We start from the raw sequence: 57671 nt of genomic DNA, 5'->3' as shown, positions 1-57671 counted from the left end.
AACCTGGCGCGCACCCCGGAAATCATTGGCGAAGCCCCGGCGATGCAGGAGGTGTTCCGTGCCATCGGCCGCCTCAGCCACTCCAACATCACCGTGCTGATCAACGGCGAGTCCGGCACCGGCAAAGAACTGGTGGCCCACGCCCTGCACCGGCACAGCCCGCGCGCAGCATCGCCGTTCATTGCCCTGAACATGGCCGCCATCCCCAAGGATCTGATGGAGTCGGAGCTGTTCGGCCATGAGAAAGGCGCCTTCACAGGTGCTGCCAACTTGCGTCGGGGCCGTTTCGAGCAGGCCGATGGCGGCACGCTGTTCCTCGACGAAATCGGGGACATGCCCGCCGACACCCAGACCCGCCTGCTGCGCGTGCTGGCCGACGGCGAGTTCTACCGCGTGGGCGGCCACGTGCCGGTCAAGGTCGACGTGCGCATCATCGCCGCCACCCACCAGAACCTGGAATCACTGGTGCAGGCCGGCAAGTTCCGTGAAGACTTGTTCCACCGTCTTAATGTCATCCGTATCCACATTCCGCGCCTGGCCGACCGCCGCGAAGATATCCCCGCCCTCGCCCGCCACTTCCTTGCCCGGGCCGCCCAGGAGTTGGCAGTCGAGCCGAAGATCCTCAAGCCGGAGACTGAAGAGTTCATCCGCAACCTGCCATGGCCGGGCAACGTGCGGCAGATGGAGAACACTTGCCGCTGGATTACCGTGATGGCCTCCAGCCGCGAAGTGCTGATCGGTGACCTGCCGCCAGAACTGCTGAACCTGCCACAAGACGCCGCGCCGGTAACCAACTGGGAGCAGGCCCTGCGCCAGTGGGCCGACCAGGCGTTGACGCGCGGGCAGACCAGCCTGCTGGACAGCGCAGTGCCGAGCTTTGAACGGATCATGATCGAGACGGCACTCAAGCACACCGCCGGACGCCGGCGGGATGCCGCGCTGTTGCTGGGCTGGGGGCGTAACACCCTGACGCGCAAGATCAAGGAATTGGGGATGAATGTGGCGGGAGGGGATGATGAGGAAGGTGATGATCACTGAGTTCCGGATTAATCCGTAGACCTCTGGGGCCGCTTTGCGGCCCCAGTCATTTCAGCCCCCCGATGCACCGATCCTGTGCCCGGTGCACCTCACGAAGGCACAAATCCCCTCAAAAGCCGGCCAATTCGTCCTCAAAGCCCAGTATTCACGGGTTTTGCAAAACTGGCACGCCCCCTGCAATAAGCAATACATCTCCAGTTTCGGGGGCCCTGGTACAGGCAGGCCGGGTGAACCCCTCTTTTATACGCAGCACCGCCCGTTTTGGGGACCTCGGTACAGGCAGGCCGGGACATCCCCCCTTTATACGCAGTACCCCTTTTGGGGACCCTGGTACAGGCAGGCCGGGATATCCCCTCTTTTATTCGTGCAGTTTCACTTGCACCCGCCAGCGCCCAGCGTCCTCTGCACCGGCCCATTCGCCGTGCAGGGCGCGCGCGGCCACCACCGTCAGCAACAAACCTTCCTTGCTGTGCTGTATCCGCCAGCTCACCGGCTTGCCTTGCAGGCTAAGCTGCCCTTGCTGAGCCTTGCCCTGGGCCTGGAACAGCAATGCCACTGTCCCTTCCACGTTCTCGCCATGCAGCTTGGGCTCTTCGTTGAACCAAAGCTCCAGGCCATCCTGCATCACCTGCACCTGCTGCAACTCACGCTCGTCGGGCGTAGTCAGGCGACCGATCATCAGCCCCACCATCAAGCCGACAATCGCCAACGACAGCATCACCCGTGGGAAGGCCTTCGAACGCACATCCGGTTCAGGGGTAGAATGCCCGTCATCTTCACGCTTGGAGCCGTGCATGTTTCACGTCATCCTTTTTCAACCAGAAATTCCGCCGAATACCGGCAACATCATTCGTCTATGCGCCAACAGCGGCTGCGCGCTGCACCTGATCGAACCCATCAGCTTCGAACTGGATGACAAGCGCCTGCGCCGCGCAGGGCTGGACTACCACGAGTATGCCACGCTCAAGCGTCACGAGAGCTTGGCCGGATGCCTGGAAAGCCTTGGCAACCCAAGGTTGTTCGCCTTTACCACCAAGGGCTCGCACCCGTTCCACGAAGTGGCCTTCCAGCCGGGCGACGCCTTCCTGTTCGGGCCGGAGAGCCGCGGGCTGCCGGCCGAGGTGCTGGACAGCCTGCCGGCCGAGCACCGCCTGCGCCTGCCGATGCGGCCGGGGTGCCGTAGCCTGAACCTGTCCAATACCGTGGCGGTGACGGTGTATGAGGCGTGGCGGCAGAACGGGTTTGCCGGGAGCTGATGTGTCGCCTGTGCCGGCCTCTTCGCGGGTAAACCCGCTCCTACACAGGTCAAGGGAACGGCGCGATCGCCTGTAGGAGCGGGTTTACCCGCGAAGAGGCCCGCACAGGCAAAAAAAAGCGCCCCGAAAGGCGCTTTCTTGATACCGGCAGTTATTACTGCACAGTAGGCGCTTCACCCGCTTCCTGCATACGCTGCATTTCTTGCGCGTACAGGGCGTCGAAGTTGACAGGCGACAGCATCAGCGCCGGGAACGAACCGCGAGTCACCAGGCTATCCAAGGCCTCACGGGCATAAGGGAACAGGATGTTAGGGCAGAACGCACCCAGGGTGTGGCTCATCGAAGGCGCATCGAGGTTGGCGATCAGGAAGATACCGGCCTGCTGCACTTCAGCAATGAAGGCCACTTCGTCACCGTTCTTGACGGTAACCGACAGGGTCAGCACGACCTCGTGGAAGTCGCCTTCCAGGGATTTCTGCTTGGTGTTCAGGTCCAGGGCAACGCTTGGCTCCCAGGTCTGACGGAAGATCTGCGGGCTTTTCGGGGCCTCGAACGACAGGTCGCGCACATAGATGCGTTGCAGAGAGAACTGAGGGCTGTTGTCTTCTGCAGCAGCGCCGTTGGTCTGTTGGTCAGTCATGTCAGATCCTTATCCTAATGTTTTTGAATGCAGTGCAAATCAGGCCGCCAGCAGCGCGTCGAGCTTGCCTACGCGCTCCAGGGCATAGAGGTCATCGCATCCACCGACATGGGTGCTGCCGATCCAGATCTGCGGCACAGACGTACGGCCGGCTTTCTGACTCATCTCGGCGCGAACCTGCGGCTTGCCGTCGACCTTGATTTCCTCGAAGGCCACGCCCTTGCTCTCGAGCAGGTACTTGGCGCGCATGCAGTAGGGGCAGTAGTCGCTGGAATAGACGATGACAGGCTTCATATCACTTCACCAGGGGCAGGTTATCGGCTTTCCAGCTGGAAACGCCACCGCTCAGTTTGGCGGCGTTGTAACCAGCTTTGAGCAGCTCGCGGCAAATGGTGCCGGACTGCTGGCCCATCGCGTCGACGACAATCAGGGTCTTCTCTTTATGTTTGCCCAACTCGGTCATGCGGTTGGCCAGTTTGTCCTGCGGGATGTTCACCGCACCGACGATATGACCAGCGGAGTATTCCTTGGCCGGGCGAATGTCGATCACCAGGGCCTTCTCGGCATTGACCATGGCTGTCAGTTGGCCATTAGTCAGGCTCTGGCCACCACGACGGATTTCATTGATGAGCAGCAGGACCAGCAAAATGAGGAAGATCGCAACCAGGATGTAGTGATCTGTCGCGAATTGAATCAGGTGAGCAACCATCAGCGGTGTTCCAGGCGATTGAAAATGCCGGCCAGTATACACAGCCCCTTGGTGCCACCAAAGCCCGACGGGCCGGCCACAAAACCACCTTCATGTTGCTAGCACAGGTGCGCCGGTCGGTGGAATGGGACGAATATTCGCCGCGGGTGGCGTATTTGCCCTAAAATGCGTGTCTTTATCATCTTTGAACAACCGTGAGTTTGATTGATGACGAGCACGCCCAAACCCCTGGTCCTGATTATCCTGGATGGCTTCGGCCATAGCGATATCCCCGAACACAATGCCATCTTTGCCGCCAATAAACCGGTCTATGACCGCCTGTGCGCCACCCAGCCGCATGGCCTTATTTCCGGCTCGGGCATGGATGTCGGCCTGCCGGACGGGCAGATGGGCAACTCCGAAGTCGGTCATATGAACCTCGGCGCAGGTCGTGTCGTCTATCAGGACTTCACCCGGGTGACCAAGGCCATCCGCGACGGCGAGTTCTTCGAAAACCCGGTGCTGACCGGTGCTGTGGACAAGGCAGCCAGTGCTGGCAAGGCCGTACACATCCTCGGCCTGCTGTCCGATGGTGGCGTACACAGCCACCAGGACCACTTGGTGGCCATGGCCGAACTGGCCGCGCAGCGTGGTGCCGAAAAGATCTACCTGCATGCCTTCCTCGATGGCCGTGACACCCCGCCACGCAGCGCGCAGTCGCCCATCGAACTGCTCGATGCCACCTTCGCCAAGCTGGGCAAGGGCCGCATCGCCAGCCTGATCGGCCGCTACTACGCCATGGACCGCGACAACCGCTGGGACCGCGTCAGCGCCGCCTACAACCTGATCGTCGACAGCGCTGCCGAGTACACCGCTGACACGGCCCTGGCAGGCCTGGAAGCAGCTTACGCCCGTGACGAGAGCGACGAATTCGTCAAAGCCACGCGCATTGGCGAAGCAGTCAAGGTCGAAGATGGCGATGCCGTGATCTTCATGAACTTCCGCGCCGACCGTGCGCGCGAACTGTCGCGTGCATTTGTAGAGCCAGACTTCACGGAATTCGCCCGTGCGCGCCTGCCGAAGATGGCGGCGTACATCGGCCTGACCCAATATTCGGCAAAGATTCCGGCACCCGCGGCCTTTGCGCCGTCCAGCCTGAACAACGTGCTGGGCGAATACCTGGCAAAAAACGGCAAGACCCAACTGCGCATCGCCGAAACCGAGAAATACGCCCACGTCACCTTCTTCTTCTCTGGTGGCCGCGAAGAGCCGTTCGAAGGCGAAGAACGCATCCTGATCCCGTCGCCGAAGGTTGCCACCTATGACCTGCAACCGGAAATGAGCGCACCAGAGGTGACCGATCGCATCGTCGAAGCCATCGAACAGCAGCGCTTCGACGTCATCGTGGTCAACTACGCCAACGGCGACATGGTTGGCCACACCGGCGTGTTCGAGGCGGCAGTCAAGGCCGTCGAAGCGCTGGATACCTGCGTAGGCCGCATTGTCGAAGCGCTGGACAAGGTCGGCGGCGAGGCGCTGATCACCGCCGACCACGGCAACGTCGAGCAGATGGAAGACGAGTGCACCGGCCAGGCGCACACCGCGCACACTACCGAGCCGGTACCGTTCATCTATGTGGGCAAGCGCAACGTGAAAGTGCGTGCGGGCGGCGTGCTGGCCGACGTGGCGCCAACCATGCTGAAGCTGCTGGGGCTGGAAAAGCCGGTGGAAATGACCGGTACCTCGATTCTGGTCGACGCCTGATCGGCGACAAGGGGCTGCTTTGCAGCCCCAATTGCACATGAATTCCAGACAAACGCCCCCCTGCATCCGCAGCGAGGCGTTTTTTTTGCCTGCCCACGCGGGCATACTAGGCCAGTCTCCATCCTTGGTACGCCAAACCCCATGCTTCGCGCCCTGATCCTCCTAGCCCTGTCTTGCCTGCTCAGCCCGGCCTTCGCCGATGAGCGCGCGCAGACCCAGCAGCAACTGGATGCCACCCGCCAGGACATTGCCGAGCTCAAGAAAACGCTGAGCAAGCTCCAGGAAGAAAAGGCCGGTGTGCAAAAGGACCTCAAAACCACCGAAACCGACATCGGTAACCTCGAAAAGCAGGTGGAGGCCCTGCAGCAAGAACTAAAAAAGACTGAAGGCGAGCTGGAGCGCCTTGATACCGAGAAAAAAAAACTCCAGAGCGCCCGCGTTGAACAACAACGACTGATCGCCATCCAGGCCCGTTCGGCCTACCAGAACAACGGTCGCGAGGAATACCTCAAGCTGCTGCTCAACCAGCAGAACCCCGAGAAATTCGCCCGCACCCTCACCTATTACGACTACCTGAGCAAGGCGCGCCTGGAGCAATTGCGCACCTTCAACGAGACCTTGCGCCAACTGGCCAACGTCGAACAGGAAATTTCCAGCCAGCAGCAACAGCTGCTGGCCCAGCGCGCCGACCTCGACAGCCGCCGTCAAGAGCTGGAAACCGAGCGCGCCAAGCGCCAGCAGGTTCTGGCCAAGCTCAACAGCGATGTAAAGGACCGCGGCCAAAAGTTGCAAGCGCGTGAACAGGACCAGGCCGACCTGGCCAAGGTCCTGAAGACCATCGAGGAAACCCTTGCCCGCCAGGCCCGTGAAGCTGAAGAAGCGCGCAAGAAGGCCCTGCTGGCGCAGCAGGAAGCGGAAAAGCGCCGCAAGCAGGAAGCGCTGGCCGCTGCGGCTGCCCGCGACCAGGCCCGTGAGCCAGCGGAGCCGCCGAAAAAGGCCCGCACCACCCTCGGGCCGATGGTTTCCAGCGATGGCGCGAACTACGGCGGCGCATTTTCTGCTGCGCGGGGCAAACTTCCATGGCCAGTCAATGGTCGACTGCTGGCACGCTTCGGTGATGCCCGCGGCAGCGACGCCCGCGCCAAGTGGGACGGGGTGATGATCAGCGCCACACCGGGCACTCAGGTACGTGCCGTGCACGGCGGGCGTGTGGTATTCGCGGACTGGTTGCGCGGCGCCGGGCTTCTGGTCATTCTCGACCATGGCAACGGTTACCTGAGCCTGTACGGCCACAACCAGAGCCTGCTCAAGAATGCCGGTGATATCGTCAAGGCCGGTGAGGCCATTTCCACCGTTGGCAACAGCGGTGGCCAGGAAGCGGCAGGCTTGTACTTCGCTATCCGCCAGCAGGGCCGCCCTACCGACCCTTCGCAGTGGTGCCGAGGCTAGTTAAATTTCTACGGCGCAGCTTGAGTGCTGCACCGATGCTCCTCAAGGAGCACCTACAGGATCAGGAGTTCGTTCGACATGCTGCACTCGCCTCGTCTCACCCAGCTGGCCCTGTCCATCGCCCTGGCGGTCGGCGCGCCCCTGGCCACCGCCGCAGAGCCGGCCAAGGTCGCCGCAGTGCCAGCCACCGAGGTGACCGCCAAGGCGCCACTGCCGCTGGAAGAACTGCGCACCTTCGCCGAGGTCCTGGACCGTATCAAGGCCGCCTACGTCGAACCGGTAGACGACAAGACCCTGCTGGAGAACGCCATCAAGGGCATGCTAAGCAATCTTGACCCGCACTCGGCCTACCTTGGCCCCGAGGACTTCCAGGAGCTGCAGGAAAGCACCAGCGGCGAGTTCGGCGGGCTGGGCATTGAAGTAGGCCAGGAAGACGGCTTCATCAAGGTGGTCTCGCCAATCGACGACACCCCAGCCTCGCGGGCCGGCGTGCAAGCTGGTGACCTGATCGTCAAGATCAATGGCGCCCCGACCCGCGGCCAGACCATGACCGAAGCAGTCGACAAGATGCGCGGCAAGGTCGGCGAGAAAATCACCCTGACCTTGGTGCGCGACGGCGGCACCCCGTTTGACGTGACCCTGAGCCGCGCGGTCATTCAGGTCAAGAGCGTGAAGAGCCAGCTACTGGAGAACGATTACGGCTACATCCGTATCACCCAGTTCCAGGTCAAGACCGGTGACGAAGTGGGCAAGGCCCTGGCCAAGCTGCGCAAGGACAACGGCAAGAAGCTGCGCGGGGTAGTGCTGGACCTGCGCAACAACCCGGGCGGCGTGCTGCAGTCGGCGGTGGAAGTAGCCGACCACTTCCTGACCAAAGGCCTGATCGTCTACACCAAGGGCCGCATCGCCAACTCCGAGCTGCGATTCTCGGCCGACCCGGCCGATGCCAGCGAAGGCGTGCCGCTGGTGGTACTGATCAACGGTGGCAGTGCATCGGCATCGGAGATTGTCGCCGGCGCCCTGCAGGACCAGAAGCGCGCCGTGCTGATGGGCACCGACAGTTTCGGCAAAGGCTCGGTGCAGACCGTGCTGCCACTGGCCAACGACCGCGCCCTGAAGCTCACCACTGCGCTGTACTACACCCCCAACGGCCGTTCGATCCAGGCCCAGGGCATCGTCCCGGACATCGAAGTGCGCCAGGCCAAGCTCACCGCCGAGGCCGACACCGAAAGCTTCAAGGAGGCCGACCTGCAGGGCCACCTGGGCAACGGCAACGGCGGCGCCGACCGCCCGACCGGCAGCAGCAAGCGCAAGGAACGCCCGCAGGATGACGACTTCCAGTTGAGCCAGGCCGTGAGCCTGCTCAAAGGCCTGAACATCACCAAGGGCGACTGATCTACCCTATGCGTTATCTGCTGTGTCTGTTGTTTTGCCTGATGGCCGGAATCGCGCAAGCGGCGCCGGCCAACAACGCCTACATGAGCATCATCATCGACGACCTGGGCCAGAGCCCCGAGCGTGACAGCCGTACCCTCGCGCTGCCAGGGCCGGTGACCATGGCGATCATGCCCGACACCCCGCATGCCACTGACTTCGCCCGCCAGGCGCACAAGGCCGGCAAGACGGTGATCCTGCACATGCCCATGGACCCAGCCACCGGGCCCTATGCCTGGCACCCGGGCATCGCCATCGAAGAGCTGGCGCGGCGCCTGGACGCAGCATTGGTCAAGGTGCCCTACGCCGCCGGCATCAACAACCACATGGGCAGCCGCATGACCGCACAGCGTGAACCCATGGCGTGGTTGATGGGCGAGCTACAGCGGCGCCAACTGTTCTTCGTCGACAGCCGCACCAGTGCCGCCACGGTCGCCGCGGCCGAGGCTCAAGCGCACGATGTGGCGCATGTGTCGCGGGATGTATTTCTGGATGACGTGCGCACACCGGAAGCCATCGACGCTCAGCTGCAACAGGGTGTTGCACTGGCCCGCAAGCAAGGCTCGGCTGTGTTGATCGGCCACCCCTACCCGCAAACGCTAGCGGTGCTGGAAAGGCAAATTCCACGGCTCAAGCAATTGGGTATCGAACTGATCACGCTACAACAGATGATCGCCACACGGGGCAACCAGGCCATGCCTGCACACGGTAAGCATGGCCGTTACAGCAATCGCTAGCGTTGCCGATCGCGGGTTACCACTGGGCTGAAAGTGCAACTGTTCAGAGGTTGAACGGGATCACATCCTTGGCCTGCGCATAGGTCAGGTTACCTCGATAGATGCTCAGTACCTGCCCCTCGCTCGCGGCCTTCATTTGTTCGCGATACCCCATCTTGCGCTGGCTCCACAGTTTCAGATGGCCTTTGCCAAACGCCGTCGGCGCTGCCTGCGAGTCGGCAAAGTGGAAATGCGCGGCCCACAAGGGTCTACCCTTGGCCTCGCCGGGAGCAGGCAACAGGCTGATCCGGTATTCGTCCAGATAGCCATCGGAGACCACCTGCCGAGGCCCGACATATTCCACGGCGAGCAACCCCTGCTGATGGAGAAAATTCAGCCCTCTGGAACCTGGGTAGCGCGTCTTGCTGTAAAGCGCTACCAAACAGTCGCGGCGGGCCTGGCGCAACTGAATCAACGCATCGTCCATGCCTGCCAGCAGCGCGTGCTCTGCGTCGGCATCGCTGAGCTGTTCCCGCAGCTCGGCCACTTCGTTGATCTGGCCGTCCAGCATCGACATCAGGCCCATGTCGTCAGCATCCTTGGCAACCAGGGCTCTGGCTTGAGCGATGACATTTTCGTTCTGTGCCAGCATGGCCTCGGCCAGTTCCCGGTTGTTCCTTTCGGAGTCCGGCGTAGAATTCCTCGACTGCTGTTCCGGTTCGCCCGCGGCTACCTCTTCAACCCAGGTGTTTCCCTGCTTCTGGAAGCGATGCAGCGCGCTCTTGTTGAAAGCCGCTACAACTTGAAGCACAGCCTGCCCGTCGACCACCGATTCGCTGCCAATGACTATCTGACCAGCCCGCGTATGGGCCACCTGCAGGCTCTTTCGTGAATAGACCGCACGACGTGTGCCACGAACCTGCCCGTCCGCCTGCTCGCGCATGGCCTCGACCAACGCCTCACCGGCTATGGTTTTCAGTTCCACCATCTGTTGCTTGTAGGCCTCAAGGCGCTGGACATCGATGAGCTTGCTGCCGAGTGTCTTGATCCGTTCGGCGTTGAGAATCGCCGCGAGGTATTCGTCCCACGCACTTTGCAGCACCTCGATTCGTTCGGCGACAGGCAAGTCACAGAACATCAGCAGATGATGCGTTTGTGCGGCCACCCGCAGACGCTGACTGGCGAGCGCATGGCGGAAGATCATGTAGTGCTGGGTAGGCGTGCCTTTGTGCCACTGCAGGGCGAGCTCGACCAGGCCCATGGCCTGGAAAAACCGGATGTTGATCGTGGTCGTCTTGCGGCTCTCGATAATGCTCGAAACGGTCAGCGTGGTATTGACGTAAGGCACTTGCATGTCGATATCGGTGATGGCCAACAGGCGATCCAGCTGGCTGGAGACATTGATGATCCTGGGCTGCTCTTCAAGCAACTTCTCCAACATCGTCCGGAACCTGGCATACAACTCGGCCTGTTTCTCTGGCGGTGCCTCATTGAGCGCATTGGTGAGTTGGTCGTATTCCCTGAACCCACCCAAGGCCAGGAGCTCATCAATGAAGAACATGCCAAAGCTGATCAGGTTCTTGCGGACCTGGCCCAAGAGTATCCGTTGATCTCTCACGCTGCCGCCCTGCGTCGAGACGCTCGTCTTGTCGAGCACGTAGATAATGTTGCGTTCAGCCTCGAGATACCCCTGGAATAGACTGTCGTTCAACGCCAGGCGCCGGGTGCGCAGCGCATTCGTCTGCTCGTGCAACTGCTGGAGTTTGCGCTTGAACAACTCGGTAGCCTGCTCGAATTGCGCACGTTCGCCCGGGTCGGTTGGTGGCGCCTTTTGCAACCGATCCTCGACTTTTTTTACCGGATCACGCAAACCGACAACCTGCTCGCTCAACGCGTTGAAATCCTTCGTGGCAGCCTCCGCGGCCAAGAGAAGCCGCTCTATCTCGGCCTGAGCCTTGGCGATCGGCCCGCTTAGTTTCTTGCGCAGTCGCTCGCGGGCCAACTCGCCGGAGCGATCATTGCCACCGTGCAATCGCGAATTATTGAGGCGCCAGACATTGCCGTCGCGCATCAGGTATGGCCCAACCGTGCCGTCCGGACCGATGATGCGAAACGCTGCGTTATCAAGGCTGACTCGGTAGACATCACCGTCCAGAGACACATAGAAATCATCCCCAATCCGCACCAGGCCAGCAGCCACGCCCTGAGTCTGCGGTTCACGCCCAGCCAGCGAAACGCTGGTCGCCAACGCCCGCATTTGACCGCGCTGGGCACTCGACAGGCCGTTGAGCCCCCCAGCCCCACGCCAGGAAAAGTCCAGGTGGGTGTTGGCCATCGCCTGCAGCCTGTCGACCGAGGTACTGGGCTCCCGCGTTGCTGTGGAAAGGTTCGCCAACTCGATCCCGTTGCCTGGAGGTGGCCCCTGGAGCAGCGATGGCGGCAGGTCACCAGAAACGGCCGGCGCTGCCAGTTTCGGCGTCTGCAGGTGTATCAGCGCCAGCAAGGTGTTGTTCAGCACATCGACCATCGCCTGGATTCGCTCGTCGAGATGCGGGCTGGCCAGCCCCTGCACATCGTTGATCAGGCTGCGCATGCCGATGTAAAGCCAGGCAACCGAGGTGAGAGGCCCCGGTAACACCGGAAACACAACATTCAGCAGCTCCCAGGAAAATGCCGTGACCAGCCGCCAGCGCACCTCGCTGTTGCTCATGGCGCTGCGATCCGCCAGCTCCAGCAACATCCGGCCCTTGGCTTCGAACATCTGCCGATCCACGTCCTGCGCCCAGAACTGCAGCGCCAGCTGAACAGGCTGCGGTTTCGCCGGGAGGGTGTAAGAGTCGAGCAGCCATTGGGGCAGGTGCGGCTCCCGGAAGCCGCCGTTGTCGTAGACCCCGCGCTGAGCTTGCTCGATCCACAGCAGCACGCTGTCCTGCAACGCCCCCGGGCGGCTGATCGCATCCAACAGCGCCTGAGCGCTGTCGAACTGAATCAGCGCCTTGTCGGTGTACAGCGGGCAATACAACAGATGAGCACCCAGCTCGATGAGTTCGATCACGTAGAAACCATGCGCCACGTCGACCCTCTCTGATGTCGGCGAGCGTTTGAACGCAAGCGGTGCAATCCGCACAGCCGCTGCACCTTCCTGGCCACTACGGCAAAATTCTGCCAGGGCGCCGTAGGCGAACTTGTCGAGCCGCTTGACTGCCCGCGCCCGCGCAGCATCGAACATCAGGGTGATACGCCAGCGTATGGCAAATGCCGAGATGTGTTCGGCCCGGCTCGCCGAGCGATCGAGCATCGACTGTACATGACGTGGATAACTGCCGCCGATGTCGACTCGCTGCACCAGCTCACGGACGTAATCAATGGTCATCCACTTCATGATCAGCTGGTTTTCCCGGTGCGCGATATGTGTCACCACCCCTCCTGCGGTGGCATCCAGGCGGCCGATCGCCAGTTGCGTCAAGGTCAGCTTCTTTTCACCGGTCTTCTGGCCGAAGCCCAGCCCGTGACCGTCACTGACAAAGGTCTCGACAGTGAGGATAAGGTCGTCAGGGAAGTAATTGGCGTCTACCGGGTGGTCATGCAGCATCTCCTCGCGCAGGCGCGTCGCCGCATAGGTGTGCAAGTCCGGCAGACCGTCCTGAATGCCCTGGGCTGGGCTGTGCTGTTGCAGTAGCGACAAGTCGAGCATGGCTTGCAGATAGGCGGTCTGACTATCCGTATCGGCTCGCGACAGGCCCTTGGGAAGCGCCAGGCCCAACCCACCGGAGCCATAGTCACTGAACTCGGCAAAAAAGGACGCGGGGTCGCAGGCCACATGGCAGTAATGCTCCAGTTGGTCGACGCTGTCGATCGCGCTCCAGCGCAGGCGGGCCACGCGCTCGAGCAAGATTTCCAGCAACAAGGCGCTGTACAGGGCGAAAGCGTCGCCCTCCACAGTCAGGCCTTGCCAGCTCAACTCATCAAACCGGTAACGTCCAGCCATCTGCATTTGCAACGCCGTGCCGAACGCAGCCTGGGCGTCGTAACTGCGGACCAGGCCTTCGGGAGAACACCAGAGTGTCAGTTCGCGAACTTCACTGGAGGCGGTAATCAGCAAACCGGGCAACAGCTCATGGAAAGTGTCTTCGCCCTCACGTAACGCAACCCGCACCAGCTGCACATCGAGCCCGGTACGGTTACCCATCATCAGGTCACGCAGCAGCTTGCGTTGTTCGTCGTCCAGCGCTTCGTCTTTCAGGCCATCGAGCAGGTTGGCGCGCAACAACTGCTGCAACCACAGGTCGCGGTCGATCGTGGCGTCGCCGTTCCAATAGTCGATCTGCGCTTGCTGGAAGTGCCAAAGCAGCATCGGCAGCAACGCGTTGAGGCCATCGGTCAGGCGCGCGGGCTCGATCAAATCGCCCTCGGCAGTTTCAAGGCTCGACTCGATGGCGAAAAAGCGCCGGGGCGGGTTCAGGCTAAGGCGGTAGTCACCCGCTGAGGTGAGGTCCAGTGGTTTAGCCTCAAGCAGGGCCTGCAGCACCACATCCACCAGCGGCTGAGGGTGCCAGACACCATCCGGCTGCAGGGACATCAGGTACAGCGGTGCAGCCGAGGCCATTTCAGGGCGATGCACGCCAACCAGAGGATAGTGCTCCAGGATCACCTTCATGACCTGTTCGCCTACAACCTGGCGGAGCGTGGGACGGCTGGCGAACTGGGTGGCGACTGCGTGATTGAGGTTGTGCGCGTGAGTGGCGGGCATGACCAGGACTCGTTATGGAATGAACCACAAAGCGTCCTGGAGATGTTATCGAAAGAGGTGCTACATATTACTGCTGGCAGGCCGCGGCACCTGGCGGTGCGGCGACCTGCCGGGCAGTCAGCTATAGACGCGGCCAAGCACCTGGCGATGGCTCTCGAACTGGTCGAGCACATCACGCACGATCTGGTCTGGGACAAAGCCCATCAGGTCGTATTCCTGACTGCCGTCATGCAGGTAGACCTCGGCACGGTAGAAGCGCTGGCGCAGTTCAGGCTCACCCTCGACCGGCGCCTCGCTCGGCGCGGCCATATAGCCATCAAGGCTCACTTCGTAGACGAACGGGTTGCCTTCTTCCATCATCACCCGCAAGCCCATCAGGTTGCGCGACTGGCCAACACGGGTTTCCACCTCGAAGCCCAAAGTCTGCAGCTGCGCTGCGGCTTCTTTCAACGCCGGGCTGACCTGCTTGTCCATGAAGCGCTGCACCACAGCCTGGGTGGGCTGCAGTTCCAGCTGGGTCAGGCGCTCGCTAAAGCCGCGACGGCCACGGGCGGCCAGTTCGGCGCGCTCCTGCTCGATCACCACGTCCTGCTTCATGGCCTTGTACAGGCCGAACATGAACAGCACCAGCACCACCGAGAACGGCAGGCCCGCCAGCACGACCATGGTCTGCATGGCCTCGAAGTTACCGGCGAACAGCAGGCCGATGGTCACCAGGGTGATAACCACGGACCAGAACACCACCATCCAGTGCGGGGCGTCTTCGTCGACCTTGCCGCCTTTGCACGACAGGTTGGCCATCATCACCGCGCCGGAGTCGGCCGGGGTGAGGAACAGCACGAAACCGACGAACACTGCCACACCAATGACGATCTTGGCTGCCGGGAAGTATTCCAGCAGCTGGTAGATCGACATCGACGGCTGTTCCAGCGCAGTCTTGCCCAGCTCCACAGCGCCCTGGTTGATCACCAGGTCCAGTGCGGTATTGCCGAAGATTGACAGCCAGGCCAGGGTGAAGCCCAGCGGAATCAGCAGCACCCCCATGACCAACTGGCGCACGGTACGACCCTTGGAGATACGCGCAATGAACATGCCGACGAACGGGCCCCAGGAGATCCACCAGGCCCAGTAGAACACGGTCCACAGGCCCAACCAGCGCTCGGACTTGCCGGCTTCGCCTTCATACACATACAGGTCGAAGGTTTTCAGCACGATGCCGTTGAGGTAGTCGCCGACGTTCTGCACGAGACCATTGAGCAGGTGCAGGGTTTCGCCGCCCAGCAATACGAAAATCAGCAGCCCGCTGAACAGCACGATGTTCAGGTTGGACAGGCGACGAATGCCGTTTTCCACACCCGAGACCGCAGCCACGGTGGCCACACCGGCCATGACCAGAATCACCACCAGCAGGTTGGTCTTGCTGTGGTCCATGCCGAACAGGTATTCCAGGCCCGAGGATACCTGCATCGAGCCGATACCCAGGTTGGTCACCAGGCCAAGCAGGGTGACGAACATGCCGAAGATGTCGACGGCATTGCCGGCAGCACCCTTGACCCAACGCTCGCCCACCAGCGGGTACAGCGCCGAGCGCAGTGCCAGCGGCTGGTTGTGGCGGTAAGCGAAGTAACCCACGGCCAGGCCGACCAGGGCATAGATCGCCCAGCCGTGCAGGCCCCAGTGCAGGAAGGTCAGCTGCAAGCCCTGGCGCGCGGCCTCAAGGCTGGCCGGTGTGCCTTCCGGTGGGTTGAAATAGTGGTCCAGCGGCTCGGAGGCGCCGAAGTACAGCAGCGAAATACCGATACCGGACGAGAACAGCATGCCGGCCCAGGCGCCATAGCTGAAGTCCGGCTGGTCGTCCTTGCCACCCAGCTTGAGGCTGCCGTAGTCGGAGAAAGCCAGGTAGACGACGAACAGCAGGTATCCGCAAATGACCAGCATGTAGTACCAGCCGAAGGTGCGCGTCAGCCACTTCTGGGCCACGCCCAGCACCTGGCCGGCGGTTTCGGGTGCAGCGATCAGCAAGGCAGTCAGAACAAGGATCATCAGCGCAGAGGTGAAGAACACCACGCGGTTGACCCGTACCCTCTCGGCGGGGGGCTTGATAAGTGAGGCAGAACTCATTGCACGAATGCTCCGGGCAGTGCGGCTGTGGAGGCTAATCAGTCTTTCCCGAGCAATTGGTGGAATATCCCCACTGCATCAGGTGTTATAAATGAACCCTGGAAACCGTGATCCCGAATCGATACGTTGCCAAAAACAGACAGGTGGCCTGCTGAAAATGCCACGCCTCAACGCAGGTGCGCGCATTCGTCACAGGTCACCCCGCCCGCTCCAAGGGCCTGTCGCAGGACCAGTGGCCGTACGGCAGAATCTGCATTTCGCATCGCTCACGCCCGTCAACGCCTTGTATTCCGGGGGCTACACGATTTCCTGGGGTGTCAATCCGTGCCTTCTCGACCGCCTGAAAAACTGTCAATGGCACAAATTGTCGCAGAGCTTATTCTTTATTGATTGAACGTTCAATCAAAACAAAATAGACTGGCCTTCGCCGAGTCAGCCGCCTGTCGTCTGCTCGCAGGCCTGAGGAGATAGCAAGATGCCCAAGGTCGGTATGCAACCCATCCGGCGCCAGCAGTTGATCGAAGCCACCTTGCAGGCGGTCGATCAGGTCGGACTGGGGGACGCCAGCATTGCGCTGATTGCCCGTTTGGCCGGTGTGTCGAACGGCATCATCAGTCACTACTTTCGGGACAAGAACGGCCTGATCGCAGCGACGATGGGTTACATCATGAGCATGCTCAACGAAGGCGTCAGAGCACGTCGCCAGGCCCTGAAAGACGACAGCCCGCGCGCTCACCTGAAAGTGATCATCGAAGGCAACTTCGATGCCAGCCAGGTAAACGGCCCGGCAATGAAAACCTGGTTGGCCTTCTGGGCTTCCAGCATGCACCAGCCCGATTTGCACAGGTTGCAGCGGATCAACGACCACCGCTTGTATTCCAACCTGTGCTGCCAGTTCCGCCGCGTCCTGCCGCTCTACCATGCGCGCAAGGCAGCCCGCGGTCTGGCAGCCCTGATCGACGGTTTGTGGCTGCGTGGCGCCCTGTCGGGTGATGCATTCGACACCGACCAGGCGGTACGGATTGCTTACGAATACATGGAACTACAACTGGCCAAGCAGCACACCCTGGGCACAATCGACCAGGCTGCTGACCATGCGCGCAGGGCCCTTGCCAACCCGGCAGGAGCATGACGCGCAAGCCAAACCACACACTGCACTTGCGAGGACACTATGGCCCGTTTCGGAACGCAAAAACTCTACATTGATGGCGCTTACGTCGACGCTGGCAGCGATGCCACTTTCGAAGCCATCAACCCGGCCACTGGCGAAGTCCTCGCCCACGTACAGCGTGCTACCGAGGCAGACGTCGAGAAGGCCGTTGAAAGCGCCGAACGTGGCCAGAAGATCTGGGCCGCGATGACCGCCATGCAGCGTTCGCGCATCCTGCGCCGCGCCGTCGACATCCTGCGCGAGCGCAACGACGAGCTGGCTATGCTGGAAACCCTGGACACCGGCAAGTCGTACTCCGAAACCCGCTACGTCGACATCGTCACCGGCGCCGACGTGCTGGAATACTACGCAGGCCTGGTACCGGCCATCGAGGGCGAGCAGATCCCGCTGCGTGAGTCGTCCTTCGTCTACACCCGCCGCGAGCCGCTGGGCGTGACCGTAGGTATCGGTGCCTGGAACTACCCAATCCAGATCGCCCTGTGGAAATCTGCCCCGGCCCTGGCCGCCGGCAACGCGATGATCTTCAAACCGTCGGAAGTCACCTCGCTGACCACTCTGAAACTGGCTGAGATCTACACCGAAGCCGGCCTGCCAAACGGCGTGTTCAACGTTCTGACCGGTAGCGGCCGCGAAGTCGGCACCTGGCTGACCGAGCACCCGCGCATCGAAAAAGTGTCGTTCACCGGCGGCACCACCACCGGCAAGAAAGTCATGGCCAGCGCCTCCAGCTCTTCGCTGAAGGAAGTGACCATGGAACTGGGCGGCAAATCGCCACTGATCATCTGTGCCGACGCCGATCTGGACAAGGCCGCTGACATCGCCATGATGGCCAACTTCTACAGCTCGGGCCAGGTGTGCACCAACGGTACCCGCGTATTCATCCCAGCTGAAATGAAGGCGGCCTTCGAAGCCAAGATCGCCGAGCGCGTTGCCCGCATCCGCGTTGGCAACCCGGAAGACGAAAACACCAACTTCGGCCCGCTGGTCAGCTTCCAGCACATGGAAAGCGTGCTGGGCTACATCGCCAAAGGCAAGGAAGAAGGTGCCCGCGTCCTGTGCGGCGGCGAGCGTCTGACTGCCGGTGACTTCGCCAAAGGTGCCTTCGTTGCCCCGACCGTGTTCACCGACTGCACCGACGACATGACCATCGTCAAGGAAGAGATCTTCGGCCCGGTGATGAGCATTCTCACCTACGAAACCGAAGAAGAAGTGATCCGCCGTGCCAACGACACCGACTACGGCCTGGCCGCCGGCGTCTGCACCAACGACATCACCCGCGCCCACCGCATCATCCACAAGCTCGAAGCCGGTATCTGCTGGATCAACGCCTGGGGTGAATCGCCGGCCGAAATGCCGGTAGGTGGCTACAAGCAGTCGGGCGTCGGCCGTGAAAACGGCGTCAGCTCGCTGGCTCAATACACTCGCATCAAGTCGGTCCAGGTCGAGCTGGGCGGCTACACCTCGGTTTTCTGAACCCTGTCTAGCCACGCCCGTGCCACCGCGCACGGGCGTACCCGCTCCCCGATCACCGCCAACACGAGGGTACTTTCATGTCCCAAGAATTCGATTACATCATCGTCGGTGCCGGCTCGGCCGGTAACACCCTGGCGACCCGCCTGACCGAAGACGCCGGCGTCACCGTCTTGCTGCTGGAAGCCGGTGGCCCCGACTACCGCTTCGACTTCCGCACCCAGATGCCAGCCGCCCTGGCCTTCCCGCTGCAAGGCCGCCGCTACAACTGGGCTTACGAGACCGACCCAGAGCCGCACATGGACGGCCGCCGCATGGAATGTGGCCGTGGCAAGGGCCTGGGTGGCTCGTCGCTGATCAACGGCATGTGCTACATCCGCGGCAACGCCATGGACTTCGACGGCTGGGCAGAACTGCCAGGCCTGGAAGACTGGACCTACCTCGACTGCCTTCCGTACTTCCGCAAAGCCGAAACCCGTGACATCGGCCCTAACGACTACCACGGCGGTGACGGCCCGGTCAGCGTTGCTACGCCAAAGGCCGGCAACAACCCGCTGTTCCACGCCATGGTTGAAGCTGGCGTGCAAGCCGGTTACCCGCGCACCGAAGACCTCAACGGCTACCAGCAGGAAGGCTTCGGCCCGATGGACCGTTCGGTGACCAAGAATGGCCGCCGCTCCAGCACCGCCCGTGGCTACCTGGACCAGGCCAAGAAACGCCCGAACCTGACCATCGTCACCCACGCCCTGAGCGACCGCGTGCTGTTCGACGGCAAGCGCGCCGTAGGCGTGACCTACCTGGTCGGCGACAGCGAAGAGCGCGTTGAAGCCCGCGCCCGCAAGGAAGTGATCGTCAGCTCTGGCGCCATCGCTTCGCCGCAGCTGCTGCAGCGCTCCGGCGTCGGCCCGCGCGCCCTGCTGGAAAGCCTCGACATCCCGGTTGTGCACGACCTGCCGGGCGTTGGTGAAAACCTTCAGGACCACCTGGAACTGTACCTGCAGTACGCCTGCACCCAACCGGTATCGCTGTACCCATCGCTGCTGTGGTGGAACCAGCCGGCCATCGGTGCCGAGTGGCTGTTCAATGGCACCGGCATCGGCGCCAGCAACCAGTTCGAGGCCGGTGGTTTCATTCGTACCCGCCCTGAATTCAAGTGGCCGAACATCCAGTACCACTTCCTGCCGGTTGCGATTAACTACAACGGCTCCAATGGCGTGAAGGAACATGGCTTCCAGGCGCACATGGGTTCCATGCGCTCACCTGCTCGCGGCCGCATCCAGGCCAAGTCGAAAGACCCACGCCAACACCCGAGCATCCTGTTCAACTACATGTCCACCGAGCAGGACTGGCAGGAATTCCGTGACGGCATCCGCCTGACCCGTGAAATCATGGCCCAGCCGGCCCTGGACCCGTACCGTGGCCGCGAAATCAGCCCGGGCGCCGACGTGCAAACCGACGAGCAGCTGGACAAGTTCATCCGCGAGCACGCCGAAACCGCCTTCCACCCATCCTGCTCGTGCAAGATGGGCACCGACGACATGGCCGTGGTCGATGGTGAAGGCCGCGTGCATGGCATGCAGGGCCTGCGCGTGGTCGATGCGTCGATCATGCCGCTGATCATCACCGGTAACCTCAATGCCACCACGATCATGATTGCCGAGAAGATTTCGGACAAGATCCGTGGTCGCAAGCCACTGCCGCGCAGCACCGCCAAGTACTACGTGGCAGGGGATGCACCAGTGAAAGGCAAGCCGATGCGTGAAGTGAAGCAGGGCTGAGACCTTGATCAGGGGCCGCACAGCGGCCCCTTTCACGTTTGCTCAGGCGGGCAGCGTGAGAAAGCATTCCTGCCACTGATCTGCCTGACCAGCCGCTCTCGCCCCGCTGTCGCGGTGGCCTGGTAGCGAAGCACATGGCCCGCCGCCTGGTGCGCCAACAAATAGTGCAAATCAGGAAATTTCCCGAGCAGGCACTGAGCCATCTAGGCGAGGTAAATGGTTTTCCTGCCATTCATGTTACTCGGCTGCCTGACAGTGGGCGAACCATTGCAGCCACAAGCTGCAACGACGATGCGGTATCGCTTTACAGCCTGCGTCGGCCTCAGGTTAGAATCGATTGGCACGCGACCTGCTAGCTTTTGCTGATAAATGCGCTACCAAGTCCCTCCCCCTCGCTGTCTCGGAGTACCTGCCTTTGGATGCAAGCACCATCAATAGCCTGTTCCTGATCGGCGCATTACTGGTGGGTGCAAGTATCCTGGTCAGCTCGCTGTCGTCGCGCCTGGGTATCCCTATTCTGGTCATCATCCTCGCCGTCGGCATGCTCGCCGGTGTCGATGGTGGCGGTATCATCTTCAACAATTACCCAACTGCTTACCTGGTGGGCAACCTGGCACTGGCCGTCATCCTGCTTGATGGTGGCCTGCGCACGCGGGTAGCAAGCTTTCGCGTAGCGCTTTGGCCGGCGCTGTCGCTGGCCACGGTCGGGGTAATGATCACCACCGCCCTCACCGGCCTGGTCGCCGCCTGGTTGTTCCAGCTCAGCCTGATCCAGGGCCTACTGATCGGCGCCATCGTCGGCTCCACCGACGCCGCTGCAGTGTTCTCGCTGCTCGGCGGCAAAGGCCTGAACGAGCGGGTTTCTGCTACCCTCGAGATCGAGTCGGGCAGCAACGACCCAATGGCGGTGTTTCTCACGGTCACCTTGATCGACATGATCGCCAGCGGCGAGACCGGCCTGCATTGGAGCCTGCTGGGCCACGTGCTGCGTGAGTTCGGTATCGGCGCGCTGGTGGGCCTGGGCGGCGGCTGGCTGATGCTGCAACTGGTCAATCGCATCAATCTGGCCGGCGGCCTGTACCCCATTCTGGTAGTGGCCGGCGGCCTCGTGGTGTTTTCGCTGACCAACGCCCTGCATGGTAGCGGCTTCCTCGCCGTATACCTGTGCGGCCTGGTGCTGGGCAACAGGCCGATCCGTAGCCGCCATGGCATCCTGCATATGCTCGACGGCATGGCCTGGCTGGCCCAGATCGGCATGTTCCTGGTGCTGGGGTTGCTGGTCACGCCGCACGACCTGCTGCCCATCGCCCTGCCAGCACTGGGCCTGGCGCTGTGGATGATCCTGGTGGCACGGCCACTATCGGTGGTTGCTGCCCTGCTGCCGTTCAAGGCTTTCCACGGCCGTGAAAAGGGCTTCATTTCGTGGGTCGGCCTGCGCGGTGCGGTACCGATCATTCTGGCAGTGTTCCCGCTGATGGCGGGCCTGCCAGACGCCCAACTGTTCTTCAACCTGGCCTTCTTCATCGTGCTGGTATCGCTGCTGGTGCAAGGCACCAGCCTGCCGTGGATGGCCAAGCTGTTGAAAGTGACGGTACCGCCAGACCCGGCGCCGATCTCCCGTTCCGCCCTTGAGGTGCACATCACCAGCGAGTGGGAAATGTTCGTCTACCGTCTGGGCGCAGAAAAATGGTGCATCGGTGCTGCCCTGCGCGAACTGAAAATGCCCGAAGGCACGCGGATTGCCGCGCTGTTCCGTGGCGAGCAACTGCTGCACCCGTCGGGCAGCACCGTGCTGGAGGTTGGCGACATGCTCTGCGTGATCGGCCACGAGCACAACCTGCCTGCCTTGGGCAAACTGTTCAGCCAGGCGCCGCAACGTGGCCTGGACCTGCGTTTCTTCGGTGACTTCGTGCTCGAAGGCGATGCCGAACTGGGTGCCGTGGCGGCCTTGTACGGCCTGAAACTCGATGGCCTCGACGCGAAAATGCCGCTGGCGCAGTTCATCCGACAGAAGGTCGGAGGCGCTCCAGTAGTAGGGGACCAAGTCGAATGGCATGGCACGATCTGGACCGTGGCAACCATGGACGGGAACAAGATCCAGAAAGTAGGCGTCAGATTCCCCGAAGGAACGCGACCCGGACCAGGATTGTTCCTCTAAACTTCGTTTCAGCCGGATCCACAAGTAGCCTGCCTATGTCCCTGCGCGTGTACCTTCGCACAGCCCTGCTCGGGTTGTGCCTGTCCCTTTCTTTTGCGGCTACTGCGGCAGAAGCCCCGACCACCGCCAGCATCCAGAACAGCCTCGACAAGATCGCCGAGCGCAAGCTGCCCGAGGCGGACCAGAAGGCGCTGCAGCAGGTGCTCGAACAAACGTTGGGCCTGCTTGCTGCCAAGGAAGATAGCGAGAAGAAGCTTGCTGCACTGAAGCAGCAGTTGAGCAGTGCCCCCAAAGAGACCAGTGACAGCCAGAAAGAGTTGGCCAGGCTCAAGGAAACCAAGGCACAACCGGTGGCCCAGCGCTACGCCAACCTCACCGTGCCACAGCTTGAACAGATGCTCAGCGAACGCAACACGCAGCAGGGCGAACTGCAAAAGGCGCTGTCTGAAGCCAACAGCCTGATCATCAACTCGCAAACTCGCCCCGAACGCGCCCAGGCCGAGATCAGTAGCAGCCAGACTCGCACCCAGCAGATCAACAACATCCTCAAAACCGGCAAGGACGGCGGCAAATCCATCAATGCCGACCAACGCAACCAGCTCAACGCCGAGCTGGCCTCGCTCAACGCGTTGACCCTGCTGCGCCGCCAGGAACTGGCCGGCAACAGCGTGCTGCAAGACCTCGGCAATGCGCGTCACGACTTGCTGGTCGAGCGTGCTGCGCGCCTGGAGCAGGAAATCCAGGACCTGCAGACGCTGATCAACGACAAACGCCTGGCCCAGTCCCAGGAAGCCGTCACCCAGCAGTCGATCGAGGCTCAGAAGGCCGGCGGCAGCAGCCTGCTGGCCACTGAAAGCGCGGTCAACCTCAAGCTTTCCGACTACCTGCTCAGGAGCACCGATCGCCTTAACGAATTGACCCAGCAGAACCTGCGCACCAAGCAGCAACTCGACAGCCTGACCCAGGCCGACCAGGCGCTCGACGAGCAGATCAACGTGCTCAAGGGAAGCCTGCTGCTGTCGAAGATCCTCTATAAGCAGAAACAGACCTTGCCGCACCTGAAGGTCGACCGCGACCTGGCCGACCAGATCGCGGACACCCGCCTGTACCAGTTCGAAGTCAACCAGCAACGCGAGCAGATGAGCAGCCCGGTCACCTATGTCGACAAGCTGCTGGCGGCGCAACCCCAGGAAGATGTGACCCCGCAGCTGCGCAAAGCCCTGCTGGATGTAGCCATCACCCGCAGCGACCTGTTGGAGCGGCTGAACCGCGAGCTGTCGGCGCTGCTCAACGAATCGATCACCCTGCAACTCAACCAGAAGCAACTGTTGGGCACCGCGCAGAGCCTGCGTACCACCCTCGACGAGCAAATGTTCTGGATCCCCAGCAACAAGCCGCTGGACTGGGACTGGCTGCAATACGTGCCAGCGCGCCTGGCCGACCAGGTCGCCAACCTGCCGTGGGGCTCCAGCCTGAAAGAGCTGGCCGATGGCCTGAGCCAGCGCCCGTTGCTGTTCCTGCCGCTGCTACTGGTGATCGGCGCGCTGTTGTGGCGGCGCAAATACCTTTACCAACGGTTAGGCAAAGTGCACCAGGATATCGGCCACTTCCGCCGTGACAGCCAATGGCACACGCCCCAGGCAATTCTCATCAACATTCTGCTGGCGATGCCGGTCAGCCTTGGCCTGGCGCTGTGCAGCTACGCCCTGCAGATCGACGCCCGCGGGCAGAATGCCAACCTGGGCGCCGCACTCTGGCAGCTGGCCCAGGCCTGGTTGGTGTTCTACACCGCCTATCGTATTCTCGCTCCCGGTGGCGTGGCGGAAGTCCACTTTCGCTGGCACAAACCGCAGGTGGAGTTCCTGCGCGGCTGGGTTCGCCGCCTGGGCACCGTGGTGTTGGCACTGGTCGGCGTCGTAGCGGTGGCCGAGCACCAGCCTTCGGCACTGGCAGACGACGTATTGGGCATCGGCGTGGTGCTAACCTGCTATGCGCTGATGGCCTGGCTGCTCAGCCGCCTGCTGCTCAGCAGCCCGGCACACCGTGACACCTCGCTGTTCCGCAGGGCCGTGGGCGTAGCATTCACCGCCCTGCCCGTCGCCCTGTTCGTCGCCGTGTGCTTCGGCTACTACTACACCGCACTGAAGCTCACCGACCGTCTGATCTATACCCTGTACCTGCTGCTGTTCTGGCTGGTGATCGAGGCCGCCTTCGTGCGCGGCCTGTCGGTAGCTGCACGACGCCTGGCCTACCAGCGTGCGTTGAGCAAGCGTGCGGCGGCCAAGGAAGGGCTGGATGGCGAAGTCATCACCGAAGAGCCAACGCTGGATATCGAACAGGTCAACCAGCAGTCGCTGCGCCTGATCCGCCTGGCCCTGCTCGGCGGCTTCATCGCCGGCCTGTACTGGGTATGGGCCGACCTGATTTCGGTGTTCGCCTACCTCAACAATTTCGTCCTCTACGAATACACCAGCGGCACCGGCGCCGCCGCCAGCATGGTACCGATCAGCCTCGGCGACCTGCTCGGCGCACTGGTGATCGTCGGCATCACCTTCGCCCTGGCCGGCAACTTGCCAGGCCTGCTGGAAGTACTGGTGCTGTCACGCCTGAACCTCGCCCAAGGCAGTGCCTACGCCACTACTACGTTGCTGTCGTACACCATCGTTGGTATCGGCATCGTCAGTACCCTGTCGACCCTGGGGGTGAGCTGGGACAAACTGCAATGGCTGGTGGCCGCGCTCTCAGTAGGGCTGGGCTTCGGCATGCAGGAAATCTTCGCCAACTTCATCTCCGGCATCATGATCCTGTTCGAGCGCCCGGTACGGATTGGCGACACCATCACCATCGGCAACCTGTCGGGTACAGTAAGCAAGATCCGCATCCGTGCCACCACCATCACCGACTTCGACCGCAAGGACATCATCGTCCCCAACAAGACCTTCATCACCGGCCAACTGATCAATTGGTCGCTGACCGATACGGTCACCCGGGTGACGCTGAAGCTGGGCATCGACTATGGCTCAGACCTCGAGCTGGTGCGCGACCTGCTGCTCAAGGGCGCGCATGAGAACCCCCGCGTGCTCAAAGATCCGGAACCGATCGTGTACTTCCTCAACTTCGGCGAAAGCTCGCTGGACCACGAACTGCGCATGCACGTCCGTGACCTGGGCGACCGCAACCCGACGCTGGACGAGATCAACCGGTACATCAACCGCGAGTTCAAAGCCCACAACATCAAGATCTCGGTGCGCCAAGTAGAGGTATTCTTGATGGACGCGAAGGGCAGCAAGCAGCAATTGATTCCGATGGAACAGCCGAAATCGGATGGCACTGCTTCGGCCTGAATGGGCTCGAATACTTTATTGTGTGCAAAATTGCTGCGAGGGCTTCACCCTCGTTCGCGGGTGAACCCGCTCCTACACAGCGATCGCACTGCTTTCAGCTCTGCATATTCTTTGTAGGAGCGGGTTCACCCGCGAAGGGCCGCCAAGCGGCCCCATTGGCACCGACTCCAAGGAGCAGCCCCGTGAAAGCCCTCGACCAACTCACCTTCGACAACCGCTTCGCCCGCTTGGGCGATGCGTTCTCCACCCAGGTGCTGCCCGAGCCCATTGCAGACCCACTCCTGGTGGTAGCAAGCGAGTCGGCCATGGCTTTGCTTGACCTCGCCCCCGCCCAGGCCGAACTGCCGGAGTTCGCCGAGCTGTTCAGCGGCCACAAGCTGTGGGAAGAAGCCGACCCTCGGGCGATGGTTTATTCCGGCCACCAGTTCGGCTCGTACAACCCACGTCTGGGCGACGGCCGTGGCCTGCTGCTGGCCGAAGTGCTCAACGACGCTGGCGAACACTGGGACCTGCACCTCAAGGGCGCCGGCCAGACCCCCTACTCCCGTATGGGTGATGGCCGCGCTGTGCTGCGCTCGTCGATCCGCGAGTTCCTCGCCTCCGAAGCCCTGCACGCCCTGGGCATCGCCACCAGCCGGGCGCTGTGCGTAATCGGCTCCAGCACCCCGGTGTGGCGCGAAACCCGTGAAAGCGCGGCCATGCTGACGCGTCTGGCGCAGAGCCATGTGCGTTTCGGCCATTTCGAGTACTTCTACTACACCAAGCAGCCCGAGCAGCAGCGCGTGTTGATCGACCATGTGCTGGAACAGCACTATCCCGAATGCCGTGACGCCGAGCAGCCCTACCTGGCCATGTTCCGCACCATCGTCGAGCGCAATGCCGAACTGATCGCCCGCTGGCAGGCGTATGGCTTCTGCCACGGCGTGATGAACACCGACAACATGTCGATCCTCGGCATCACCTTCGATTTCGGCCCCTACGCGTTCCTGGATGACTTCGACGCCAACTTCATCTGCAACCACTCCGACGACCGTGGCCGCTACAGCTACGCCAACCAGGTGCCCATCGCCCACTGGAACCTCAGCGCGCTGGCCCAGGCACTGACCACCGTGATCGAAGTTGAGCCACTGAAGGAAGCGTTGGGCCTGTTCCTGCCGCTGTACCAGGCCCATTACCTGGACCTGATGCGCCGGCGCCTGGGGCTGACCACGGCCGAAGATGACGACATGGGGCTGGTCGAGCGCCTGCTGCAGTGTATGCAACGCGGTGGCGTGGACTACAACCTGTTCTTCCGCAAACTGGGTGAGCAGCCGGTGGCTGAGGCACTGCAGGTAGTGCGCGATGACTTTATCGACCTGGCCGGTTTCGATGCCTGGGGCGCAGACTACCTGGCCCGCTGTGGGCGTGAACCCGGTAATGCCGAAGGCCGCCGTGAGCGGATGCATGCGGTGAATCCGCTGTACGTGCTGCGCAACTACCTGGCGCAGAACGCCATCGAAGCGGCCGAGGCGGGGGACTACAGTGAAGTTCGACGGCTGCACCAAGCACTGACCAGGCCTTTCGAGGAACAGCCCGGGATGCAAGCCTACGCCGAGCGACCGCCGGAGTGGGGCAAACACCTGGAAATCAGCTGCTCTTCCTGATTAGCACCGCACCCTGAGCGGTTTTACCGGCGAAGCCGGTGGCATGCACCGCGTCGCATTCTTCGCGGGTAAACCCGCTCCTACAGGGAACTGCGATAGACCTACTGGAGATGAAATGACCGACCCACTGGTAATCCCCTGCCCCCACTGCAACGGCCTCAACCGCCTGCCCGCCGAGCGCCTGGGCGACGCGCCGAAATGCGGTCGCTGCAAAAACGACGTGCTGCTGAGCACCCCCTTCGAACTGACTGAAGCCAGCTACGCCAGCCAGATCAAAGGTGACCTGCCGCTGCTGGTCGACATCTGGGCCGACTGGTGCGGCCCGTGCAAGTCATTCGCCCCAACCTTTGAAGAGGCCGCCCGGCAACTTGCTGGCCGCTGCCGCTTGGCCAAGCTCGACAGCGAAGCCAACCGTAACCTCGCAGGGCAACTGGGCATACGCTCGATCCCCAGCCTGCTGCTGTTCAAGAACGGCCGCGAAATTAGCCGCCAAGCCGGAGCGTTTCCACTCCAGTCACTGCTGGAGTGGCTGCGTAGCCAAGGGGTTTAAGCGTTCTCTTCAAGCAGCGAATGCAACTCGACAAACTGCTGAGTCAGCTTGTGCCGCGGTTCCAGGTGAATCAGCGGCAGGCTGGCGTGGTGCGATTCGCGCATTTTCACCGAACTGCCCAAGTACACCGGCAGCACCGGCAACCCTTCGGCCAGCAGTTCGTCGAGCATCTGCTGTGGCAGGCTGGCACGTGACTGGAACTGGTTGACCACGATACCTTCGACCATCAGGTCTTCGTTGTGGTCTTCCTTGAGGTCTTCGATCTCGGCCAACAGGCCATACAAGGCCTGGCGCGAGAAGCTGTCGCAGTCGAAGGGGATCAGCACGCGATTGGCAGCGATCAGCGCAGAAACTGCGTAGAAGTTCAGCGCCGGCGGGGTATCGATGTAGATACGCTCGTAATCCTCGTCCAGCTCGTCGAGCAACTTGCGCAGCTTGTTGATCTTGTGTTTTGCCTCCAGCTTTGGTTGCAGGTCGGCCAGCTCGGCAGTGGCGGTGACCACATGCAGGTTGTCGAACGGGGTTTCATAGATATCGACCTTGTTCTTCTTGCTGAACGGCCCACTGGAGAGGCTTTGCTTGAAGAAGTCGGCGATGCCCATGGGGATGTCCTCACCGGTCAGGCCGGTGAGGTATTGGGTCGAGTTCGCCTGGGCATCCAGGTCGATCAACAAGGTCCGGTAGCCTTCATTGGCACTGACCGCCGCCAAGTTGCAGGCAATGCTCGACTTGCCCACGCCACCTTTCTGATTGAACACCACGCGCCGCATGATTGACCTCCGTGTATCAACGAATGCCCGAGTATGTGGCGGCAGAGGGGCAATGACCAGCGCCATTTGACCGGCATCACGCCTGACCGACCACCTGCCCCGTCAACAACTCGGCGAATGCCTTGGCCATCACCGAATGACCGCGCTCGCGCTGCACCAGCCACACCGCCGTCATCGCCTCTTCATCGAGCAAGGTACGGTACACCACCCCTTCTATGCGCATGCGCTGGAACGACGCCGGCAGCACCGACACCCCCAGCCCCGCCGAGACCAGGCCGATGATGGTCATCGCTTCACCTGCCTCTTGCGCAAAATGGGGGCTGAAACCCGCATGCCGCGCCAGGCTCAGCAATTGTGCATGTAATCCGCTGCCATAACTGCGCGGGAAGAACACGAAAGGCTCAGGGGCCAACGCCGCCATGTAGACGCCTTGTTCAGTGCCCTCGGCCAGCGGATGCGAGGCATTGATCACTGCCACCAACGGTTCTCGGAACAACTCGGTGGCCACCAACCCCTCCGGCAGCGGCATCGGCCGCATCAACCCCACCTCGATGGACTCGTCGAACACCCCTTCGGCAACGTCACGGCTGCTCATTTCCTTGAGGTTCAGGTGCACCGCCGGAAAGCGCTGACGAAAGGCATGAATGGCCTTGGGGATTTTGGAGGTGAACGGGGCCGAGGAGGTGAAACCGATTTTCATCTCGCCCAGCTCGCCCAACTGCGCACGCCGGGCTACATCCGCAGCCTTCTCCACCTGCGCCAATACCTGGCGCGCTTCCTCGAGGAACAATCGACCGGCCTCGCTCAGTTCGACACGACGATTGGTCCGGTCGAACAACCGGGCCCCCAACTCCTGCTCCAGGGCCTGGATCTGCTGACTCAAGGGCGGCTGGGAAATACCCAGCTGCTGGGCGGCGCGGCCGAAGTGCAGCTCTTCGGCCACAGCAATGAAGTAACGCAGATGACGCAGTTCCATGATCCGCTCCAAACAAGTCGCCAAACATCTCAAATAGGTCGAACAATATATTGGATCTAATCGTTAGCCAGCTATATGCTTTTTTCATTGCGCCAGAGGTACCCGTCCGTGAAAACTGCAGTAGCCCCCCTCCTCCTTGAGCCAAAGCCTGCCATCCTGAGCGAAATGTGGATCGAAAAAGGCACTCCCGCCTTCATGAAAACCGTGCTGGCCTTGTTCAGCGGCGGGTTCGCCACCTTCGCCTTGCTGTACTGCGTACAGCCGATGATGCCTCTGCTATCCAGGGAGTTTGCCATCAACGCGGCGCAGAGCAGCTTGGTGCTGTCGGTGTCCACCGCCATGCTGGCGTTCGGCCTGCTGATCACCGGCCCCATTTCTGACCGCATCGGACGCAAGCCAGTGATGGTGTTCGCGCTGGTCTGCGCCGCCCTGTCCACCTTGGCCAGCGCAGTGATGCCCAGCTGGGAGCTGGTACTGGCCACCCGCGCCTTGGTCGGCCTGTCGCTGAGCGGCCTGGCGGCAGTGGCGATGACCTACCTGAGCGAAGAGATCCACCCGCAACACATTGGCCTGGCCATGGGCCTGTACATCGGCGGCAACGCGATTGGCGGCATGAGCGGGCGGCTCATCACTGGCGTACTGATCGACTTCGTCAGCTGGCACACGGCGATGCTGACCATTGGCGGCCTGGCCCTGGTGGCCGCGCTGGTGTTCTGGAAGGTGCTACCGGAGTCACGCAATTTCCGCGCACAGACGATGAACCCGCGCAGCCTGCTGGACGGCTTTGTCATGCACTTCAAGGATGCCGGCCTGCCCTGGCTGTTCCTTGAAGCCTTCCTGCTGATGGGCGCCTTCGTCACCTTGTTCAACTACATCGGCTACCGCCTGCTGGCCGAGCCCTACCACATGAACCAGGCGCTGGTCGGCTTGCTGTCGGTGGTTTATCTGTCGGGCATCTATAGTTCGGCACAGGTCGGCGCCCTGGCGGACAAGCTGGGTCGGCGCAAAGTATTCTGGGCCAGCATCGTGGTAATGGCGGTTGGCTTACTGATGACACTGGCCAGTCCACTGGTGATGGTGATCGTGGGCATGCTGGTGTTCACCTTCGGCTTCTTTGGTGCGCACTCGGTGGCCAGCAGCTGGATCGGCCGCCGTGCGTTGAAGGCCAAGGGGCAGGCGTCGTCGCTGTACCTGTTCTGCTACTACGCCGGCTCCAGTGTGGCCGGTACCGCGGGCGGGGTGTTCTGGCACCAGTGGGGCTGGAACGGAATCGGGCTGTTCATTGGCAGCTTGCTGGCGGTGGCATTAGTGGTGGCGTTGCACCTGAGCCGCCTGCCAGCCAAAGCAACCTGAACGCACACGCGATACGGACTTCAGCCTTCAGCCAGCGCCATAGCCAACTGCACCTGCAACTGTTCATCCACAGCCTGCAACTGCAGGCGCTGAACCTGTCCACCGCCCCGTTCCAGGGCATGCAACCAGCTCAACACAGCAGCTGGCGGGCCTTGCAGGCTGACATCCAGTTGCCCCTCCCTGGCCTCCAGGCCCGCAACATGCAGGCCGGCAAGCCGTGCACGCTCGCTCAAACTGGCAGGCGTGAGCGGTTCGGAAGTGCCAGCCGACTGAGGTTGGCGTTGGGTAACACGCTTCAACAGCGCAGCCAACGCTTGTTCTTGCACAAGGTGAGCCTCAGCATTACGCAAACGGGTCTGGCTCGGTAACCAGGCCAGCTGCCAGACAATCAACAGGCCCACAGCCCAAAGTGCCAGCGTCAAAATCGTTCGCCTGGCAGCCGGTATCTGCTGCCACTGCTGCGCCAGCGCCTTTTTGTTCAAGCGTTTCATTCAGCCTCCAGCCAGGAGATGGTTGCCCGTACACCTTCGCCGACCTGCCGTGCGTGCCCCATCCGCACCCCTGGGGCACGCTGGCGAAGGCGTTCCAGATCATCGAAACCTTGGGCGACGACGTCGATGGTCCAACCCTCTGAGGTCTTGGCCTCGGCGTGCTCGATCGTAACGTTGCCAACACCTGCCAACGGGTCTGCAAACATCGCCAACCGCTCGACAGCCGTCGGTGGTCCAGGCCGTTGCTCCAGAGCCTGGACCTGAGCGGCCAGGTCAGCGCCGGGCACCTGCCCGGGAGCCCAGCGCGCGAACATCTGCACATTTTCGGCATGTTGCAGTGAGGCTTGCTGCTGCAGCCAGTCAGCACGCAGGTAATCAGCCAGACACACCAGCAGCAGCGCTGCCAGCATGCCACCGCCCAAGGCTTGCCAAGGCGGGCTGCTACGCTGTCGACGCATCGGGCCCTGGCGCAGGTCCACCGCAGTGCCACCCCCGTCCACCAGCCTGCCAACAGCACTGGCGACATGCTTGTCGCTCAAAGCCTCGCCAGGCGAACCCGGCTCGGCCAGCCAGAGCCGGGGAGCCAAGCGGCGCGACAACACATGAGCGTGCTGTTCACTGACAGCCAGGCGCGTACCGTCCGCCCCACCCAACAGCCAGCGACCCTCGAACCATAGCGCGCAAGCCTCCTCAGTGCCCAACAGGTCGGCGTCTACATGCACCGCAACCGGGTCGATGCCCTGTGCCTGCAACATCGACATGAGGTGTCGATACTCCTCCAGCGCGACTGTCACAACTTGCCGGTAACCACCTGCGTCTGGGGGACCGAATGCCAAATGCAAGGTTTCCAGTGCCTCAGCAAGCTGCTCCTCGACAGCGTAGGCCAGCGACTCGCGCGTCGGCCGCCTGCCCGGCACCGGGTCCAGCTTGCAGCATCCGGCCATCTCCATCGGCAACACCAGTACCACGGCAGTACCCGCCAACCAAGTAGGTAGCGCCCCGAGAGTGGTTCGGCATTGTTCGCCTTGCGCCGTGTACAGCAGCACCGGCCACTGCCGGCCCGCGGCAGGCATGCCTTGGGCCAGTAAAAACAGGTAATGCCTACTCATCTGGCCTTTGCTCCGGTTGTGCAGAATATGAACGTCGCATGACGCGCACCTGATGCGTGTCCAAATCGATTTCCAGGTCGCTGTAGAGGTACATCCGCCTGCCTGCCAGTTCTGCCTGAACCTCCAGGCGGTACCATCGGCTCGTCACGGATAAACCATGACTGTCGACGCCCAGGCCGTCCAACGAGGGGAGTGCCAGAAAACGTTGCACGGTGGGAATGCCATGCTCGGGGCGCTCGCCTACCAACTGCCGCGCAACAGACAGCTCCACACCTTCAAGGGCCGCCAGCAGCCGTGCCGAAGCCGTATTGATGTTCAGCCCTGCTGTGCGCGGCAGGGCTGTCACCCAAGGCTGCAACCGCGCCACGGCTTGAGCATCCATGCCTGGTAGCGCACGCAGTTGGGAAGGGTCGAGCATGGGCTGCCCGAGCAGCGGATCGAGCGCTGGAGGTTCGATCTTCAATGACCGGCAAAGGCGTTTCCAGCGCTTGAGCAAGACTGGATTGGGTGTCCCGTTCACCGTCAGGGCAGCGAGGTTGAACCGGCCTGAAAGGTCTTCCAGGCGATAGCGGAGCTGGCCTTCACCAAGACTCAGCTGACGGCGGCGCGCCCAGGGCTGGCCGAGATGGGTCACCTGAAGCACAGTGACAACCTGCTGCTTCAAATGCCCCAGCGCATGACGCTCCCCGGCCAGCGCCAGTTTCAGCAACTGCGATGCGTCAATCTGCTGGCCCACACTGCCCAGCATTCCCTGATGGCTGCGCAACATCCCGGCCACCAGGAACGACAACAGCGCCATCGCCAGTAGCACGGTAACCAGCGCCAGGCCACGCTGCTGCGCGCTTTTCACAGAGTGCCCCCGGCCAGCGGCAGCACGCGGCGTATCGCCTGCAATCGTTTGGTCGACAACATCACCTCAAGCGCCTGCGGTGGTTGCCGGGTGTGGACCGATGGCCACTCGGGCTGCCAGCCCACATCGGCTGCATGCATGCGCCAACGCAACTCGACAACCCCCTCCAACAGGCGCTGAGGCTGGCCCTGGCCATTTTCCAGCCCGCGGCGTTGGCGCCACAGCACACCTTCCGCCAACCAATACTCCACGACCCTCAGATCGCTGCGTGGTAGCGGCTGGCTGTCACGCTCCGCTCCCAGTACCCAGCTCACCCGATGCTTTTCCAGCGTCACGCCATGACCGCTGCCCTTTGCCTTGCCCGCATGCCAATAACCCTGCAAGGCATCTCGCTGCATTACGCTCATCGCCCGGCCAAGGGCTCGCAATTCAGCTGCCTGGGGCTGACGCACCGTATCCGTCTGTAACACTGCTGCCACCAACTGGCTCGTCCCTTGAGCCAGCAGGGCAAATACGGCAATGGCCAGCAACAGCTCCAGCAGGGTGAAGCCCCGCTGGCGGCCCGCCGTTTTGCTTTCATGGCAGAGCATTGCCACCCTCCAGCCAGCCCGTGGCCTGGTGGAGCACCGTGCGATCTGCAGCCAGCCCCACAGTGATGGATACTTCGATCAACCCCACATCGGCCAAGTGATGCATCGACTCCCGCACGAACCAGGTGCGCTGGCCAAAAACGACTGTCTCGGCGCGCTGCCCTGCAACGGGCAGTGGGTTAAGGCCAAGCTCGGTCAAACGGTTATCAGCGATCCAACTTGCGAACAACCGGTCATGGGCACCCTGCGTTTGCACCAACACGTGCTGGCTGGCGGCAGTCACGGCCGCAGCCAGTACGGCAAAGATCGCCAACGCCACCAGCACTTCCAGCAACGTGAATCCGCGTTCAGAGGTGAAGCTGGGGGTCATTCAGGCCATCGCTCGATACATGGGCAAGCCGCACACCTGCCTCAAGGAAATACAACAGGAACGGGGTGTACTCATCGTTGCTGGCAAACGTGAGTTGTGCTGTTTCGCCGTGCCTCGAAAGCCCTGCCGGCAACCCGTCGATCTCCAGCCGCAGGCTCAGGCTCAAACTACGGCGCTGCCCCGTCGGCATCCAGGTTTGCCCCGTACGCAACATCAACTGGTAGCCGTCAGTGTCGATGCGAATACCCAGGGTCTGCCCCTCGAGCACTGCTCGCTGCCTGGCCTGTTGAACCACCTGCAGGAACAGCCCGGCCTCCTGGCGTGCGGTCCGTTGCGGATCGTGCCCGACCATCAACCCGCTCATGCCCATGACGATACCTGCCAGTACCAGTACCAACAGCAATTCAAGGAGGGTAAAACCCTGGGAGCGGCGCCGGATCATTCGTCCCAGTTACCGATGTCTGTATCCAAGCCTTCACCACCCGCTTGGCCATCGGCACCTAACGAGTACAGGTCATAGCCCTGGCCCGAGCGCACTCCGGGGCTTGCGTACCGGTAAGGCGCCCCCCAAGGGTCTGACGCAGCGCGCTTGAGATAGCCCTGGGCGTTCCACTGACGCGGCAGAGGCGCCACGCTTGGGCGCCGAACCAGCGCTTCGAGGCCTTGAGCCGTGGTCGGATAACGCCCGTTATCCAGCCGGTAGATCTCCAGTGCAGTGGAAATGGACTGAATATCGGTGCGCGCCGCCGTGACCTTGGCATGGTCTGGGCGGCTCATGACATTGGGCAGCACCAACGCTCCGAGTACACCGAGGATGATGACTACGACCATGATTTCGATAAGGGTGAAGCCACGTTGCGAGTGACGTGCAGAGCCATTGAGCATGTCAGTTGACCAGTTGGTTGAGGTTGAGAATAGGCAGCAGAATGGCCAGGACGATGAACAGCACGATGCCCCCCATCACCAGCAGCATCAGGGGCTCGCACAGGCTGACCAGTAACGAGATACGACCTGCCAGGTGCTTTTCCTGAAGGTCGGCAGCGCGCTCGAGCATGCTGTCCAGTTCCCCTGCTCGCTCACCACTGGCAATCATGTGCAACATGAGCGCAGGCAGGGTTTTACTGCGCGCCAGACTGCTGGCCAGCGTTGCACCTTCGGCCACTTCGCGCACGGCAGTCAGCAAGCGTTCCCGTAGCACCAGATTGCCGACAACCCCGGCGCCAATGCTCATTGCTTCCACGAGCACGACGCCACTACGGCCAAGAATTGCCAGGGTACTGACGAAGCGGGCGGCTTCACGGGTGCGAACGAATTCGGCATAGCCGGGCAACTGCAACGCCAGGGCATGCCATTGCCGTTTGCGTGCGGGGTGGTGAAATGCCAGGGCAATCGATGCGATCAGCGCAGCCAGCACCAGCACTGCGATCACCCCATAGCGCCCGGCCGCGTCACTGAGCGCGATCAATACCCGTGTCGCCAGCGGAAGTTGGGCGTGGTCACGACTGAATGCCTGAACAACGTCCGGTACTACATAACCGAGCAGAAAACCCACCACCAACAGCGATACCACCATCAGGATCGCGGGATAGGCCATCGCCAGCTGTACCCTCTGGCGTAACGCCTGCTGATGTTCGCCATGCTCGGCCAACCGTTCAAGCACGGCAGCCAGGTACCCGGAGCGCTCTGCGGCAGCTATGGTTGCGCGGTAGACAACCGGGAATGCCAATGGGTAGTGCGCCAGTGCATCTGCAAACGTATTGCCTTCCACTACCCGCTCAGCGACCCCGAGCAACACCTGCCGGACCTGCCGTTGACCGTTCTGGGCAGCCACCGCCTGTAGCGCCTCGGTCAGCGGCACGCCCGCCTGCAAAAGGGTCGACAGTTGACGCGTCAACAGGCACCGCCGGGCAAGCGTCAATCGCCTGCGCACGGGCACGATGGAAAATGAAGACTGCCTGGCCGCTTTGACCTTGAGCACGAACAGGCCCTGATCACGCAGCTGCTGCCGGGCCTGTTGCGCACTACTGGCCTCTATGCAGCCGCGCTGACGAACGCCGCTATTGTTCCGTGCGATGAAGCTGAAAACCGCCATGCTCAGTCCTGGCCAGTCACGCGCAAAAGTTCTGCGGCGCTGGTCTGTCCCATACAGACCCTTTGCACGCCATGCTGAAACAGGCTGGCTGAGTCGCCACGGACTATTTCGCGCATGGTCGCTTGTGACGCCCGGGCGTGAATCGCCTGGGCCAACTGTTCATCGACGACCACCATCTCGTGTAACGCCAGGCGGCCGCTGTAGCCCTGCTGACACTGTTCACACCCCACCGCCTGGTAGACATGCGCCGGCAGCTCCTTGGGGTAGCCCAGGGCACTGGCCATGGCATCATCGACCACACAAGCAGCCTTGCAGTGCGGGCACAGCACCCGCACCAGCCGCTGAGCCATGACGCCGGCAAGGGAAGTAGCCAGCAGGCAGGTATCGACGCCCATGTCCGCCAGCCGCGTGATGGCCCCCAAAGCGCTGTTGGTATGCAAGGTCGAGAGCACCAGATGCCCGGTCAGGGATGCCTGCACGGCAATATCGGCAGTTTCACGGTCACGAATTTCGCCCACCATCACAACGTCCGGATCTTGGCGAAGTATCGCCCGAAGACCTCGGGCGAAGGTCATGTCCACCTTGGTGTTGACCTGGGTCTGGCCTATGCCGGGCAGGTGATATTCGATCGGATCCTCGACAGTAAGAATGTTGCGGGACTCCCGGTTAAGCACCGAAAGCGCCGTATAAAGCGTTGTGGTCTTGCCGGACCCGGTTGGTCCTGTCACCAGGAAGATGCCATTTGGCCTGTCCAGCATGGCGAGGAAGGCCTTGCTCACCGAAGCCTCCATTTGCATGTGCTGGATATCCAGGCGCACTGCCTGCTTGTCCAGCAACCGCAGCACAACGCGCTCGCCGTGAGCGGCGGGCAACGTCGACACCCGCACATCCACCTCATGGCCTGCCAGGCGCAAGCTGATGCGGCCATCCTGGGGCACACGCTTTTCGGCGATATCCAGTCGCGCCATGACCTTGATACGCGACACCAACAGCGCCGCCAGCGCCCGTGGCGGCGACAGGACCTCACGCATGACGCCGTCGATACGCATGCGTACCCGCAACTGTTGTTCGAAGGTTTCCAAGTGGATATCCGAGGCGCGCGACCTGACTGCCTCGCTGAGCAAGGCATTGAGCAAGCGGATAATCGGCGCGTCCCCTTGCTGGTCGAGCAGGTCGCATGACTGCGGCAAGGCTTGCGCCAGGCGTGGCAAGTCAATCTGCTCATCCAGCCCCTGGATGACGGTATGGGCAGCGTCCTGAGTACCGCCATAGCAAGCGGCAAGGCGCTCGGCAAAATGCCCTTCATCGACCAGACGCAGCGGCCAGTGACTGCCTGTCACGCGCAACACCTCAGAAAGCACCTGCAGCGAGGCGCTGTCGCGCATCAAAACGGCCGGTTCTGCCGCCTGCCGGTCCAGCAGAATGCCGTGGCGCCGGGCAAAGCCGAATGAGAGCTCAGGGTTCAAGAGCCAGGCTCCCGGGTAGGGACAGGCCGGGTTTCGAACAGCTCGCGGGCCTCCCGAGGCATACGCTGCGGATCGGCTGAGTGCACATCACGGTAAGCGCGGCGCCCCGAATCGATCAGCTCAGCCTGGGTACGTAAAAGGGTAGGCCGCAGGAAGACCATCAGGTTGGTCTTCTCCTGAATGTCCCGGCTCCAGCGGAAAAGCCCGCCTATCAGCGGTATGCGGCTCAACAGTGGCACCCCTCGCTGCTCGGTACGCACGCTGTCCTTGATCAACCCACCGATCACGATGATCTCGCCATCGGCGGCAAGGATGGTGCTCTTGAGCGTTCGCTTGCTGGTGATCAGGTCGCCTTCGACGGTGCTGGGGGCAAGTTCGGAGCTTTCCTGCTCAACCTCCAGGCGTAGGCTCCGGCCCTCATTGATATGCGGGCGAACCTTGAGGCTGATACCGATATCCTTGCGTTCCACGGTTGTAAACGGGTTGTCCGCGCCGCTGCCGGAAGTGGTGTAGGAGCCGGTCTTGAACGGTACATTCTGGCCCACCAGAATCTGCGCTTCCTGGTTGTCCAGCGTAAGCAGGCTGGGCGTGGAAAGCAGGTTGCTTCGGCTGTTGCTGGCCAGAGCCGACACCAGCAGGCCAAACCTGTCCGACCCGATGGCCAGCGCTGCGCCGCTGGGCAACAGTTTGTCCGCGTCGAACAGATCAGCGAAAGCAGCCCCGCTGTCGGGGAAGGTCACGCCGCCTTTCAGGCTGCCGGTATCGACTCCCCACTGCAGGCCCAGGGCTTCGCTGATATCCCCGCTGACTTCGACAATGGCTGCATGTATCAGCACCTGCGCGCGGGGCTGGTCCAACTGCTCGATCATTTGCGCCACATTGTCGAGCATGCGTGGCTCCCCCAACAGCAGCAGCGCATTCTGACTGGCATCGGCCTTGACCATTACCCCAGCCGCCAACGCCGGGACCGGGCTCTCGCTATAGGCCTTGCCATCCAGTTGCTTGCCTACATCGTTCAGTACCTCGGCCAACTGCTCGGCATTGCCATGCTGAAGGCGCACCACCCGCCAGTTTTGCGAAGAGGTCGGTGCCGCCACATCCAGGTCACGAGCCAGCTGCGCCATACGTTGCCGGGACTTTTCCGGACCGAGAACAAGCAGGCGATTACCGCGCACATCTGCAAGCACCCGTACACCGCTATCGGGGCCACCGGCCGATGCTTCGACGACAGGCAATACTTCAGCAGCCTGTGCCGTACGCAACGTCACCAGCTCATAGTCATGTCGCTGACCGCTGTCCAGTTGTGCCACCAAGGCTTGCAAGCGGTCCAGGTTCGCAGCCGAGTCGGTAACCACCAAGGCATTGGCAGAACTGGACGGGCCAATGTAGCCATTGCTCGATACCAACGGCCGCAGCAAGCCCGCCAGATCGGCGGCAATGCTGTCCGACAGGCTGAACACCCGCGTGGTGAAGGCAGCTGGGATCGCGTCGGCTTGCTGGTTCGCCCATACCTTGGCTTCGCTGGCTGGAAGCACCAGCAAGCGGTCGCCATCGTTCACCGCTGCAAAACCCTGCGCATTCAAGACTGAATAAAACAGCCGACGAACGCCCTCGCGATCGTGCGGCTCATTCGATAGCACGGTGATACGCCCCTGCACGCGAGGGTCGAGCACGATCGTCTGATCCAGAATCGCCCCGACTTCCCGTACGACATCGCGCACATCGGCATCGCTCATCGCCAACTGCCAGGTTGCAGTATCTGCCAATGCCAACGTGCCGGCCACAGACAGGCAAGTGCCGACCAAGGCAACCTGCAAAAAACGTTGAAATGTCATTGCACCTCCCGCAGCAAGCGGGGTGGATCTGCTGGAGCAGGGCCAGCCACAGCCGCGCTACCAGAGGTAAGGAAGACACTGGGGCGGCTGCCGGACATCGCCACGCTTTGTTCGACGCTGCCGTCCCAGAGCGTGATGCTGCGCACCTCGATACGGCGCACAACACTGCCGTCCGGCAACCGGTCGCCGACCCGATAGAGGGCGTCACCGTCCCGGCTGCCCACAAGCGCACGCGCTTCGCCACGGCTGGGAATGAAGCATGCCTTGAGCACCAGATCAGCTCGGCCAGCAGGTTGCCCGTCAGGCGAGCTGAGACCGAAGGCCAGGATCAGTGATGCCGTGGAGAGCGGCTTTTCCAAAGGTGCGCTGTGGGCGAAACCTTCGGGCACTTCAGCTTCAAACGACCATGGCCGTACCGTTTCGCGGATGCCCAGCGCCACCATCGTCATCACAGGTATCGCCGCCCAGGCCCAATGCCCCAACCGTTTCATCGACTCAAGGCAACATCCGCCGAATGATGCGTCGACCCGAAAGTTCGTGCATTACCACCGCTACGACATGCAGCAACATGGCGCCAGCAAGCAACGTACTTGCTGCAACGTGCAACTTGCGCCAGGCATCCAGCCATGAAGGGTCAACCAGCAAGGGCGCGATGGCAAACCAGCCGAACACCTCGATCGGTCGGTCCATCATCAGCACACCAGACAGCAGAACCAATGCCGTGAGCCAGTACAGCCCTTCATGGACGAAATGAGCTACCCGGCGCCCGACGACACTCTGGTGTACCGCGCCTGGCCTGGCCATGCACACGCGAAGCAGCCAACGCATGAGAAAAACCGGGATAAAAAGCGTGGTCAGCCCAACATTCACGAAGCCGATGAAGTCAGCGCTGGAGGGTTGGACCTCGACCAGGGAAACATAGAAACCACTCGCCAGCGCCCAACCGATAATCAGGGCAGAGATCCAGTGCAACACAATCTGTTGCCAAGCATATTTATCTTGCGACATCGAAAATTCCCGAGCCTGGCCCGGCAGCCCAACTCAGGCTGCCAGGCCAGATCTCCTCAGCGTTTGATCCAGGCGTCTTGCCAGTTGCTGCCCACACCTGGCTCATACTGACTGGCACTTTCCGAATAGATCTTGCACCAGCCTTCATACGGGAATGGCTTGCACTCGAACACCTCGCCAGTTTTCGGTTGCAGGACGCGAGTTCCTGCCTTGTAACTGGCAAGCGATTGCGGGAATTCGAAGTCGTAGCCTTCACCCCCGGCCGTCTTCAACTGAACCTTGCGCTCTTCCTGAAGCAATATGCGCCCGGTTTTATTGACACCGACAACCTTGAGCAGGTGCTCGCCTTCGACACTGGCTACCGGCAGAGAAATCGGGCTGGTGGTGGCATCCACTTGCTGACGGACGAAGCCGACCTGCTGGTTGGCTGAATCGTACAGCCGCGCACTCACCTGCAAGTTACGGTTGGTCATCACCGTGAAGTCCAGCGCCGCCTTTCCATCAGTCAGGGTATATTCCGACTTGAGATCATGCAGGTGCAGATAGCTGTCATCCGAAGGCACACCTTCGAAGTCCAACTGATAGCTGCTGATACCTGTTTCAGGCTTTGCATAGATATTGTTGGCGCCCTGAACCGGCGTGATATTGCCTTCTTGATCGGGTTGACCTGCCTGTACCAGCGACTGGCTTTCATTGATACGCGTGGCGAGCTTGTACGACCAGTTAGGTGCAAGGCCTTCTTCAGCGTTCTCGATGGCAATACTCACGCTGTAAGGTGCGCTCTCTGAGCCCGCCACGAACGCACGGGCCTTCACCTTGTCGCCAATCTGCAAGTCCCGATGTGGGTTGATGGCGCCTACTTGTGGCCATTGCGGAACAGGGCCGCCATCAGTTTGGATATCCACATCCATCACGTTGTAAAACGCGGCGGCCGTATCATCGACAGTCCAGACACCCATGATGACATGGTGCCCCGACCTGTCTGCCGGCAAGGTGCACTGATGCTTGACCGGAGATGGCCCGACGGTGGGTTGACCTTCGCCGCGTGCCGGCTTGCCGTACCCATCTACCTTGCAGAAAGGCGCCAACTCGAACGCATCGCGTGCCAAGGGTGCGTTGGGATTCCAACCGGTCTTGGTGATGAAGTATTCCCAACCGGTTGTCTTGTGCCCTTCTGTGTAATACCACTCGAAGGTAATGTCGCGCTGCTTGATAGTGGTCAGGTGCCAACGATTGGCAGACTGCTCGTCGAGCGGAGCAAAGTCATTTCGTTCTCCGCCACTGGCGAGTTTGCCGTCGGCAGGGCCACTTGCAGGGAATCCTTTAACGGTTTCTCCGACGGACTGGGGCTCGTACGTCGCTGCCCCGCACTCGGTATTCTGCCCCAAGCGACAGGCGTAGGCGCGCGAAGGCGGCTCGCTGGTATAACCATGGGCATAGGCCAATTGTCCCTGTATACCCGCACCGGCCATTGCTACCCACACACTGGTAGCCAACAGCCTTCGCACATTCTTTGTTGTACTCATGATGCCCCCCGGCGTAATGGACTTGCACCAGCAAGTCCGACTGAGTGGCCCAGTCTATTTACGCGCCAGGGATCAATATGTAGGAATTAGCTCGTCGCACGTGCTGCTATTGCCCAACTGGGGTGAGGAGTTCGACAACATCTACATCGACCTCCCTGCTCATCAGGTGCTTCTCCACCTCACCAGTCAGTTTGACCTTGGTTTTTTCGTTGAACGGTGTCTGCGGGAGATCTTCATCGTCAATTTCGACGGTAATGGTGCCCGTGTCATCCTTGAACTCGTACTTGTCGTCGTTATTGATCTTTTGGGTCACGAACCCCTGCAGCACCACCGGAGTATCATCGGCGGCATCGTTGGCAGCAGCTACTGTGGAAACTGGCTGGGCACCAGGGCCCGTATAGCTGCCAGCAAGTGCAGCGGTACTGAACAGCGGGGCGAGGATCAGTGCGAGATAATGGATTTTCATGAGGATCGGGTCCTGTTTCGGTTTCGATGGGACCAGATTAACGACGATCGCTGAATTAAAACTTAATGCACAAAAAACCCGGCATCGAAGCCGGGTTTACTGTGCAGTGCGTCAAGTCACTGGTGGTACTGCGCCGACAGCTCGTGCACAGCATTGATGAACACACCGGCATGCTCCGGATCGACTTCCGGGGTAATGCCATGACCAAGGTTGAACACATGGCCAGTGCCGTGGCCATAGCTGGCCAGGATGCGCGCCACTTCCTTGCGAATGGCTTCAGGCTTGGCGTACAGCACGGTCGGGTCCATGTTGCCTTGCAGCGCCACCTTGTCACCCACACGGCGACGGGCGTCGCCGATCTCGCAGGTCCAGTCCAGGCCCAGCGCGTCGGCACCGGCTTCGGCAATGCTTTCCAGCCACAAGCCGCCGTTCTTGGTGAACAGGATCACCGGCACCTTACGCCCTTCGTGCTCGCGGATCAGGCCGCTGACGATCTTGCGCATGTAGGCCAGTGAGAACTCCTGGTAGGCCGCCGCTGACAGGTTGCCGCCCCAGGTGTCGAAGATCTGCACGGCCTGGGCGCCGGCCAGAATCTGGCCGTTAAGGTAGCTGGTGACCGACTGGGCCAGCTTGTCCAGCAGCAGGTGCAGGGCTTGCGGGTTGTCGTAGGCCATGGCCTTGGTCTTGCGGAAGTCTTTCGACGAGCCGCCTTCGACCATGTAGGTGGCCAGCGTCCACGGGCTGCCGGAGAAGCCGATCAGCGGCACACGGCCATTGAGCTCACGGCGAATGGTGCTGACCGCGTCCATCACGTAACCAAGGTCTTTCTGTGGGTCCGGGACTGGCAGCGCTTCGATGTCGGCCGGGGTGCTGATGACCTTCTTGAAACGCGGGCCTTCGCCGGTTTCGAAGTACAGGCCCAGGCCCATGGCATCGGGAATGGTGAGGATGTCCGAGAACAGGATCGCTGCGTCCAGCGGGTAGCGGTCCAGCGGCTGCAGGGTGACCTCGCAGGCGAACTGCGGGTTCATGCACAGGCTCATGAAGTCACCGGCCTTGGCGCGGCTGGCGCGGTACTCCGGCAGGTAGCGGCCGGCCTGGCGCATCATCCACACCGGGGTGACGTCTACAGGTTGCTTGAGCAGTGCACGCAGGAAACGATCGTTCTTCAGGGCAGTCATGTCGGCATCCGGAAAAATAGTGCGGGCATTTTCTCAGACACCAGCGCAAAAGGCACGGCCATGGCCATGTGTTTTGTCTATTGGATGCCATAGATCAAGCAATTTTGTATACAAAAGCATCGCGGGCATGCCCGCTCCCATGGGTTCTGCGTTTAACCCTGCGGGAGCGGGCATGCCCGCGAATAGGTCGAACGTCAGACTTCGAGGTAGTCCAGGATACCCTCGGCAGCCGTACGCCCTTCGAAGATCGCAGTCACCACCAGGTCAGAACCACGCACCATGTCGCCACCGGCGAACACCTTCGGGTTGCTGGTCTGGTGCTTGAACTTGCCCTTTTCCGGGGCAACCACACGGCCCTGGCTGTCCAGCTGAATGCCATGCTGCTCAAACCACGGCGCCGGGCTCGGGCGGAAGCCGAAGGCGATCACCACGGCATCTGCCGGCAGGATCTCTTCGGAGCCCGGGATGGGCTCAGGGCTGCGGCGGCCACGGGCATCAGGCTCGCCCAGGCGGGTCTCGACCACTTTGACGCCTTCGACCTTGTCCTCCCCCACAATGGCAATGGGCTGGCGGTTGTAGAGGAACTTCACGCCCTCTTCCTTGGCGTTCTTCACCTCTTTGCGCGAACCCGGCATGTTGGCTTCGTCACGACGATAAGCACAGGTCACCGCCTTGGCGCCCTGACGGATCGAGGTACGGTTGCAGTCCATCGCGGTGTCACCACCGCCCAGCACCACCACTTTCTTGCCCTGCATGTCGACGAAGTCTTCCGGCGACTTCTCGAAGCCCAGGTTGCGGTTGACGTTGGCGATCAGGAAGTCCAGTGCGTCATGCACGCCCGGCAGGTCCTCGCCCGGGAAGCCGCCCTTCATGTAGGTGTAGGTACCCATGCCCATGAACACTGCATCGTACTCGGCGAGCAGCTGTTCCATGGTCACGTCCTTGCCCACCTCGGTGTTCAGGCGGAACTCGATACCCATGCCGGTGAAGACTTCGCGGCGGTTGCTGAGCACGGTCTTTTCCAGCTTGAACTCGGGGATGCCAAAGGTCAGCAGGCCGCCGATTTCCGGATTCTTGTCGAACACCACCGGGGTTACCCCAGCGCGCACCAGGACGTCGGCGCAGCCCAGGCCCGCCGGGCCGGCGCCGATGATGGCGACGCGCTTGCCGGTTGGCTTGACCTTGGACATGTCCGGACGCCAGCCCATGGCGAAGGCAGTGTCGGTGATGTACTTCTCCACCGAGCCGATGGTCACCGCGCCAAAGCCGTCGTTCAAGGTGCAGGCACCCTCGCACAGGCGGTCTTGCGGGCAAACACGGCCGCATACTTCGGGCAGGGTATTGGTCTGGTGCGACAGTTCCGCCGCGGCCAGGATGTTGCCTTCGGAGACCAGCTTCAACCAGTTGGGGATGAAGTTGTGTACCGGGCACTTCCACTCGCAATACGGGTTACCGCAGCCCAGGCAGCGGTGCGCCTGCTCTACGGACTGCTGCGGCTTGAACGGTTCGTAGATTTCCACGAACTCCTTCTTGCGCTGGCGCAGCAGCTTTTTTTTCGGGTCCTTTCGGCCCACTTCGATGAACTGGAAGTCGTTGTTCAGACGTTCAGCCATTTTTCAAAACCTCTTTACAGCAGCTGCAAGCTACAAGCTGCAAGCCGCAAGACGATCACTTAAGCCGGGCAAACCTCGCACTGCCATTACTTGCAGCTTGAGGCTTGCCACTTGCAGCTGTTTTTACTGCGGGTTGGCACGGGTGCTGGACAACAGCTGCTTCAGGTTGGCTGCCTTCGGCTTGACCAGCCAGAAGCGCCGCACGTAGTCGTCCAGGTTCTCCGAGAGCTCACGCCCCCACGCGCTGCCGGTCTCATCCACATACTCGGCAAGGACGCGCGCCAGGTGGCTGCGGTAGGCCTCCATCGCTTCGCCACTGATACGCTGGATTTCCACCAGCTCGTGGTTGAGCTTGTCGACGAAGCTATTGTCCATGTCGAGCACGTAGGCAAAGCCGCCAGTCATGCCAGAACCGAAGTTGTAACCGGTCTTGCCCAGAACGCAGACAAAGCCGCCGGTCATGTATTCACAGCAGTGATCGCCAGTGCCCTCGACAACAGCATGGGCGCCGGAGTTACGTACAGCGAAGCGCTCGCCCGCAGTACCTGCGGCAAACAGCTTGCCGCCAGTGGCACCGTACAGGCAGGTGTTGCCAACGATGGCGCTGTGCTGGGTTTCGAACGGGCTGCCGGCTGGCGGCACGATGGTGACCTTGCCACCGGTCATGCCTTTGCCGACGTAATCGTTGGCGTCGCCTTCCAGGTGCAGGTTCAGGCCACCGGCGTTCCACACGCCAAAGCTCTGGCCCGCAGTCCCCTTGAAGCGGAAGGTGATCGGCGCCGCAGCCATGCCCTGGTTGCCGTGCAGGCGGGCGATTTCGCCCGACACACGCGCACCGATGGAGCGGTCGCAGTTGCAGATGTCGAGGCTGAACTCGCCACCCGCCTGGTCGCGGATGGCCGGCATGGCCATATCAACCATCTTCTCGGCCAACTCGCCCAGGTCGAACGGCGGGTTCTTGTCGACTTCGCAGAACTGCGGTTTGTCCGCCGGAATGTGCGAGCTGCCCAGCAGCGGCGACAGGTCGAGGTACTGCTGGCGTTCGGTGTCACCTGGCAGCACATCGAGCAGGTCGGTACGGCCGATCAGTTCACCAAGACTGCGCACGCCCAGCTTGGCCAACCACTCGCGGGTTTCTTCGGCGACGAAGGTGAAGAAGTTGATCACCATGTCGACGGTGCCGATGTAGTGGTCCTTGCGCAGCTTGTCGTTCTGGGTGGCCACGCCGGTGGCGCAGTTGTTCAGGTGGCAGATGCGCAGGTACTTGCAGCCCAGGGCAATCATTGGCGCGGTACCAAAGCCGAAGCTTTCGGCACCGAGGATGGCCGCCTTGATCACGTCCAGGCCGGTTTTCAGGCCACCGTCGGTCTGCACCCGCACCTTGCCGCGCAGGTCGTTGCCGCGCAGGGTCTGGTGAGTTTCCGCCAGGCCCAGCTCCCAAGGGGCGCCGGCGTATTTGATCGAGGTCAGCGGCGAAGCACCGGTACCACCGTCGTAACCGGAGATGGTGATCAGGTCGGCATAGGCCTTGGCCACACCAGCGGCGATGGTGCCCACGCCCGCTTCGGCTACCAGCTTGACCGATACCAGCGCCTGCGGGTTGACCTGTTTGAGGTCGTAGATCAGTTGCGCCAGATCTTCGATCGAGTAGATGTCGTGGTGTGGCGGTGGCGAGATCAGGGTCACGCCCGGCACCGCATAACGCAGCTTGGCGATCAGGCCGTTGACCTTTCCGCCCGGCAACTGGCCGCCCTCACCGGGCTTGGCGCCCTGGGCAACCTTGATCTGCAAAACTTCGGCGTTGACCAGGTACTCCGGGGTCACACCAAAACGGCCGGTGGCCACCTGCTTGATCTTCGAGCTCTTGATGGTGCCATAGCGCGACGGGTCTTCGCCGCCTTCACCAGAGTTGGAGCGCGCGCCCAGGCGGTTCATGGCCTCAGCCAGCGCTTCGTGAGCTTCCGGCGACAGTGCACCCAGCGAGATACCCGCCGAGTCGAAGCGCTTGAGAATCGCCTCCAGCGGCTCGATCTGCTCCAGCGCCAGCGGCTGGTCGGCCACCTTCACTTTGAGCAAGTCACGGATCATCGACACCGGGCGCTGGTCCACCAGCGTGGTGTATTCCTTGAACTTGGCGTAGTCGCCCTGCTGCACGGCGGCTTGCAGGGTGTTGACCACGTCCGGGTTGTAGGCGTGGTATTCGCCACCGTGGACGAACTTCAGCAGGCCGCCTTGCTGGATCGGCTTGCGCGCGCTCCAGGCTTCGGCCGCCAGCAGCTTCTGGTCGTTTTCCAGGTCTTCGAAGCGCGCACCCTTGATGCGGCTGGACACGCCCTTGAAGCTCAGGCCTACCACTTCCTCGGCCAGGCCGATGGCCTCGAACAGCTGTGCACCGCGGTACGAAGCGATGGTGGAGATCCCCATCTTCGACAGGATCTTCAGCAGGCCCTTGGAGATACCCTTGCGGTAGTACTTGAACACTTCATCCAGGTCGCCCAGCACTTCGCCGGTACGAATCAGGTCAGCCAGTACTTCATACGCCAGGTACGGGTAAACGGCCGAGGCACCGAAGCCCAGCAGCACGGCGAAGTGATGCGGATCACGGGCGGTAGCGGTTTCCACCAGGATGTTGCTGTCGCAACGCAGACCCTTTTCGGTCAGGCGGTGGTGCACGGCACCCACGGCCAGCGAAGCGTGCACCGGCAGCTTGCCCGGGGCGATATAACGGTCGCTCAGCACCAGCTGGGTCTTGCCCCCACGCACAGCTTCTTCGGCCTGGTCGGCAATGTTGCGGATGGCCGCTTCCAGGCCGACGCTTTGCTCATAGTTGAGGTCGATCAGCTCGCGGTCGAAGCCTTCGCGCTCCAGGTTCATCAGCGAACGCCACTTGGCAGGCGAGATGACCGGCGAGCTTAGGATTACCCGCGAAGCGTGCTCCGGGGACTCCTGGAAGATGTTGCGCTCGGCACCCAGGCAGATTTCCAGCGACATCACGATCGCTTCGCGCAGCGGGTCGATCGGCGGGTTGGTCACCTGAGCGAACTGCTGGCGGAAGAAGTCGTACGGCGAACGCACGCGCTGCGACAGCACGGCCATCGGCGTGTCGTCACCCATCGAACCAACGGCTTCCTGGCCCTGCTCACCCAACGGGCGCAGCACCTGGTCACGCTCTTCGAAGGTAACCTGGAACATCTTCATGTATTGCTTGAGCTGGTCAGCGTCGTAGCTGGCCACGCCCTGGTCGTCGGTCAGTGTCGCCTGGATACGCGTAGCGTGCTGACGCAACCAGCGCTTGTATGGGTGCCGCGACTTCAGGCGGTTGTCGATGGCGTCGGTGTCGAGAATCTGGCCGGTTTCGGTGTCCACGGCAAGGATCTGGCCCGGGCCGACACGGCCCTTGGCCAGCACTTCCTCAGGCTGATAGCCCCATACGCCGATTTCCGAGGCGATGGTGATGTAACCATTGGTGGTGGTCACCCAGCGCGCCGGGCGCAGACCATTACGGTCGAGCAGGCACACCGCGTGGCGGCCTTCGGTCATGACGATACCGGCCGGGCCATCCCACGGCTCCATGTGCATGGAGTTGTATTCGTAGAAGGCGCGCAGGTCGGCGTCCATGGTCTCGACGTTCTGCCATGCCGGCGGTACCAGCATGCGCACGCCACGGAACAGGTCGATGCCACCGGTGACCATCAGCTCCAGCATGTTGTCCATGCTCGACGAGTCGGAACCGACGCGGTTGACCAGCGGGCCGAGCTCTTCGAGGTCGGGGATCTGGTCGTTGGCGAACTTGGTGCGACGAGCCACGGCCCAGTTGCGGTTGCCGGTGATGGTGTTGATCTCGCCGTTGTGGGCGAGGAAGCGGAACGGCTGCGCCAGCGGCCATTTCGGCAGGGTGTTGGTGGAGAAGCGCTGGTGGAACACGCAGATCGCGGTTTGCAGGCGCTCGTCACCCAGGTCTGGGTAAAACGCCGCGAGATCGCGCGGCATCATCAGGCCTTTGTAGATGATGGTCTTGTGCGAGAAGCTGCAGATGTAGTGGTCGGCGTCATGGGCGTTGGCCACCGACGAACGACGACGGGCGCTGAACAGCTTGATGGCGAATTCCTGGTCGCTCAGGCCTTCACCGCCAATGAACACCTGCTCGATCTGCGGCAGGCGCTCCAGGGCCAGGCGGCCGAGTACGCTGGTGTCGATCGGCACCTTGCGCCAGCCGACCAGTTTCAGGCCGGCGGCGAGGATCTCGCGGTCCATGTTGGCGCGGGCAGCTTCGGCTTTGACCGGGTCCTGGTTGAAGAACACCATGCCGACGGCGTACTGCTTGGGCAGCTCGACAGCGAAGTGCTCCTGGGCCACGGCTCGCAGGAACTGATCGGGCTTCTGCATGAGCAGACCGCAACCGTCACCGGTCTTGCCGTCGGCATTGATGCCGCCGCGGTGGGTCATGCACGTCAACGCCTGCATGGCAGTTTGCAGAAGGTGGTGGCTCGGCACGCCCGTCATATGGGCGATCAGGCCAAAACCACAGTTGTCCTTGAATTCTTCGGGATGGTACAGACCTGTTTTCATAGACACATTCTCACCAGGTTCACCTCTCAACGGAGGTAAATCTCTTTTTTAACAACCACTTACCATCCACGCCGATCAAACGCCAGCTTTTTTGCGGTGGTCATGGAAAACCATTGTTGCACAGCGACAGCGATGCCCACAAATTTTCATGTCTCGGCATTGAAAATTTATGTCGCAATTTTGAATGTTTTTGCGCCATGCGCCGTGATAGCGGCTTGACTCGAGTCTGAAGCGTTTCAGCCATGACTGCAACTAGGGGCTTGTGGCCGGCAGTCCGGGACAGAAAAGCCTGCCGCGCTCGGGCGCAGCAGGCTAGTCGAAAGCTAGAATTCGCTTAGCTACTGGGCGGCGGGGTGATGCCGCCCGGAAGGTATCAGCGGGCCGCGGCCAGCTCTTGTTGGACGCTGGCGACGGTACGTGGCCAAGGTTTACCAGCCTGGACCTTCGCTGGCAAGTTCTTGATTGCCGCAACCGCTGCGTCGCGGTTGGCGAAACTGCCGTAAGTCACGACGTACAGGGGCTTGCCCTGCAGGTTTTTCTTGAAGTAGCGATAGTCGCCACCCTGGGCCTTGACGTAAGCCTGGGCCGACGCTTCGGAGCTGGTTCCGAGGATCTGCACCACGTAATTGCCCGGTTTCTGTCCAGCATACCAGCCACCGTTGCCAGCGCTAGCGGCTGCTGGTTTCTCGGCGGCTTTGGCGGCCGGCTTGGCCACGGCGACCTGGGTCGGCGCTGGCTTGGCAGGCGCAACCGGCTTGGCGGACTGGGTTGCGACAGGCTTCGGCGCAGGTGCAACCGACTGTACTGGCTGGGCAGGCGCAGGCGCCGGGCCAGCCGGCACACCTTGTGGCGGGGCAATGGTGGTTACGGTCGGTGGCGGGTTGCCAGGCTGCAGCGCGGTGTCGCCAGCCGGGCTTCCCTCTTCACCGTCGCCCATGCCTGCGGCTTGGGCCAGCGGTTCGCGCATCACCGGCTGCGACTGGCCAACCAGTGGCAGCGGCATTGGCTGGGAGGAGCCGGAGAACTCGATGGCAGCGCCCTGCTTACCGTCACCCAGCGGCAACTGAGCTTGGGCGGCCGGCGCTTCGGCGGGGGCCTTGTCGCCTTTCTTGGGCATCAATACCGCGGCCGCAACGGCAACTACGACCACAGCGGACAGCGCGAGCACATGTTTTTTAGGCATCTTGAACCCCATGGTTGGTCGCTTGGCCGTCGAGCGGCTGGCGATCATGGCTTCGATCAAAGTGTCACGGGCGACCTGGTTGATGTTGCCAGGCCAGCCGTCGGAGTTTTCATGGATATCGGCGATCTGTTCACGACTGAACACCTCGATGCCCCGGCCAGCCCCTTCCAGGCGCTGCTCCAGGTACTCGCGGGTTTCTTCTTCACTGTAGGGCGCAAGCTCGATGATGTGGAAACGTTCTTCCTCGACATTGAGTTCGTCCAGCCCGGCAATCAGCGATGGCTCACCGAACAGAAACACGTGCGGACGCCCTTCAGGTACCCCCGCCGCCAACTCCAGCAACGCTTGGAGTGCCGACTCGTCGAGTTGTTCCGCATCGTCCACCAGCAAATACACTTCCTGCCCGGTCAGTGCCAGCTGCACCACCTTCGACAGGATCGCCTGTACCTCGGGCTGGGCCACACCCAGCTCCTGCGCGACCTGCGCGAGCATACTGGAGGCATCGCTGGCGCTACGGGCCGACACCACCACACTTTGCACAGCCTGCTTGTTGGTGCTGGCCACCAGGGCCTGGCGCAGCAGCGACTTGCCGCTGCCCAATGGGCCACTGACCACCAGCATCAACTGGCTATAGCGCGCCAGGTGGTGCAGCTGACCAAGCACGGGCTTGCGCTGGGCCGGGAAGAACTTGAAGCCAGGTACGCGGGGCGCGAATGGATCATGGCTCAACTGGTAATGGTCGAGAAAGGCCTCATCGGCATGCAAACTTGTCATTGCGCTGTCACAACCTCAAAGCTGGGCCACGATCGCGCGGTAATCCGCCGACAGCGTGGCCTGGAGAATCTCTTTCGAATAGTCGTCGGTCACCACGGCCTCGCCCATCTGGCGCAGTAGCACCAGACGCAAACGACCGTCGAGCACCTTCTTGTCGACCGCCATGTGCTCCATGAAATGCGCCGGGGTCATTTCCTGTGGTGGCACCACCGGCAAACCTGCGTCCTGCAACAGGCGGATCCCACGATCGCGCTCAGCCTGGTCGATCCAGCCAAGGCGCATGGACATTTCCAGGGCCATCACGGTGCCCGCCGCCACGGCTTCGCCGTGCAGCCACACGCCATAGCCCATGTGGGTTTCGATAGCATGCCCGAAGGTATGCCCCAGGTTCAGCGTGGCCCGTACGCCAGACTCGCGCTCGTCGGCGCCCACCACCGCGGCCTTGGCCGCGCAAGAGCGGCGGATGGCCTCGGTCAGGGCTGCCGAATCGAGGGCACGCAGTGCCTGCATATTGTCTTCGAGCCAGGCGAGGAACGGCTTGTCGCAAATCAGGCCGTACTTGATCACTTCGGCCAGGCCTGCAGACAGCTCGCGCGCTGGCAGGGTCTTGAGGCTGGTGGTATCGATCAGCACCGCATTGGGCTGATAGAAGGCACCGACCATGTTCTTGCCCAGCGGATGATTGATGCCGGTCTTGCCACCCACGGAAGAGTCGACCTGGGACAACAGGGTCGTTGGTACCTGGATAAAGTCGACGCCGCGCTGGTAGCAGGCGGCAGCGAAGCCAGCCATGTCACCAATCACGCCACCGCCCAGAGCGACCACCGTAGTACGACGATCATGGCGGGCTGTCAGCAGGCCATCGAAGATCAGCTGCAATGTTTCCCAGTTCTTGTGGGCTTCACCATCGGGCAACACCACTGGCAGTACCGAGTAGGCACCGAGGGCCTTGCTCAGGCGTTCGAGATACAGCGGCGCGACGGTCTCGTTGGAAACGATGGCAACCTGCCGACCCGCGATGTGCGGTGCCAGCAGCTCGGGCTGGTCCAGCAGGCCTTCGCCAATGTAGATCGGGTAGCTACGCTCGCCCAGGTCGACCTTTAGTGTCTGCATGTATCCCCACAATGTACTTGGGCGCGGCGCCATCCGGCGACCTGCGCGGTAACGTTGAGCCTCGCCTCGGCGCTGGTGGCCGAGAATAGTCCCGGGTTAACGGGGCGGCAACTGCTGCAAGCGCTCGAGAATATCGATCACCACCATGCGTGGTGGCCGCTCGTCGGTTTCAACCACCAGGTCGGCGATCTCGCGGTAGAGCGGGTCGCGGGTTTCCAGCAAGGTGCGCAAGGTCGCCTCGGGGTTGGCCGTGCGCAGCAGCGGGCGGTTGCGGTCGCGCGCGGTGCGGCCGACTTGCTGTTCGACCGAAGCATGCAGGTAGATCACCCGGCCACCCTGATGCAGCGTCTGGCGGTTGGCTTCGCGCATTACCGCGCCACCGCCGGTGGCCAGGACCACACCGTCGAGCGCGCACAGCTCGGCGATCATCGCTTGCTCGCGATCACGGAAACCCGGCTCGCCTTCCTTGTCGAATATCCACGGGATGTTTGCGCCGCATCGCAGTTCGATTTCCTTGTCGGAATCCTTGAACAGCAGGCGCAGCTCTTTGGCCAACAGGCGCCCGATGGTGCTTTTACCAGCGCCCATGGGTCCCACAAGTATCAAATTTCGCACAGAATCAACGACTCACAGCAATCGCCTGGTCACTCATGATACGCGGAGTCAGGAAGACCAGCAGCTCGGATTTTTTCTCTTGTAATGCATCGCGTCGAAACAGCCGCCCAACATACGGCAGATCGCCGAAAAATGGCACCTTGTCGACCACATTGTTTTGAGAAGTCGAGTAGACGCCACCGATCACGATCGTTTCGCCGTCCGCCACACGCACCTTGGCATTGACCTCGTTCTTGCGGATCGGCGGTACATTGTTCAAGGCATTGACGTAATCCGGCTCGTCCTTGGTCACCCTGACGGTCATGATCACCTTGTTGTCCGGGGTGATCTGTGGCGTTACTTCCAGCGACAGCGAGGCTTCGCGAAACGATACCGAGGTAGCGCCGCTTTGGCTCGTTTCCTGGTAAGGCACCTCGGTACCCTTGAGGATCCTCGCCGTTTCCTTGTCAGCCGTGACCACCTTGGGCTGCGAAATGATCTCGCCGTTGCCGCTTTTCTCCATGGCACTGAGTTCCAGGTCCAGCAACACGTCACCGCGCAACAAACCAAGACCGATACTGCTGCCGGCACGCTCCAGGCCGAGGTCGACGAACAGTTCCTTGCCGGGCCGCAGCTTCTCGCCGTATAGCGGCCCACCCCAGCGCACCCCCAGGCTTTTCTCATAATCGACGTTGGCCTCGACGATACGCGCCTCGATCGCTACCTGGCGCACCGGCACATCCAACTGCGCCACCAGCTGGCGCAACTCGGCCAGGCGTTCAGCAGGCAAATACACCACCAGCGTATTGGTGCGCTCATCGACACTCAGACTACCCGTGGGGATGCCGTCACCCTCCAGACTTGCCTGCAGCAACTGCGCCAAATCGGCGGCCTTGGCGTGGTGAATGGGCAGCAGCTCCCGACGCAATGGCTGCAGGTGCGCATCCAGCACCTGACTCACCCGGGCATCTGCTGATTGCGCGGCAAACTCGGCTGCAGGTGCCACCAACAGCACATTGCCCTCCTGGCGCCGGGACAGGCCCTTGCTGCGCAGCACCAGGTCAAGCGCCTGATCCCACGGCACGTCCTGCAAACGCAAAGTGACACTGCCTTGTACTGCATCACTGGCGACCAGGTTGACGCCGGCGTAGTCAGCCAACACCTGCAGCACTGCACGCACCTCTACATCCTGGAAGTTCAGCGACAGGGGTTCACCCTGGTAAGGCGTCGCCGAAGCCAGCGGGATCGACAGCAGGGTTGCCAGCAGGTATTTCATCCACGTTTTCATTCGGGTCCGAGGCCTCCTTGCCCAGGCGCTTGGCGAGGGTGATGAACGCCGTGCGCTCGTGCCATACCCCTGCCATGAAAAGCCGCTCACGCACTTCGACTTGACGTTGGTCTATATGCTTCACTACCCCCTGATCGCGCCCTACCCGGTCCCCCGGGCGCACGCGATAGAGCTTGCCAGCCGCCATCAGCAGCGCCTCGCGTGCCGTTCCGCGCGCCAGGCTGCCGACCATTTCCAGCTGCGCCAACGGCACGCCGACCAGGCCAGCACTGGCCACTCGCGCCATAGCAGGGGCAAACGGGTCCACTTCAGGCGCAGCCATTGCGGTTCTTGCCGGCAGGTGCGCCAGCATTGCGGGTGCCTTCATGGGCGTAGCCGCATGATAGGCATCAACCCGCAAGCGCAGGCGCAACAGCCCGGGCTGGCGATCAACGGTTGCCAGGTTCATGTCACCGCTGCGCAGAATCCGCGCCTGCCCTAACCAGTCGTCCAGCCACAGCCGCAACGCCGGGTAACGCCCCACCACTTGCACCTCCAGCGGTACCTTGCTGAATCCGGCCTGTTGCTCGCCCTCACTTACATCGAGGCGCTCGACAAGCAAGCCATGCGCATGCCCCGACACTGCCAGGCGCTCAAGCAGGTCGCTCATGCTTTCCCCGGCTGCCAGATACCAGTGCGCCTCCTGCAACCGCTGCTCGGCAAGCGCCACTAAAGCCTTCAGCCGCTCCAGTTCTGCCAACTGCGATGCACTGGCTGCCTGCAGCTGGCTCAGCTCGACATGCCTGGCATCCTCCCGCGCCTGCTGCTGTAACAGTGGGGGCAGGCGTATCGCGCAGCCGAGGCCGAACAGCACAACAGCTACAAGCACTGGCGCCAGCCGTCGGAAGCGGCCTGAGCGCTCGACCACCGACAGCCAAGCGAACATCTGTGCTGCACTCACGACCAAAACGCCGCAACGCGAGCGGCCAGCAAAAACTCATCGCCGTCCGGCAGGCTCTTGATGTGCTTGAGTTCCAGATCGAGCAAAACGTTCGAGCGGTTCAAGTCGCGCATGAACTGCGCAACCACAGCACCAGACGCAGCCACCCCTGTCATCTGCAAGCGGCCACTATCAAGGCTCAGGTCTAGTAGCTGCACACCTTCAGGCAGCGCCCCTTCAAGGTCGGCGAACACACCGGCCAATACATCCTGATGGGCGCGCAGTCCTTCCAAAGCCACCGCACGGGCAAGTAACGCTTCATGCTGAGCACGTACCTCGGCCAGCGGCTGCAACTGCTCACCCAGTACATCAAGGGTCGCTTGGCGCTGGGCATTGGCCAACACCTGCTGCTGCCCGCGCTGGCGGGCCAGCTGATCGACCAGCATCACAGCGCACAAAGCCAACAGTGCGCCAGCAACCAGCTGACCTCGAAAGCGCCGCAGCGCCGCCTGACGCTGCCGTTCGCGCCAGGGCAGAAGGTTCAGCCGCATCATGGACGCACCCCTCCCAAGGCCAAGGCGCAGGCCAGGAGCATCGACCCATCGACATGTTCAAGCCCTGCCAACCCAGGCAGGTACGTGCACGGCACATTCAGCCGGCTGCCAAGGCCCTGCAGCCAGCCCGGATTGATCGATGAGCTGCTGACAACCCACAACCGCGCGGGCAGGCGCTGCCCGGCAAGCCAAGCCTGCAGGCGCTCTGGCCATTGCCCGTGCATGTCCGGGCCAGCCGTTTGCAGCTCACAGCGCTGGTAGGCCCTGCCGGGCTGCCAGTCATGAAGGGTTACGCTGCGGGCTTCGACACGCAGCAGTGCTGCTCCCTCAAGGCCGCCCTGTGGCAACATGCGGCACAAGGCAATGTTGTCGACCTCAACGGCTTCCAACTGCAAGCCCGCCTCCTCAACGACGGCTTCGAGTGACGCCAGCGCACTCTGCCGACAGGCGGCAACCATCACCTCGGAGCAACCTGGCTGGGCATGGGAAGCGCCCATGACCTGAAAATCCAGGGCCAGGTCTTCCAGCGGAAACGGAAACAGCCGCTCTGCATCGGCAAGCAACTGCGCCTCCAACTGTGCCCCGCCCTGCTGCACAGGCAGATGGCACAACTTGCAAATAACCTGACTGGCTGGCAGCGCCAGCGCTACCCGGCGTTGCCTGAGGCCGCTGCGCCGGTAAGCTCGCTGCAGCGCAGCCACCACCACTTCAGGCTCCGCAGCCCAGTCAGCGGCCAGCGGCGCCTGAAACAGCTCTTGTGCCGACCCCATCACACGGCAGCGCCGATTGCGCTGTTGCAGTTGCATTATCCGAACTGCGTCGGGGGTAATTTCCACCCCCACGAGTGAACCGGCATCCTTGCCGAAGCGTCCAAGCATCGCGACTCCTTTGCTGTTTGGTGCAGCTGCCAAGCGCAACTGCCTGTCGCAACCCCGCGGCAACACTGGGCCGGGGCTACTCATCAAGTCGACGGGTAGCCTGGCCGGTCACCCGGAGAGGCGAAAAATGCTT

General features: G+C 61.9%; 46 protein-coding genes and 1 pseudogene (1 of these 47 only partly in view). 14 read left to right on the top strand and 33 right to left on the bottom strand.

The genetic code is table 11. The features are described 5' to 3' along the window. Positions 1–1038, top strand: partial view of a nitrogen regulation protein NR(I) gene (ntrC, locus tag INQ47_RS06960; RefSeq protein ID WP_404701392.1) — the 3' portion only. 399 nt of this gene lie to the left of the window's left edge; only the last 1038 of its 1437 coding nucleotides appear in the window; the start codon falls outside the window, past its left edge; its stop codon occupies positions 1036–1038. Between the two features lie 358 nt (positions 1039–1396). On the opposite strand, the gene INQ47_RS06955 is transcribed toward ntrC, so the two are convergent. Further along, on the bottom strand, positions 1397–1834 hold the full coding sequence (locus INQ47_RS06955) for a hypothetical protein (protein WP_252461027.1): 438 nt from the start codon (positions 1832–1834) through the stop codon (positions 1397–1399). Between INQ47_RS06955 and trmL the strand changes: the two genes are divergently transcribed. Then, positions 1833–2294: a tRNA (uridine(34)/cytosine(34)/5-carboxymethylaminomethyluridine(34)-2'-O)-methyltransferase TrmL gene (gene trmL, locus INQ47_RS06950; RefSeq protein ID WP_003249209.1), complete on the top strand. Its 462-nt coding sequence runs from the start codon at positions 1833–1835 to the stop codon at positions 2292–2294. The genes INQ47_RS06955 and trmL overlap by 2 nt on opposite strands. A 154-nt stretch (positions 2295–2448) precedes the next feature. On the opposite strand, the gene secB is transcribed toward trmL, so the two are convergent. The 3 genes from secB to INQ47_RS06935 are packed head-to-tail and all read right to left on the bottom strand — an operon-like array spanning position 2449 to position 3643. Beyond that, positions 2449–2934, bottom strand: coding sequence for a protein-export chaperone SecB (gene secB, locus INQ47_RS06945; protein ID WP_003249206.1), 486 nt, complete (start codon positions 2932–2934; stop codon positions 2449–2451). A gap of 39 nt (positions 2935–2973) precedes the next feature. Continuing rightward, positions 2974–3228, bottom strand: a complete 255-nt coding sequence (grxC, locus tag INQ47_RS06940; protein ID WP_404701391.1) for a glutaredoxin 3 — start codon at positions 3226–3228, stop codon at positions 2974–2976. 1 nt (position 3229) lies between these two features. Further along, positions 3230–3643: a rhodanese-like domain-containing protein gene (locus INQ47_RS06935; RefSeq protein WP_176684807.1), complete on the bottom strand. Its 414-nt coding sequence runs from the start codon at positions 3641–3643 to the stop codon at positions 3230–3232. A 207-nt stretch (positions 3644–3850) separates the two neighbouring features. On the opposite strand from INQ47_RS06935, the gene gpmI reads away from it, so the two are divergent. The 4 genes from gpmI (at position 3851) to INQ47_RS06915 (ending at position 9006) form a co-directional block, all read left to right on the top strand. Beyond that, the gene (gpmI, locus tag INQ47_RS06930) at positions 3851–5386 is read left to right on the top strand and encodes a 2,3-bisphosphoglycerate-independent phosphoglycerate mutase (protein ID WP_252461029.1); all 1536 of its coding nucleotides are present in this window, start codon (positions 3851–3853) and stop codon (positions 5384–5386) included. A gap of 141 nt (positions 5387–5527) precedes the next feature. Further along, a complete protein-coding gene (locus tag INQ47_RS06925) occupies positions 5528–6835 on the top strand; it encodes a murein hydrolase activator EnvC (RefSeq protein WP_021783710.1) in 1308 nt (435 codons plus the stop codon). 78 nt (positions 6836–6913) lie between these two features. After that, entirely contained in the window at positions 6914–8230 is a 1317-nt protein-coding gene (locus INQ47_RS06920; RefSeq protein WP_404701390.1) for a S41 family peptidase, read from the top strand. An 8-nt stretch (positions 8231–8238) separates the two neighbouring features. Further along, positions 8239–9006, top strand: coding sequence for a divergent polysaccharide deacetylase family protein (locus INQ47_RS06915; RefSeq protein ID WP_252461032.1), 768 nt, complete (start codon positions 8239–8241; stop codon positions 9004–9006). Positions 9007–9049: 43 nt separating this feature from the next. Here the strand turns inward: INQ47_RS06915 and INQ47_RS06910 are convergent, their stop codons facing one another. From INQ47_RS06910 to INQ47_RS06900, 3 genes and pseudogenes are all read right to left on the bottom strand, one after another. Continuing rightward, positions 9050–13735 carry a dermonecrotic toxin domain-containing protein gene (locus INQ47_RS06910; RefSeq protein WP_404701389.1) on the bottom strand — a complete coding sequence of 1562 codons (4686 nt, stop codon included), beginning with the start codon at positions 13733–13735 and terminating at the stop codon, positions 9050–9052. Between the two features lie 117 nt (positions 13736–13852). After that, complete coding sequence (locus tag INQ47_RS06905; RefSeq protein WP_252461035.1) at positions 13853–14317, bottom strand: hypothetical protein; 465 nt, start codon at positions 14315–14317, stop codon at positions 13853–13855. After that, positions 14265–15799, bottom strand: a pseudogene (locus INQ47_RS06900) (BCCT family transporter). The gene INQ47_RS06905 and the pseudogene INQ47_RS06900 overlap by 53 nt, the downstream one beginning before the upstream one ends. 532 nt (positions 15800–16331) lie before the next feature. Between INQ47_RS06900 and betI the strand changes: the two are divergent. The 7 genes from betI (at position 16332) to trxC (ending at position 27970) form a co-directional block, all read left to right on the top strand. Next, a complete protein-coding gene (gene betI / locus INQ47_RS06895; protein ID WP_252461037.1) occupies positions 16332–16988 on the top strand; it encodes a transcriptional regulator BetI in 657 nt (218 codons plus the stop codon). A 39-nt stretch (positions 16989–17027) separates the two neighbouring features. Next, positions 17028–18500 carry a betaine-aldehyde dehydrogenase gene (betB, locus tag INQ47_RS06890; RefSeq protein ID WP_176684799.1) on the top strand — a complete coding sequence of 491 codons (1473 nt, stop codon included), beginning with the start codon at positions 17028–17030 and terminating at the stop codon, positions 18498–18500. Positions 18501–18577: 77 nt separating this feature from the next. Next, positions 18578–20275, top strand: coding sequence for a choline dehydrogenase (betA, locus tag INQ47_RS06885; RefSeq protein ID WP_209969467.1), 1698 nt, complete (start codon positions 18578–18580; stop codon positions 20273–20275). A 415-nt stretch (positions 20276–20690) separates the two neighbouring features. Beyond that, positions 20691–22433, top strand: coding sequence for a potassium/proton antiporter (locus INQ47_RS06880; RefSeq protein ID WP_021783701.1), 1743 nt, complete (start codon positions 20691–20693; stop codon positions 22431–22433). A gap of 35 nt (positions 22434–22468) precedes the next feature. Next, on the top strand, positions 22469–25777 hold the full coding sequence (gene mscK, locus INQ47_RS06875; RefSeq protein ID WP_404701388.1) for a mechanosensitive channel MscK: 3309 nt from the start codon (positions 22469–22471) through the stop codon (positions 25775–25777). Between the two features lie 182 nt (positions 25778–25959). Next, the gene (selO, locus tag INQ47_RS06870) at positions 25960–27420 is read left to right on the top strand and encodes a protein adenylyltransferase SelO (RefSeq protein ID WP_404701387.1); all 1461 of its coding nucleotides are present in this window, start codon (positions 25960–25962) and stop codon (positions 27418–27420) included. A gap of 115 nt (positions 27421–27535) precedes the next feature. Continuing rightward, positions 27536–27970 (top strand): thioredoxin TrxC, encoded by a 435-nt coding sequence (gene trxC / locus INQ47_RS06865; protein WP_252460665.1) that lies wholly within the window; start codon positions 27536–27538, stop codon positions 27968–27970. Here the strand turns inward: trxC and INQ47_RS06860 are convergent. Beyond that, a complete protein-coding gene (locus tag INQ47_RS06860) occupies positions 27967–28740 on the bottom strand; it encodes a ParA family protein (protein WP_404701386.1) in 774 nt (257 codons plus the stop codon). The genes trxC and INQ47_RS06860 overlap by 4 nt on opposite strands. A 76-nt stretch (positions 28741–28816) precedes the next feature. Further along, entirely contained in the window at positions 28817–29716 is a 900-nt protein-coding gene (locus INQ47_RS06855; RefSeq protein ID WP_010955618.1) for a LysR family transcriptional regulator, read from the bottom strand. A 165-nt stretch (positions 29717–29881) separates the two neighbouring features. Here INQ47_RS06855 and INQ47_RS06850 point away from each other — a divergent pair, with 165 nt between their 5' ends. Further along, a complete protein-coding gene (locus INQ47_RS06850) occupies positions 29882–31069 on the top strand; it encodes an MFS transporter (protein ID WP_252460716.1) in 1188 nt (395 codons plus the stop codon). Between the two features lie 20 nt (positions 31070–31089). Here the strand turns inward: INQ47_RS06850 and gspM are convergent, their stop codons facing one another. The 24 genes from gspM to pilM form a co-directional block, all read right to left on the bottom strand. Then, complete coding sequence (gspM, locus tag INQ47_RS06845) at positions 31090–31560, bottom strand: type II secretion system protein GspM (RefSeq protein WP_404701385.1); 471 nt, start codon at positions 31558–31560, stop codon at positions 31090–31092. Then, on the bottom strand, positions 31557–32669 hold the full coding sequence (gene gspL, locus INQ47_RS06840; protein ID WP_404701384.1) for a type II secretion system protein GspL: 1113 nt from the start codon (positions 32667–32669) through the stop codon (positions 31557–31559). The genes gspM and gspL overlap by 4 nt, the downstream gene beginning before the upstream one ends. Beyond that, positions 32662–33468, bottom strand: a complete 807-nt coding sequence (locus INQ47_RS06835) for a general secretion pathway protein GspK (RefSeq protein WP_404701383.1) — start codon at positions 33466–33468, stop codon at positions 32662–32664. The genes gspL and INQ47_RS06835 overlap by 8 nt, the downstream gene beginning before the upstream one ends. A 47-nt stretch (positions 33469–33515) precedes the next feature. Further along, complete coding sequence (gene gspJ, locus INQ47_RS06830; protein WP_404701382.1) at positions 33516–34109, bottom strand: type II secretion system minor pseudopilin GspJ; 594 nt, start codon at positions 34107–34109, stop codon at positions 33516–33518. Further along, positions 34096–34479, bottom strand: a complete 384-nt coding sequence (gene gspI, locus INQ47_RS06825) for a type II secretion system minor pseudopilin GspI (protein ID WP_392521363.1) — start codon at positions 34477–34479, stop codon at positions 34096–34098. The genes gspJ and gspI overlap by 14 nt, the downstream gene beginning before the upstream one ends. Beyond that, positions 34457–34921, bottom strand: coding sequence for a type II secretion system minor pseudopilin GspH (gene gspH, locus INQ47_RS06820; protein ID WP_252460677.1), 465 nt, complete (start codon positions 34919–34921; stop codon positions 34457–34459). Before gspH ends, gspI begins: the two co-directional genes overlap by 23 nt. Beyond that, positions 34918–35364, bottom strand: a complete 447-nt coding sequence (gspG, locus tag INQ47_RS06815; protein WP_021783689.1) for a type II secretion system major pseudopilin GspG — start codon at positions 35362–35364, stop codon at positions 34918–34920. The genes gspH and gspG overlap by 4 nt, the downstream gene beginning before the upstream one ends. Position 35365: 1 nt before the next feature. Further along, on the bottom strand, positions 35366–36571 hold the full coding sequence (gene gspF, locus INQ47_RS06810; protein ID WP_404701381.1) for a type II secretion system inner membrane protein GspF: 1206 nt from the start codon (positions 36569–36571) through the stop codon (positions 35366–35368). A 2-nt stretch (positions 36572–36573) separates the two neighbouring features. Beyond that, positions 36574–38037 carry a type II secretion system ATPase GspE gene (gspE, locus tag INQ47_RS06805; RefSeq protein ID WP_252460680.1) on the bottom strand — a complete coding sequence of 488 codons (1464 nt, stop codon included), beginning with the start codon at positions 38035–38037 and terminating at the stop codon, positions 36574–36576. Then, a complete protein-coding gene (gene gspD / locus INQ47_RS06800; protein WP_404701380.1) occupies positions 38034–39872 on the bottom strand; it encodes a type II secretion system secretin GspD in 1839 nt (612 codons plus the stop codon). Before gspD ends, gspE begins: the two co-directional genes overlap by 4 nt. Further along, a complete protein-coding gene (locus INQ47_RS06795; RefSeq protein WP_404701379.1) occupies positions 39869–40321 on the bottom strand; it encodes a hypothetical protein in 453 nt (150 codons plus the stop codon). Before INQ47_RS06795 ends, gspD begins: the two co-directional genes overlap by 4 nt. 46 nt (positions 40322–40367) lie before the next feature. Further along, a complete protein-coding gene (locus INQ47_RS06790) occupies positions 40368–40880 on the bottom strand; it encodes a cytochrome b/b6 domain-containing protein (RefSeq protein WP_252460685.1) in 513 nt (170 codons plus the stop codon). Positions 40881–40936: 56 nt separating this feature from the next. Continuing rightward, positions 40937–42406 (bottom strand): N-acetylglucosamine-binding protein GbpA, encoded by a 1470-nt coding sequence (gbpA, locus tag INQ47_RS06785; RefSeq protein ID WP_252460687.1) that lies wholly within the window; start codon positions 42404–42406, stop codon positions 40937–40939. Positions 42407–42512: 106 nt separating this feature from the next. Then, a complete protein-coding gene (locus tag INQ47_RS06780) occupies positions 42513–42872 on the bottom strand; it encodes a YgiW/YdeI family stress tolerance OB fold protein (RefSeq protein WP_252460689.1) in 360 nt (119 codons plus the stop codon). A 116-nt stretch (positions 42873–42988) separates the two neighbouring features. Beyond that, the gene (hemE, locus tag INQ47_RS06775) at positions 42989–44053 is read right to left on the bottom strand and encodes a uroporphyrinogen decarboxylase (protein ID WP_101196373.1); all 1065 of its coding nucleotides are present in this window, start codon (positions 44051–44053) and stop codon (positions 42989–42991) included. A gap of 194 nt (positions 44054–44247) precedes the next feature. After that, on the bottom strand, positions 44248–45666 hold the full coding sequence (locus INQ47_RS06770; protein WP_003249156.1) for an FAD-dependent oxidoreductase: 1419 nt from the start codon (positions 45664–45666) through the stop codon (positions 44248–44250). Positions 45667–45789: 123 nt separating this feature from the next. Continuing rightward, complete coding sequence (gltB, locus tag INQ47_RS06765; protein WP_404701378.1) at positions 45790–50235, bottom strand: glutamate synthase large subunit; 4446 nt, start codon at positions 50233–50235, stop codon at positions 45790–45792. Positions 50236–50608: 373 nt separating this feature from the next. Continuing rightward, on the bottom strand, positions 50609–52192 hold the full coding sequence (locus INQ47_RS06760) for an SPOR domain-containing protein (protein WP_404701377.1): 1584 nt from the start codon (positions 52190–52192) through the stop codon (positions 50609–50611). Between the two features lie 15 nt (positions 52193–52207). After that, entirely contained in the window at positions 52208–53305 is a 1098-nt protein-coding gene (gene aroB, locus INQ47_RS06755) for a 3-dehydroquinate synthase (RefSeq protein ID WP_003249149.1), read from the bottom strand. Between the two features lie 96 nt (positions 53306–53401). Beyond that, positions 53402–53920 (bottom strand): shikimate kinase AroK, encoded by a 519-nt coding sequence (gene aroK / locus INQ47_RS06750; RefSeq protein ID WP_404701376.1) that lies wholly within the window; start codon positions 53918–53920, stop codon positions 53402–53404. Positions 53921–53924: 4 nt separating this feature from the next. After that, positions 53925–55187 carry a type IV pilus secretin PilQ gene (locus tag INQ47_RS06745; RefSeq protein WP_404701375.1) on the bottom strand — a complete coding sequence of 421 codons (1263 nt, stop codon included), beginning with the start codon at positions 55185–55187 and terminating at the stop codon, positions 53925–53927. Beyond that, complete coding sequence (locus INQ47_RS06740; protein ID WP_404701405.1) at positions 55111–56112, bottom strand: pilus assembly protein PilP; 1002 nt, start codon at positions 56110–56112, stop codon at positions 55111–55113. Before INQ47_RS06740 ends, INQ47_RS06745 begins: the two co-directional genes overlap by 77 nt. Positions 56113–56123: 11 nt before the next feature. Continuing rightward, positions 56124–56660, bottom strand: a complete 537-nt coding sequence (locus INQ47_RS06735) for a PilN domain-containing protein (RefSeq protein WP_252460696.1) — start codon at positions 56658–56660, stop codon at positions 56124–56126. Beyond that, positions 56657–57538, bottom strand: a complete 882-nt coding sequence (gene pilM / locus INQ47_RS06730; protein WP_404701374.1) for a type IV pilus biogenesis protein PilM — start codon at positions 57536–57538, stop codon at positions 56657–56659. The genes INQ47_RS06735 and pilM overlap by 4 nt, the downstream gene beginning before the upstream one ends. Between the last annotated feature and the right edge of the window lie 133 nt (positions 57539–57671).

Origin of the sequence: Pseudomonas sp. 3HC3, assembly GCF_044904505.1 — a bacterium.
Classification (GTDB): domain Bacteria; phylum Pseudomonadota; class Gammaproteobacteria; order Pseudomonadales; family Pseudomonadaceae; genus Aquipseudomonas; species Aquipseudomonas putida_Y.
Note: the sequence above shows the minus strand (reverse complement) of the source record. Positions and strands in the feature narration are given on the sequence as shown.

Excerpts from the sequence above, each read along its gene's own strand:
- INQ47_RS06780 (WP_252460689.1), bottom strand. The coding sequence starts at position 42,872 with ATGAAAATCCATTATCTCGCACTGATCCTCGCCCCGCTGTTCAGTACC.
- INQ47_RS06910 (WP_404701389.1), bottom strand. The coding sequence starts at position 13,735 with ATGCCCGCCACTCACGCGCACAACCTCAATCACGCAGTCGCCACCCAG.
- gspM (WP_404701385.1), bottom strand. The coding sequence starts at position 31,560 with ATGAAACGCTTGAACAAAAAGGCGCTGGCGCAGCAGTGGCAGCAGATA.
- aroB (WP_003249149.1), bottom strand. The coding sequence starts at position 53,305 with ATGCAGACACTAAAGGTCGACCTGGGCGAGCGTAGCTACCCGATCTAC.
- INQ47_RS06745 (WP_404701375.1), bottom strand. The coding sequence starts at position 55,187 with ATGAAAACGTGGATGAAATACCTGCTGGCAACCCTGCTGTCGATCCCG.
- gpmI (WP_252461029.1), top strand. The coding sequence starts at position 3,851 with ATGACGAGCACGCCCAAACCCCTGGTCCTGATTATCCTGGATGGCTTC.
- betB (WP_176684799.1), top strand. The coding sequence starts at position 17,028 with ATGGCCCGTTTCGGAACGCAAAAACTCTACATTGATGGCGCTTACGTC.
- INQ47_RS06735 (WP_252460696.1), bottom strand. The coding sequence starts at position 56,660 with ATGATGCGGCTGAACCTTCTGCCCTGGCGCGAACGGCAGCGTCAGGCG.
- INQ47_RS06955 (WP_252461027.1), bottom strand. The coding sequence starts at position 1,834 with ATGCACGGCTCCAAGCGTGAAGATGACGGGCATTCTACCCCTGAACCG.
- INQ47_RS06850 (WP_252460716.1), top strand. The coding sequence starts at position 29,882 with ATGTGGATCGAAAAAGGCACTCCCGCCTTCATGAAAACCGTGCTGGCC.
- gspF (WP_404701381.1), bottom strand. The coding sequence starts at position 36,571 with ATGGCGGTTTTCAGCTTCATCGCACGGAACAATAGCGGCGTTCGTCAG.
- INQ47_RS06935 (WP_176684807.1), bottom strand. The coding sequence starts at position 3,643 with ATGGTTGCTCACCTGATTCAATTCGCGACAGATCACTACATCCTGGTT.
- secB (WP_003249206.1), bottom strand. The coding sequence starts at position 2,934 with ATGACTGACCAACAGACCAACGGCGCTGCTGCAGAAGACAACAGCCCT.
- INQ47_RS06760 (WP_404701377.1), bottom strand. The coding sequence starts at position 52,192 with ATGACAAGTTTGCATGCCGATGAGGCCTTTCTCGACCATTACCAGTTG.
- gspH (WP_252460677.1), bottom strand. The coding sequence starts at position 34,921 with ATGATCCGGCGCCGCTCCCAGGGTTTTACCCTCCTTGAATTGCTGTTG.
- pilM (WP_404701374.1), bottom strand. The coding sequence starts at position 57,538 with ATGCTTGGACGCTTCGGCAAGGATGCCGGTTCACTCGTGGGGGTGGAA.
- INQ47_RS06860 (WP_404701386.1), bottom strand. The coding sequence starts at position 28,740 with ATGCGGCGCGTGGTGTTCAATCAGAAAGGTGGCGTGGGCAAGTCGAGC.
- gspL (WP_404701384.1), bottom strand. The coding sequence starts at position 32,669 with ATGAGTAGGCATTACCTGTTTTTACTGGCCCAAGGCATGCCTGCCGCG.
- mscK (WP_404701388.1), top strand. The coding sequence starts at position 22,469 with ATGTCCCTGCGCGTGTACCTTCGCACAGCCCTGCTCGGGTTGTGCCTG.
- trmL (WP_003249209.1), top strand. The coding sequence starts at position 1,833 with ATGTTTCACGTCATCCTTTTTCAACCAGAAATTCCGCCGAATACCGGC.
- gspJ (WP_404701382.1), bottom strand. The coding sequence starts at position 34,109 with ATGCTCTGCCATGAAAGCAAAACGGCGGGCCGCCAGCGGGGCTTCACC.
- INQ47_RS06740 (WP_404701405.1), bottom strand. The coding sequence starts at position 56,112 with ATGTTCGCTTGGCTGTCGGTGGTCGAGCGCTCAGGCCGCTTCCGACGG.
- betI (WP_252461037.1), top strand. The coding sequence starts at position 16,332 with ATGCCCAAGGTCGGTATGCAACCCATCCGGCGCCAGCAGTTGATCGAA.
- trxC (WP_252460665.1), top strand. The coding sequence starts at position 27,536 with ATGACCGACCCACTGGTAATCCCCTGCCCCCACTGCAACGGCCTCAAC.
- INQ47_RS06835 (WP_404701383.1), bottom strand. The coding sequence starts at position 33,468 with ATGGCGCTGTTGTCGTTCCTGGTGGCCGGGATGTTGCGCAGCCATCAG.
- INQ47_RS06770 (WP_003249156.1), bottom strand. The coding sequence starts at position 45,666 with ATGGCTGAACGTCTGAACAACGACTTCCAGTTCATCGAAGTGGGCCGA.
- gspI (WP_392521363.1), bottom strand. The coding sequence starts at position 34,479 with ATGACCCCCAGCTTCACCTCTGAACGCGGATTCACGTTGCTGGAAGTG.
- gbpA (WP_252460687.1), bottom strand. The coding sequence starts at position 42,406 with ATGAGTACAACAAAGAATGTGCGAAGGCTGTTGGCTACCAGTGTGTGG.
- grxC (WP_404701391.1), bottom strand. The coding sequence starts at position 3,228 with ATGAAGCCTGTCATCGTCTATTCCAGCGACTACTGCCCCTACTGCATG.
- INQ47_RS06855 (WP_010955618.1), bottom strand. The coding sequence starts at position 29,716 with ATGGAACTGCGTCATCTGCGTTACTTCATTGCTGTGGCCGAAGAGCTG.
- INQ47_RS06920 (WP_404701390.1), top strand. The coding sequence starts at position 6,914 with ATGCTGCACTCGCCTCGTCTCACCCAGCTGGCCCTGTCCATCGCCCTG.
- gltB (WP_404701378.1), bottom strand. The coding sequence starts at position 50,235 with ATGAAAACAGGTCTGTACCATCCCGAAGAATTCAAGGACAACTGTGGT.
- INQ47_RS06790 (WP_252460685.1), bottom strand. The coding sequence starts at position 40,880 with ATGTCGCAAGATAAATATGCTTGGCAACAGATTGTGTTGCACTGGATC.
- INQ47_RS06925 (WP_021783710.1), top strand. The coding sequence starts at position 5,528 with ATGCTTCGCGCCCTGATCCTCCTAGCCCTGTCTTGCCTGCTCAGCCCG.
- gspD (WP_404701380.1), bottom strand. The coding sequence starts at position 39,872 with ATGACATTTCAACGTTTTTTGCAGGTTGCCTTGGTCGGCACTTGCCTG.
- betA (WP_209969467.1), top strand. The coding sequence starts at position 18,578 with ATGTCCCAAGAATTCGATTACATCATCGTCGGTGCCGGCTCGGCCGGT.
- gspG (WP_021783689.1), bottom strand. The coding sequence starts at position 35,364 with ATGCTCAATGGCTCTGCACGTCACTCGCAACGTGGCTTCACCCTTATC.
- INQ47_RS06795 (WP_404701379.1), bottom strand. The coding sequence starts at position 40,321 with ATGACGATGGTGGCGCTGGGCATCCGCGAAACGGTACGGCCATGGTCG.
- INQ47_RS06915 (WP_252461032.1), top strand. The coding sequence starts at position 8,239 with ATGCGTTATCTGCTGTGTCTGTTGTTTTGCCTGATGGCCGGAATCGCG.
- hemE (WP_101196373.1), bottom strand. The coding sequence starts at position 44,053 with ATGACTGCCCTGAAGAACGATCGTTTCCTGCGTGCACTGCTCAAGCAA.